This is a genomic window from Streptomyces malachitofuscus (assembly GCF_055571035.1).
The window spans coordinates 226,473-281,702 of the sequence record NZ_JBVIGA010000002.1; the positions used below are offsets into that span (position 1 = coordinate 226,473).

The window sequence follows — 55,230 nt, forward strand, 5'->3', positions numbered from 1 at the left end:
AACCAGTCGGGCTCAGGGTGCGGCGCTCCCCCTATGAACTGCGCATAGAAGTGACCGACGGCACCCCGAGTCCGGCACGGCTGCGTTCCGCCGACGTGGCCGATGAGAACGGCCGCGGCCTTTTCCTCGTCGCCGCCCTCGCCCGGAAGTGGGGAGTCAGCAAAGACGGCAGGACGACCTGGTGCATCTTCCAGATCCCTGAGGGGAGGGCGTGATGGTTGCAGTGCCGCCAGCGCGCAGATCTGGTGTCGTCTCGCTCTCCCCACGACGGCGTCTGGCTGCCCCTCACCGGCTGCGTGCGGACGGATCGCGCGCGCTTCCTGCTCCCGCTGCCTCCAAGGAAGCCGGACCCGACGGTGAATCCGGTCGCGGGATCCGGCTTGTCCATGCGATCTCAGATACGCGCGAGAGCAGCGCCGAGGAGACGTGGTGTGAGTTCCTCTACGCGAGGGCTCAGACCTCCAGCTGGTCCCCGACCAGCCAAACGACGAGCGACACAGCTCAGTCACTCCCGTTACGCAGGGCGCTCCGAGGGCCGTTCGCTTGCCTTCGCCCAGTAATTCGGTTCGAGCATCTCGCCAGGCCACGCGGGCTGACGGATCGGGCCCCGAGGCCCCATCTGTTCGAAGTATGGTGCCAGGTCGATCACGGGCGTTCCGTCTACGGCGTCGAGATCGGTGACCAGCAGGTCCCGGCCTTCGACATTGAGCAACCGCGGGTAGCTGATCGCCAGTTGGTTGGGGCGCCGGTGGTTGCGGTGGACGAACGTACCGGTCGCCGGCCAGTTCTGGTTTCCCCGTGGGCTGCGTGCGTGGAGCTCGATGTCTTCGGGTCGCGCCAGGTGGAAGCGCCACGTCACCGTCAGGTGGGAGAACTCTTCGATTCCCTGCAGCGTTTCGAGGGGATACTCGTCGTCGAGCCGGATGATCGATTCGACTCCGCCCTGGTAGTCGTCCTGAACGCGGGTGTGACCCCCGACGACTCTTGCGATCGACTCGATCTCGTACGTCGCCATCGGCGCTCGTTCCTCTCCCTCGACGTAGCGTGCGCGGCGGCCTCCGGCCAGCGTCGCGATCCTGCTCCGTGGTCAGCCTATGGTGCGCAGCATGTCCCGTGCCCGGCGGTCCAGTTCGGCGACATGGCGACCACCGCGTTGCCGGACGGGCGAGAGGTCGCTCTGCATGCGGACGATGACGTCGCGGGCGCGGCCGGACTGGACGCCGACCATGGCGTCGAGGGCCCGGTTCCAGGTGGCGCACGCCTCGTCGAGGCGTCCCTGCTGAACCTGGACGGCGCCGAGGTAGCCGAGGGTCACGCTGTGGGTGCGGGCGTACTGCTGGCGGCGGCGGGTGGCCACGCTGCGCTGGAAGTGGATCTCCGCGTCCAGGGGCTGGCCCATGTCGCGCAGGGCGCAGGCTGTCTCGTGGGCCAGGGAGGCTTCCTGGAAGAAGCTCACGCGGCTCGGAGCGTCGTTGTTGTCGGCGCGGGAGAGGTCTCGCTCTGCGCGGCTGATGGCGGCGAGGGTGCCGGCGCGGTCGCCGTCGGCCGCGAGGGCTCGTGCGTGAACGATCGCGAGCAGTGCTTTCTCGCGGTGGCTGGCTTGGCCGTAGCGGTCGCGGTTCATGGAGGCGTCGGCCAGGGCGAGGGCGCGGCGGGGGTGTCCAAGGTCCACGGCTTGGTGGGCGAGGGCGCGCAGGATGTGGCCGCCGAGCGGCCCGTCGCCCGCTTCGGCCGCTATGCGGGCGGCGAGAGTGAGGTAGCGCTGGGCGGTGCGGTGCTCGGAGGCGTCGAAGGCCATCCACCCCGACAGGTAGGTCATCTCCGCTACGGCCGAGTAGGTGTCGCGGCGAAGCTGCTCCGTGCGGAACCTGCTGCCGAGGAGGGGCACCGCTTCGTCGCGAAGGTGGCCGGCGAGAGCCGAGCGTCCCGAGGCTCCACCGCGCTGCTGGTCACGCGCGGAGTAGAAGGTCGTCAGATCGCGGACATCGTCGATGTCGGCCTGTGTCACCAGCCGGGAGGAAACTGCTGGGCGCTTCGCCGCCGCGGCAGGAGCGGCTGCCCACCACGAGGCGGTGGGCAAGGCGAGTCCGGCGGCCGAGTACGCGGCGGTCGCCAGCAACTTGCGTCGGTGCATATCGAGGTCGTCGCTTCCCAGCTCGGCCAGCACGGTCAGAGGGTCGACGCTCCAGTCGGAACCGCTGTCGGTCTTGCCTGTCGCTTCACCTTCCAGCCCGAGGTCGGCCAGGGTGAGGCGGCGGCCGAGCCTGCGGGACAGCGTCTCGCGAAGGATATGAGGTGCCTGACCGCTCGGCTGCGTGCCCTGCACCCACATGGCGATGTGCGAGCGGGAGATGGCTTCCAGCTCACGCACCCCGCTCTCTGCGGCTACCCGGGCGACCGCTGCGGCTGCTTGCGGCTGGGACCAGCCCGCTTCGCGCAGAAGTGCGGCGAGGGCGACGTTTCGCATTCGGGCCATGCGCTGCCCCTCGGTTCCGAAATGATCTTTGACGCCTTTGACGGCCTCGGGGGCCGCGCAGGCATACCCCCCAGTGGGGATTCACGGTTCGCTCAACGTAGCGACCGGATCACTCATTTTGCACGACGACCCCGGTCAACTTGGCCTGATCTGAACAGGAGTTGTGTCATGCGTCTCTCGCTGGCTCCCCGCCAGGACGCCTGTCAACGCGTCGCGTCCAGCAGGAAGGGCCGGGTCGCTGTTGAGGCGGCTGCGCAGCGCGATCAAGCTGTGGCCGCGGCGGAGACAGTGGCGCTTGTGCTGGACGAGGACTCGCCGCTGCCGGAGACCGCTGCCGACGTTGAAGAGCTTGCGATGCGTCTGCGCGGTCACATCGATCGACTCGGCGTCATGCTGCCGAAGGAGGAGCCAGCGCTGCGCCGCGCACAGCAGCTCGGCTCGGCGGCGGTGCCCGACGGCTACATGCCCAGCAGGGTGCATCTGGTCAAACTGGCCGAGGCGGCCCAGGAGCTCGTGGCGACCGCGGAGGCCCACGGCACCGGCCGTGCGATGCGGCAGCGGGGACGGCGTTGGTGGACGCCGTCGATCAACCTGCTGCGCGGCACAGTTTTCGCGGTCGCCTTCGCCTGTCTTGTCCTGGCTGCGTCGATGCCCCGGACATGACCGTCACCGGGGCGGTTCTGATCGTCCTGATCCTTGGTCCCACGGCATGGCTGGTTCTCCGCGGTGATCGCGTAATCAGTCCGCCGTCGGCGGACGAGGAACCAGCTCCGGCGCGGAGTGAGTCGCCGCCTCACCGGTGACCACCGGAGTTTCGCCTCACCGACAGTTCGCCGGCCGTTTCGACGGCCCTGAAGCCCTCCCCGGATTCGCGGGGTCTAACGGAGATCTTCAAGATGAAACGCCTTCCGCGTATCGAGCACTACGGCCTGATCGGCGATATGCAGACCAGTGCCCACGTCTGCGACGACGGCTCGATCGACTGGCTGTGCCTGCCCCGCTTCGATTCGCCGGCCCTCTTCGCTGCGCTGCTCGGCACGCAGAAGCACGGCGCGTGGCGCATGGCCCCGGCCGCTGCGTACGAGGGGGGAGCGGGTGCGACTGCCGCGCGGCGCTATGTCGGGGAGTCCCTTGTGCTGGAGACGGTCTGGACGACGCCCTCTGGCAGTGCGAAGGTTACCGACTTTATGCCGCCGCGCGACGGGGCACCGCAGGTCATCCGGATCGTGGAGGGAACGGCTGGCCAGGCTGCCATGGCGTCCACGCTGCGCGCCCGCCCTGGCTACGGCCGGGTCAGCCCGTGGATCCATGAGCTGGGCGGACGCATGATCGCTGAGGGCGACGGGGACGCCCTGTGGCTGGACACGTCCACCGGGCAGGTTGAGAAGGACGGCGCGATCGTCAGCTCCTTCACGGTCACCGCCGGCGAGAGCGTCGCCTTCGTGCTGAGCTGGGGGCCCTCCCACGGTGTCGCGCCGGAGATCCCGGATCCCGACGCGGCGCTCGCCGAGACTCTCGCGTTCTGGGAGGACTGGACGAGCCACTGCACCTACGACGGCCCGCACCGGGAAGCAGTCGTCCGGTCGCTGATCACCCTGAAGGCGATGACGTACGCCCCAAGCGGCGGCATTGTCGCAGCGCCGACCACGTCGCTGCCGGAAGAGATCGGCGGCGACCGGAACTGGGACTACCGCTACACCTGGCTGCGCGACGCCTCCACCACCCTGGGCGCCCTGCTCGGGACGGGGTACCGGCAAGAGGCCGAGGCGTGGCGGCGGTGGCTGCTGCGGGCCGTGGCCGGAGATCCGGAGAACCTGCAGATCATGTACGGGATCACCGGAGAGCGGGATCTGCCGGAGCGGGAGCTGCGATGGCTGCCCGGCTACGAGAACTCCGGCCCGGTACGGATTGGCAACGGGGCTGTAGACCAGCTGCAGCTCGACGTGTACGGCTACGTGATCGAGACCCTGTACCTCGCCCACCAAAGCGGGGTGGCCCGTTGTGGCGACACCGCGGTCCTGCACCAGCGGCTGGTCGAGCACCTCGCCGAACGGTGGCAGACGCCCGACGAGGGAATCTGGGAGATCCGAGGTGAGCGCCGCCACTTCGTGCACTCCAAGGTCATGGCCTGGACCGCGATCGACCGGACCATCCGCCTGGTCGAGGCCGGCGCCCTGGACGCCGATTTGTTCGCCCTGATTGAACTGCGCGAGGCCATCCACCAGGAGGTGTGCACGCGCGGATTCGACCCGGTCCGCAACACCTTCACCCAGTCCTACGGATCCCAGGAGGTCGATGCCGCCCTGCTGCTGATCCCCCGGGTGGGATTCCTGCCGCCCGACGACCCTCGCGTACTCGGGACGGTGGAGGCGGTACGCCAGCAACTGTCCACCCCGGAGGGCCTCGTACGGCGCTACCCGACCGCCGGCGACCGCATCGGGCTCGACGGCATGAACGGTGACGAGGGGACCTTCCTCCTCTGCTCGTTCATGATGGTCGACGCGCTCGCCCTGACCGGCCGCCTGGACGAAGCCCACGCTCTCTTCGACCGGCTCCTGGCCCTGCGAACCGACCTCGGCCTGCTCGCTGAGGAGTACGACCCCGCCACTGGGCGACAACTGGGCAACTTCCCGCAGGCGTACATCCACATTGGGGTGATCGGGTCCGCGCTCCTGTTGCAGCAGCTCGATGCGGGGGCGCCCGCAGCCGAGGATGACGTGCTCTTGGCGGTGGGTGTCTGATGAACGCGACCGCCACCATCATGTTCATCGTGCTCGCCGCTGCAACCATAGTCGCTGCGGCAGCTGCCTGGGTTATCCATCACCGCTGGCAGAAGACGCGTCGGCAGGCCCACCTCCTGGCCCGCGACCAACAGGCCACCGAGGGTGCCCTGCAGAAGCTGGTCGACGAGACGCTGCCCGAGATCCATCGGTCGGGCGGTCGGATCACGGTGCCGGCCCTCGCACCGGAACTGGCCGGCACCGTGATCGGTGAGCAACTGACCAACCTGGTCAAGGGCACCGCCGGGGTCGTCCAGGCGGTGGTCCGCGACATCCAGTACGCGGCGCACCAGGAGATCGAGCAGGCGAAGACGCTCGGGGCGGAGGAGTTGCGGCGTTCGCACACCGCCGCGCAGGAAGAGATCGCGCGTGTCCGTGCCACTGCCGTGCGGTCGACGGAGGCCGCAGTGCGCAGTGTGTCGTCGGCGCTCGTGGGCATGGCCGCTAAGACAAGCCGCAAGGTCAGCGAGGGCGTACGCGAGCACGAGGACGACGCCGCGTTCGAGACGCTGACCGGTATCGACCACACCGTGCAGCAGATGCTGCTGGTCGCCCAGGGCTGGACCATTCTGGCCGGCGGCAAGCTGACCCGGCATTGGCCCACGACGACGCTGACCGATGTGGTGCGAGCCGCGATGGGCTACGTCGAGGACTACCAGCGTGTACAGCCCCAGGAACTCACCGTCGCGGTGAAGACCCGCGTGGTCGGGCCTGTGGTGCACGCCCTCGCACTCCTGCTGGACAACGCGCTGCGCTTCTCGCCACCACAGTCGAGAGTGCACGTGTCCTTCGAACAGGGCCACCACGGAGTCACCGTCTTCGTGGACGACAGCGGCCTGCAGATGACGCCGGAGCAGCTCGACAGCGCCCGGGACATCCTCACCGGGCAGCGCACCGACGACATCACGCAGCTCGGCGCCCGCCCGCAGACCGGGTTCCGAGTCGCCGCCGCCCTCGCGAGCACCTACGGATTCCGCATCGATGTCCAGGCGCCCAACTCCCTGCTGGGCACCCGCGCGCTCCTCACCCTGCCCCAGGACCTCCTCACCACGGCACCCCAGGTGTCGCCGGCAATCTCGCAGGCGGCACAGGAAGATCCGCCAGCTCGTCTCGCGTCCGCCCCTTCCAGCCCGCTCCCTGCGCTCGCCCCGGTTCCGGTAACCACACAGCCCGCGCTCACCCCCGTCCCACCGACGGCCGGGGAGTCCGACCGGGAGCGTTCCGCTGCCCGCACGACCGCCAGTGGACTCACGGTGCGCAGCCGCCGCGCCGCACCCGCCCCCGCTCCCGTTCCCCGCCCTGCCAACGCCGAGCCGGGTCGGGCGAGCGTGATCGCGGCCTGGGCCCGTGGCACCCGGCGCGCCCGCGCCGAGCAAGGCACCTACGTCCCCGCTGCCGACAACGACCAAGGACACGACGCATGACCGACAAGAACATCGGCTGGCTCCTCGCAAGCCTGGAGGAGACCGCCGGCGTGGAATACGCCGTGCTGGTCGCCGCGGACGGTATGAGCCCGGCCTACACCGACCAGTTGCCGCGCGAGCGCGCCGAGAAGATCTCGGCCATCGCCTCCACTCTGTGGGGAGCATCGCGGGCCTACGACCGGGAGACGAAAGGCGGGGGCGTCCGCCAGTTCGTCATGGAGTCGGTCGACCACATCTCCCTTCTCATCCCGGCTGGCGACAACACCATGCTCGCCGTCCGCACCGACGGCCCTCACGCGGACATCGGTGTGATCAGCGAGGCCGCCCTGCGCCTGGCCGCGAGCGTGGGCGAACAGCTGGGCGTCCAGACACGCATCGCCGACGGCACGGAAGCACCGCTGGCATGAGCAGGCCGCGGCAGGACCCGGATCTGGTCAGGCCCTACGTCCGCACGGGCGGACGTACCCGCCCCAGCATGGACGTGCGCCTGGAGAGCCTGGTCTTCGCCGCGACCGGCACCCGTCCCGGCCTCAGCCCGGACGCACGGCGCGTGCTTGCCCTGTTCGCACCCGCGCAAGGCGGGGGGCTGGCCGTCGCCGAGATCGCCTCCGCACTCGCCCTCCCGCCCTCCACCACCCGGATTCTCGTCGCCGACCTCATCGGACACGGACTGATGACCCTCGCCCAGGGCCACGACGACGACCGGCCCCCGGCCGCACTCATCGAAAGGGTTCTCCATGGACTCCGCGCTCACGCCTGACCGGTTCGTCGCGCCCACGGTGACGGCAACCGCGAAGATCGTGGTCGCCGGAGCCTTCGGCGTGGGCAAGACCACCTTCGTCGGCAGCGTCTCCGAGGTGCCTCCGGTCCACATGGAGGAGACCATCACCCGGGCGAGTGCCCTCGTCGATGATCTGGCCCGCACGCCTGCCAAGTCCACCACCACCGTCGGCGTGGACTTCGGACGCAAGCACCTCAGCGACGACCTCGTGCTCTACCTGTTCGGCACCCCCGGCCAGGCCCGATTCAGCTTCCTCTGGCAGGAGTTGATCATCGGTGCCCTCGGCGCCCTGGTCCTCGTCGACCCCCGCGACCTGGACGCCTCCCACGAAATCCTCGGCCTCCTCGAAGAGAACGGCGTCCCCTACGCCGTCGCGGTCAACCAGTTCGACGGCGCGCCTCGCCACCCGCTCGAAGAAGTCCACGAGGCCCTCGCCCTGGAGGGACACACGCCGCTGACCGTGTGCGATGCCCGCGAGCGAGCGTCCTGCATGCAGGCCCTGATCCAGCTCACCGAATACCTCGCCCGTCTCGCGCACCGTCTGGAGCCCCGACCGTGAGCACCGCGACCCGCCGCATCCCCCTGTACGAACCGGACTTCGCCCAGAATCCGCACGCCGCCTACCAGCGCATGCGCGAGCAGTTCGGCCCTCTGGTCCCCGTGGACCTGGCCCCGGGCGTGCCCGCCACGCTGGTCGTCGGCTATGAGGAGGCCCGCCGCATCCTCGGCGACCCGCAACGCTTCCCCGCCGACCCGCGCCGGTGGCAGACGTCCGTCCCCGACACCTGCCCCGTACGGCCGATGATGGAGTGGCGTCCCAACGCCCTGCGCTCGGCTGGCGCCGAGCACACCCGCTACCGGGCCGCGAACACCACCGCCCTCGCCGCTGTCGACCAGCACGCGCTGCGCGGCCACGTCGAACGGGTCGCAGAGCAGACCATCAACGCCTTCAAGGCTGGCGGCAAGGCGGACCTGCTGTCCCAGTACGCCTGGCCCCTCGCGTTCCAGACGCTCAGCCACCTGCTCGGCTGCCCCGACGAGGTCGGCCATCGGATCGCGGACGGAATGGCGAAGATCTTCGACGGGGTCAACGCCTCCATCGGCAACCAGATCATGGCCCAGGCCGTGGCGGACCTCGTCGCCCTGCGCCGCCGAGAGCCCGGCGACGACGTGACCAGCAGGCTTCTCGTCCACGTCGCTCGGCTGGACGACATCGAGATGGGCCAACAGCTCATCACCCTGTACGGGGCGGGCATCGAACCCCTGACCAACCTGATCACGAACACCCTCCTGGAGATGCTCACCAACAGCGAGTTCTCCGGAGACCTGCACGCCGGCGACGCCTCCGTCCGCGAGGCCCTGGACAGCGTCCTCTATCGCGACCCGCCACTCGCGAACTTCGCGATGACCTACCCGCCCCGCCCGGCCGACATCGGCGGGTACCTGCTGCCCGCCGACCAGCCGGTGGTCATCAGCTATGCCGCCTGCAACAACGACCCCGCCCTGGGAGCCCACCGGCCGCTGGGCAACCGGGCCCACCTCGCCTGGGGCGCCGGCCCGCACAGCTGCCCGGCCAGCTCGCACGCCTACCTCATCGCCGAAGCCGCCATCCTCCACATCCTCGACGCCCTGCCCGAGATGGACCTCGACGGCCACCGCGACGGCCTCGTCTGGCGCCCCGGCCCCTTCCACCGCTCGCTGGTCGCCCTCCCCGTCACCTTCCCCACCAGCTGAAAGAGATCCCCAACGTGTCCGAACGGCAGATACTCGTCCTCGACCCCACCGGATCCGACCCGGACGCCGAACACCAGGCCCTGCGCGACCGTGGCCCCGCCACTGTGGTGGACATCCTCGGCGTGCGCGCCTGGTCCGTCTCCGACCCGGCCCTCCTTAAGCAGCTTTTGACCAGCAAGGACGTCTCCAAGGACGGCCGCGCTCACTGGCCGGCCTTCGCCGAGACGGTCCCCACCTGGCCGCTGGCCCTGTGGGTGGCGGTGGAGAACATGTTCACCGCCCACGGCGACAACCACAGCCGCCTGCGCCGCATGGTCGCCCCCGCCCTCTCTGCCCGCCGTACCGCCGCCCTCCAAGCGGACATCGAGGTCCTCGTGAACGGCATCCTCGACGACCTCGATGCCCTCCCGGCCGACGAGGTGGCCGACCTGCGCGAGCACCTCGCCTACCCGCTCCCGATCGCAGTCATCGGCAAACTCATGGGCGTCCCCGCCGACCGGCGCACCGAATTCCGCACCGTGGTCGACAACGTGTTTGCCACCCACCTCTCCGCCGAGGAACAAGCCGCGAACACCGCCGCCCTGTACGGCCTGCTGGACGCCCTGATCGAGATCAAGCGCACCGAGCCCGGCGAGGACATGACCTCGCTGCTGATCGCCGCCCGCGACGACGAGGGCGACGGCTCCGCCCTCAGCGACGCCGAGCTGCGCGACACGCTCCTGCTGATGATCAGCGCCGGGTACGAGACCACCGCCAACGTCATCGACCAGGCCATCACCACCCTGCTGTCCGAGCCAGAGCAGCTGGCCCACGTCCGGGACGGCCGCTGCACCTGGGAGGGCGTGGTCGAGGAAACCCTGCGCCACCAGCCCGCGGTCAAGCACCTTCCCCTGCGCTATGCCCGCACCGACATCGCCCTCCCGGACGGTCAGACGATCAAGACCGGCGAGGCGATCCTCGCCTCCTACGCCGCCGCCAACCGGCACCCCGACTGGCACGAGGACGCCGACCGCTTCGACGCCACCCGCCCCAGCAAGGAACACCTCGCCTTCGGACACGGCGTCCACTTCTGCCTCGGCGCCCCACTCGCCCGACTCGAAGTCGCCACCGCCCTGCGCCTGCTCTTCGAACGCTTCCCCGACGCCCAACTCGCCACGGACAGGGCCGCGCTGAGGAGGCTGCCGAGCCTGATCAGCAACGGACACACCGCCGTCCCCGTGCGCCTGCGCCCGACGTCGAACCGCTGACCGATACCGAGGAAGACCACCATGACCGCCCCCGCCCCAACGTCACCCCTCACACCGTCCGAACGGCGCCTCGCCCGGCACGTCGTGGAGGGCCTGAGCGCCCGCGAGATCGCAGCCGCCACGCAGCTGACGGCCAACACCGTCCACTCCACGCTGCGCAACGTGCGCGGGAAATTGCACTGCCCCGAACGCTGCTCCCTCGCCGTCGTCGCGCACCGTCTCCTCGACGCCGGAGAGATCACCACGCCAGCGACGGACGCGCCCGCACCCGAATTGAGCGCCGAGCAGATCAGCCTGTTGAAAGCCGTCACCGAGCACACTCGGCCCCTCGACATCGCCCGCGCCGCCAAGCTCGCCCCGGCCGACCTGCGCGCCGCGCTCGACCAACTCCTCGCCGACACCGGGTCGCCGGACATCACTCGCCTGGTCGTCCAAGCCCACGGCTGGAACCTGCTGACCGCCAAGCAGACCAGCACGGTGCAGAGCGGAGTGACCCAGTGAACGCATCCCCCGTTCCCACGGCCGTCGAGCCGTCCACCGCTCCGACGCACCAGCGACCGGCAGCGTTACCTCCCGTGTACGAGATGCGCTCGCTGCGCACGGACGCGGAACGCGCCGAAGCCGCCGCACTCGTCCAGGACCGTCAGCGCTGGCTCACCCTGCGCGGCCTGCCCGTACCCGCCCGCGTCGATGTCCCGGCTCTCTTCCGCGACCCGCAGGCGGAGCCGGCCGGACTGATCGAGGACGGCCGTCTGCTGGCCTGCTTGATCCTTCAGCGTGAGCCCGACCTCGGCTGGGGCGGGGGCCCGTGCCTCTTCCTCGGCCATGTCCACACGCTGCCCGACCGCTCCGACGATACGACTCGTCTGATCACTCTCTGGGCCTCCGACTTCGCTGCCCGCCTCGATCTGCCGCACGTACGAGCCGAAGCTCTCGCGCGCCACCCGCTCGAAGCCGACCCCATCGCCCGCTTCCTGGACCGTCTCACCTACATGGGCTGGGACGTGCGCGGCGCCGGAAACGGACAGACCGGCGAACGAGTCGCCCGTCTCGAACTCGCTGCGGAGCACCGGCCCGGGCTCGGCGCCCTCGTCGGCTGCAGGGTCCACGAGCCTCGATCCGCCGTGGACGAGCGGAGCATCGTGTGAAAGCCGCCGACCCGCTGCGGCCGGACCTCGCTCGCGAGCTGATCATCCTGGCGGAGCAGTCAGCGAAGCGCCAGGCACAACGCGTCCGCAACCAGCTCGACGCCGTCCAACTCGGCCAGGGCCGGCACGGCGACCACGCCAACGCCAAGGTATTGCGCCGCATCCTGGCCGACCACGACTGGCCCGGCCGCCGCCTCGTCGGCCCCGACGGCGCACGCGCTGCCTGGAGGATCGCCCTCCACTCCGACGACGAACCCGACTTCCAGCGGGCAGCCGCCGTCCTGCTGTTCCGCGCCGTCCAGAGCGACGACGCACGGATCCAGCACTGGGCGCATCTCCACGACCGCGCGCTGATCAACAACGGGCACGACCAGGAATTCGGTACCCAATATCTCCTCGGTGCCAATGGGATCGAGCTGTGTGCCCTGCGCGAGCCGAGCACCCTGGACCAGCGAAGGGCTGGCGTAGGGCTCCCACCAGTGGCCGTCGTTTTGGAGAGGATGCAACACCGTTTCCCGCCCATGCGCCATGACTCCGACTCCCCGACTGTCGTGCTCGCGGGGGCCGCATGACCGACGACGGTCCGCCCCAGTCCACATGGGACGCCGGACCGACTGGACCGCCCTGTCTCCAACCCACAAGGACGATCATGGACTTCACCTCCGTTCCGCTGCCGTCCGGCGCCTTCACCATCGGCAAGAGGTTCGACTTCGAGGCCGGCCACCGGCTTCCAGGACTGCCGACTGAGCACAAGTGCGCCCGCCAGCACGGCCACAGCTACGAGGTCGAGGTGATCCTCTCCGCCCCCTCCTTGGAGGAGCCCGGCTTCGTCACTGACTTCGGCGCGCTCGCACCGTTCAAGAAGTTCCTGGACACCGAACTGGACCACCGCAACCTGCACGAGATCCTCCCCTTCGAGCCAACCTCGGAGCGCTTGGCCCAGTTCCTGGCTGGCTGGTTCATCCAAAATCTCCAGCCGACGATCCCCGGCCGCCTGGTTGCCGTCCTCGTCCGCGAGACCGGGAACAGCTGGGCCCGCTTCGATGTGGAGGGGCAGTGACCACGCCTGAGCCGATCACCATCGGGACGGTGCCGGGGAACACCCAGCACCATCTGATCGTCGCGGAGTGCTTCGGCGTCGAGGTGCCGACCTTCCAGGGCGAGGGCCCGAGCTGCGGGCACCCTGCCCTGTTCATCCGCCTGTCCCGGTGCAACCTGACCTGCGCGAAGTGCGACACGAAGTACACCTGGGACTGGTCCCACTTCGACCCCCGCGAGGAGTCGACGAAGCAGTCCGTGGTGGACCTGGTGGCCTGGGCCGTGTCCTCGCCGGTCCAGCTGGTCGTGATCACCGGCGGTGAACCGCTGATCCAGCAGTCGCGCCTGGTGCCTCTCGTCCGGGAGCTGCTGGCTGGCGGGAAGCGGGTGGAGTTCGAGACGAACGGCACCATCGCGCCCTCTCCCGAACTTGTGGTCCAAGGAGTCCGGTTCAACGTCTCGCCGAAGCTCGCCAGTTTCGGCGTGGAGGAGGCCACGAGCATCGTGCCCGCCGCGCTGGAGGCGTTCGTGGTATCCGGGCAGGCGGCATTCAAGTTCGTCGCGTCCTCGGTAGCGGACCTCGACCGGGTCGCCGAACTGGCCGACGCGCACCGGTTGGCGCCGGTGTGGGTGATGCCGGAGGGCACCACCGCCGAGGCGATCACAGCAACGACTCGGATCCTCGCGGACGCAGTGGCTGCCCGGCACTGGCACTTCACCACCCGGCTGCACGTGCTGGCCTTCGCGGACGCGCGAGGCCGCTGATAAGCACCCCATTCGATCCCCAGTCCCCGGAAGCGAGAGAAGCCCATGACGACCTCTGTCGCCCGCTCCGAGGCGGCCGTGAGCGCCGCCGTCCCCGCGCCCGGCCGACGCGCCACGGCCATCAACAGCAGCCGGGTCGCCGACCTGATCACCCAGCTCATAGTCGAGCTGGGCGAGGACCCCGCCCGCGAAGGGCTGGTCGGTACCCCGGACCGCGTAGCGGCCTGGTGGAGCGCCTTCCTGTCTCCGGACGACGCCTCGACGGCCGCCTGCTTCACCGAGTCCCAGCTGGACGGTCAGCTGGTCATCGTGGGCGGCATGAGCGTGTGGTCCCTCTGTGAACACCACATGTTGCCCATGAACCTCCAGGTCACCGCCGGATACGTGCCAGACGGCGAGGTGATGGGCCTGTCGAAGTTCGGGCGCATCGCCCAGCACTTTGCTGGCCAACTCCAGGTCCAGGAACGCTTCACCCGCCAGGTCGCCGAGCACCTCACCGACGTCATCGGACGCGAGGACGTCGCCGTCGCCGTACGCGGTGTGCACCTGTGCATGAGCATGCGCGGCGTGCGGATGGAGGCCGCCCGCACCACCACGGCGCACATAGGCGGCCGGTTCAAAAGCGACCCGGTGCTCAACCAGCAGTTCCTCACCTTCGCCGCCGCCCAGTGGAACGCGACTTGATCCCCGACCGGCAACCAGACCAAGAAGAAGGTGAAGCAGATGGCCACGCCGTTGACGCACGCCGCTGACCGGCCCACCCCCCTGTATCTGACGTGGGACGACATCGGCGCCGCAACACAATCCCTCGCTGAGCAGGTGACGGCCGGCGGGGTGCCGCAGGCCGTAGTGGGCATCGTCCGCGGCGGCATGATCCCGGCCGTGTGGCTCGCCCATCGTCTCGGTATCCGCGACGTGCGGACCGTCGAGGTCACCCACACCACCAGTGACGGCATCAACGCCGCCAAGACCACGCTGCCGACCGCCCGGAACGCCGCGTCGCTCGGCGACCTGACGGGCCTGGACGTGCTGCTCGTCGACGACATCGCTGGCAGCGGCGCAACCCTCGCCTACACGGCGGACATGATCCGCGACCTCGGCCCTGCCCGGGTGCGCACCGCAGTCCTCACCGTGAACCGGACCAACTGGGTGCAGGAGGACGAGCCCCACCGCGTCATCGACTACATCGTTTCGCTGAAGGACACCTGGATCGTTTTCCCCTGGGAGGGACAGCATGGGCGCTGAACAGGACGCGCAGTACCGCACCCGGCCCGGCACGCCAATGATCGGCCCGTACAGCACCAACCAGATGGACGACTTCTACACCGCGCTCAGCCTCGGTGAGGCGAAGCCGTCGGGCCTGATGAACCTGATGCAGCACCTCATCGTCACCGAGCGGTGCGCGGACGGCGCCAGCGTGCTCGACGTGTGCTGCGGGCGCGGGCTGGCCCTGCCGCTGCTGCACCGGTACGCGCCGAAGATCGGCCGCTACGTCGGCCTCGACATCAGCCCGGACAACCTCGCCGAGGCCAGCACACGGCTCGCCGTCCTGCGCCAGAACTACGGCAGCCCGTTCCCCGTCGACTTCGTCGAGTGCGACGTGTCCGACCCGTGGCCGCAGCTGCCGCCGTTCGACGTCGCGCTGTACACCTCGGCGCTGGAGCACCTGCCGTACGAGCTCGGCGTGAAGAGCCTGGCCTCCACGGGGGCCGCGCTCGCCCCCGGCGGAGTGCTGTACCTGTCCACGCCGCAGGCGTTCGGGCCGCCGCCGCGCCCGCTTCAGTACCGGGTCCACGTGTACGAGTGGTCCCGCGACGAGGTCGTCCACGCCGTCGAGGCCGCTGGCCTGGTCGTGGACGACGTGATGGGGCTGTTGCCACCCGAGCCGGACGAGGTGGCCGTCGAGCTCGCCGAGCGGTACGGGACCGACGCGGTCGACTGGTACCGCGACCTGGCCGCCCGGGTGCCAAAGGCACTGCTGGACACGGTGTCTTCCGTGGCGGTGCCCGACCGTGCGACCGAGCTGCTGTTCGTGTGCCGGAGGCCGGCGTGACCGCCACCGCGGTTCCCGGGCCCCGCCGCGCCTGGGAGGAACCGGGTCGGCCGCTGTGGGTGAGCGTGGAGGGCATCAACGGGGTCGGGAAGACCACCGCCGTCCGGGCGACGGCCGCGTCCCTCGGCTCGCGGTGCCTGCGGCTGGACGAGCTGACCGACCAGGCCGCCGACACCCTGCCCGGCCAGGTAATCGCCGCCCTAGCCTCGGCAGGGGACATCTGCCTGCGGACCGGGCACCCGGTCGTGGAGACGTTGGCGCTGCTGGCGCTGAAGTTCCGTGAGGTCGAGCGCCTCACCCCCGAGCTGCTGGACGGCGTGGACGTGATCGTCGAGGACCGCGGCGTGGACAGCGTGGCTTTGTCCCAGGGGGCGATCCTGCACGCCGAGCACCGGGCCACGCCCGCCCGGACGGTGGCTGAACAGATCCTGGCCACCGCCCGCCAGTGGCGGTCGATGCCGGACGCCACACTCCTGCTGACCGGCGACCGCGAGGTGTGCACGGCCCGGTTCGCCGCCCGGATCGGCCGCACCCTCCCGGCAAGCGCACTGGAGGTGATCGAGCAGACCGACCAGTTATACCGGGCGCTGGCCGCCGCCGAGCCCGACCGCTTCACCGTGCTCGACGTGACCGGGCACGGCCCGGAGGAGACCGGCAAGGCCGTCGAGGACGCCGTCCGCGCCCTCGTGGCGCACCGGGAGGTCGACCATGCCTCGTGACATCACCCTGCTGTGGGCCCTGCGCTCCCCCTGCAGCTTCGGCTGCCCGCACTGCTACTTCGGGGAATTGGACGAGCACAAGAAGGCCCTCCCCGAGGGCCTGGGCATGCTGTCCCACATCCCCGTACGCGACCTCGACCGCACCGTCATGGAGGCGTTCGCGCAGACCCTGGCCAGCTCGCCGGTCGAACGGGTCATCCTCGCCGGCGGCGAGCCGCTGGACTGGCTGCCCACCCTCAGCCTGATCAAGACGATCAAGGAAGCCGGATGCCAGGTCGTCGTCGCGACCAACGGCGTGCCGCTCACCCGGCCCGGCATCGCCCGACGGCTCGTCGAACTCGGGGTCGACGGGGTCTCGGTATCCCTCGACAGCGCGGACGCGGCCACCAACGACCGGCTGCGTCCCTCCCGGTCCGGCCGAGTTGGCCACCGCGAGGTCCTGGCCGGCATCCGCACCCTGCTGGACGAGCGAGGGTCCGGGCCAGGCCCCCGGGTCGGCATCTACACCGTGGTCATGCGCGACCGCCCCCAGGAGATCACCGACGTCGCCCGACTAGCCTCCGCAGTCGGCGTCGACTACTACGTCCCGCAGCCCATCTCCCTCCCGCCCGACCACAAGCTCTTCGCCGAGCGGTGCCACACCCCCGAGGACGTCCCCGCGGTCGAGGACCAACTGCGCCGTCTCCAGGAGGACCCCCGCGGGCTCACGCTCCCTGACCTCACCTACATGCGGCAGTTCGTCGCCTCGATCGCCACCCAGGACAGCGGCCGGGTCGCGGACTGCTTCGGCGGGGCCCAGCTGTTCTTCATTCAGCCCGACGGCTCGCTGTGGGACTGCCCGTCCGACCGGCGGATCGCCGCCACACCGCCCGGCGAGCAGCGCACCATCGTCGGCGCCGACGCGCGGACCTTGTTCGCCGGCCGTCCGGCGTGCACGGACTGCCCCCACTTCTCCCGGGACTGCGTGAACATGGGCCCGCTCGTGCTCGGCGTGCCCCGCCTCCTCGCCCGGGAGGCACCGTGACCGGCCTGCCATCGCTCTTCCCGGCGGAGGGTCTCGGCGAGGGCATGGTGGTCGCGCTGGCCAGCATGCCCAACCCCGCCGGCGACGCGTTCACTGCCCAGTTCGAGCAGGACCTCACGCAGGCGTTCGCCAGCTGGCATGCGGTCGCGGTGTCCTCCGGCACGACGGCGCTGCACGCCGCGTTGTCCGCGGTCGGTGTCGGGCCGGGCGACGAGGTCCTGGTGCCGGCCCTCACCGTCGTCATGACCGCCGCACCGGTCGTCCAGCTCGGCGCCACCCCTGTGTTCGTCGACAGTGACCCCGACACCCTCGACCTGGACTACACCGACGCCGCCGCCAAGGTCACGGCCCGGACCAAGGCGATCGTCCCGGTGCACCTGTGGGGCAGGATGGGCGACCCGGCCAGCCTGCGAGCCTTCGCCGCCGAGCGGGGGCTCACCATCGTCGAGGATGCCGCCCAGGCCGCGGGGACGTCGCGTGCCGGCGTCACGGCTGGAACAGTCGGCGCGGCTGGGTGCTTCAGCATGAAGGACGGCAAGATCCTTTGGAGTGGTGAGGGCGGCTTCATCCTGACCGACGACCCTGCTCTAGCCGCCCACGCCCGGGCCTTCCGCAGCCACTGGCTCCAGCCCCCGCCCGGTAGCCGACCCCAGGAACGGCTCGCGCTCAACGGGCGTCTGGCCGAGCCGCTCGCTGCGCTCGCCCAGGCCAACCTGTGCAGATTCCAGGCCCTACTCAAGCGCCGCCGCGCCCAGGCCACCTACCTGCTCCACGCCCTGGCCAGCGCCCCCGGTCTCACTCCTCTCCAGCCAGCGACGGACGAGACGTGGAACCACTACGCCCCGCTCCTCCACATCGGCCTGCCGAATCCCCGAGCCTTCGCCGAGTACCTCGCCCAGCTGGGAGTGCCGAGCTCCACCGGCACTTTCCGCCTGGTGCCGTGCGACACCCGGCCCATGTTCGCCAGCGGCGACCGAACACCGTGCCGCGGTGCCGCCCAGATCCTGGACCGCACCCTCGCTCTCGTCCTCACCGAGCGCGACGACGAAGCGGTGTTCGACCGCTACGCCGCCGTCATCACCCGGGAGGCCGTCGCATGGCGCGAGTGACCAACTCCCCGAAGCCCCCGCCGCCCGGAGTGCTCCCGCTGGCCCGCCGGCCTCGCCCCCGAAGGGATATCGCAGCATGACGATCACACCGGTAGGGCCCCCTTGCAACCGCGGCCCGCTGATCTCCGCCGAGGGCCTCAACGGAGTCGGCAAGACGTACCTCACCAACCGCGCCGTCGAAACCCTTGAGACCAAGCCGCTGATGCTGGACGAGTTCTCCGAGTGGGCCAACGGGCGCCCTGGCCTGGGCGGAGCCCTGCTCCGCGCGCTGTACGAGGCCAGCGCACCGGACCCTTTCCTGCGCGGGGGCACACCGATGACCGAGGCACTGCTCCTGATGGCCATCAAGCGGCACGACCTGGACACGGTCCTCCCCTCGCTGTCCGGCGGGCTCGCCGTCATCGAGGGACGCAGCGTGGACACCACCGCGGTGTGCCAGGCGCTGCTGCTGCATCCCGACGACCCGGACGCCGCCCTCCAGACCGCGATCGCCTTGCTGGACCTCGCCTCTTCCTACCGGCCGCTGCCGGACCTCACGATCCTCGTCACCGACGACGCCTCGAAGGCCCTGGAGCGCGCGCAGCGACGTGACCGGTGCGTCTTCACCGCCGAGCAGGCCGACTTCATGCGCGAGGCGTGCGCGCTCTTCGAGCGTCTCGCCGCCACCGATCGAGTCCGCTACCGGGTCGTGGACCGGCGCCACATCGACGAGTACGAGGCGGCCGAGCAGATTCGGGCTTGGATTCAAGGCGCCGGCGACGGCCTGAGCTGCCTGGTGGAGCCGTGGCAGGGCCCGGGCGCGGCGTGCATGTGCTGCGGGCAGCGCACCACCGCGGAGGCGGCATGAGGACGGCCGCCCGGTCACAGCTCTGCTCCGGCGGGCGCGCTGCGGGGAGCTGCGTGCCTGCAATCGACAAGGAGGTCGAGGCCCTGGTCCTCGACTTCGACGGAACCCTCGCCGACACCAGGCGCGGGCATGAGGACGCACTGCGCGCGGCCCTGCAGCCGTACGGCGTCGCCCTAGACCCCGACTGGTACGGCCGGCACGTCGGCCTATCCATCCACGACCTCCTGGCAGTGTTGCCCGCCAGCCAGACGCTGCCCCACGACGAGATCATCCGGCACAGCCGCGCCCATCTGCTGGCTTCGGTGCACACGATCACGTCCATCCCGTGCGTCGTCACGCTCCTGAACAGGGCCCGCCGAGCCGGGCTGCCCTGCGCCGTTGCGTCGGCCGCCAGCCGACGGCTCGTAGACCCGGGACTCGATGCCCTGGACCTGAAAACAGCCTTCGCGGCCGTCGTCACACGCGAAGACGTCACACACGGCAAGCCGGACCCAGGGGTGTTCCTCACGGCCGCCCGCCGCTTGGGCGTCGCACCGGGTCGCTGCCTCGCTGTCGACGACGCCCCCGACGGCATCGCCTCCGCCCGCGCGGCGGGCATGCACGTGATCACCGTGATCGACGGCCACCTGGCCCCCGTCGCCGAAGAAGCGTCCGAGAGCGCCGCCCCGCCAACCGGGACGCAGATACCGCGCGGCAGAGCGCGATCCAGCGAACCCGGAACGGCGTCCGCCGGGGCCACGGCGATGCCCCGGCCCGCAGATCACACCCGATGACGGCGCGACGCCGTCGGCCCAGAGGAGCATGATGCCCGTCCTGAACTCGACCAAGAACCTGCACGTCGTCGAACCACCGACCGCGACGGAGGAAGGCGTCGGCATCTTCGAATACACCGACCACTACACCGTCTTCCACTACGGCAGGATGCCGGACCCGATCCCCGGCAAGGGCGAAGCGATCTGCCGCATGGCCGTCGTCAACTTCACGATGCTGGAAGAGGCCGGCGTACGAACCCACTTCCGCCGGTTCATCGCCCCGAACCAGATCGAGTTCACACTCGCGCGCCTCCCGGACTTAGCTGCCCGCCCCCTCACCCCGAGCCGCGGCAACTATCTCATCCCCCTCCAGGTCCTCTTCCGTAACGAGCTTCCACCGGGAAGCTCCGTCCACCGGCGGTTGGCCGCCGGTGACTTGACACCGGCCGAGATCGGTCTCCGTGCGATCCCGGCGGTCGGCGAGACGCTGGAGCAACCGCTCATCGAGTACGCGACGACGCGGGACGCCGTCAACCGGTTCATCGCCTCCTCCGAGGCCCAGCGCCTCGCTGGCCTGGACGATGAGCAGTTCCACGCCATGCACGAGATCACCGCCAAGGTCAACGAGGTGCTGACCCGGCACGCACACGGGCTCGGACTGAACCACTGCGATGGCAAGGTCGAGTACCTGGTGGCGAGCGACGCGGGTCTGGTGCTCGCCGACAGCCCCGGCACGCCGGACGAGAGCCGCCTGATGTTCAACGGCGTGCACTGCGGGAAACAGGTCCTGCGGGACTGGTACGTGGACAACGGGCACGAGGTGCCGGTCAGCAGGCTGATCGCCGACGGCGTGCCCAGGAGCCAGTGGCCGCAGCCGACGCCTCTCCCGCCCGAGTTCCTGCCGGTAATGACGGACCTTTACCGCTCCCTGAGCGAGACCTGGACGGGCGAGCGCCACTGGAACGCCCCGGACCTGGAGGCCGCCACCCAGGCTGTCGCCGACCTCATCAGCCGGTGAACGCACTTCCCGGCAGCCGGCGCTCGGGCATGCTCTGCTCGACGCGGACGCAAGCCGGGGCCGGCGGCACCACGGAACCCACGAAAACGGTGACCACATGGGCGACTTGACCAAGGACACGGCCTTCCAGGCGACGACGTTCGTGGTCATCGACTTCGAGACCACAACCCCCACCGGCTACCCGGCCCAACCAATCGAGGTCGCCGCTCTCGCACTGCGCTACGAGGACGGCGCGTGGAAGGAGACCGGCCGCACTGCGTCCCTGATCCGGCCACCCGCGTTCGCCCCGGTGACACCAGCAGACACAGCGCAGACCGGCCTGACGGCCGAGCAGCTTCATCAGGCCCCCACCCCGGCCGAGGCACTTGGGGCGCTCGATCGACGGCTCACGGCCGGCAACTCGTACTTGCTGGTGGCTCAGCACGCGGCCACCGAAGCCAACGTCATCCACAACCAGGCGGAGCACTGCCCCACGCTGGCTCGAACCGACTTCCTCGACACGATCCCGCTGGCCAAGCACCTCATCCCGGGGCTGCCGAACTACAAGCTCGACACACTGCTCGCGCACTTCGGCATCAAGCAGCCGGCGGACCGGCACAGGGCCTACGCCGACGTCGACGTCACCGCGCAGGTGTTCCTCCAACTCATCAGCGCCGCGGACGAGAACGCACAACTCAACGACCTCGCGGCCCTGGTGAAGGCCGCAGGGCGCACAGCCAAGCTCAACCTGCCCATCCAAGCCGGGCTGTTCGACTTCCAGCCGCCAGACAGATGAGGCATTTACACAACCGATCTGAGCGAGGACGGTGCTCAATACAATGATCAACGAACAACCGGAACTCGACGAGGCCCCCTTCTGGTTCGACCCCCTGTGCCCCTGGGCATGGGTCACCTCGCGCTGGCTCCTGGAAGTCGAGCAAGTCCGACCGGTTCGTGCTGACTGGCGGATCATGTCGCTGGCCTATCTGAACCTCGAACAGCGCGAGGGCAAGGGGCTCAGCGACGACTACCGCGCACTGATGGAGAAGGCATGGGGCTCGGTGCGGGTCTGCGCAGCAGCCGCTGAACACGCCGGCCGCGACGTCCTCGGCCCGCTGTACACCGCAATCGGCACCCGGCTTCACAATCAGAGGCGGCGCGAAGATCCCACCTTGATCACCGAAGCACTCGCCGAGACGGGCCTTTCTCTCTCGCTGGCCTCAGCCGCTACGAGCACGGAGTTCGACCAGCTCATCAGGACCTCGCACGACGAGGCGTTCACCGAGGTCGGCCTTGATGTCGGGACACCCGTTCTCCGCGTCGGCGGAACGGCTCTGTTCGGCCCCGTGCTCAGGAAGGCCCCCCGCGGTGAAGCCGCCGGACAGCTTTGGGACGGCCTGGTCATGGTCGCCGCGACGGACGGCTTCTTCGAGCTCAAGCGAAGCCGCGACAGCAAACCCTCCTTCGAATGAGCGCACCCACGGCGACGCCAACGTCCGCTGAGGGTGCGACCGTCACGGCTCCCGCGACCGGTTCGGCAGGACGACGAACGACGAAGCGAGAGCCCCGACCAGCGCGCCCCAGGCCCGCGAGCCGCTTCTACCGAGGGCCTGGGTTAGCCAGACTGGGCTGGCGTGCTGACCGCACGCGCGATGCGGTGCCCGACAAGACGCTCGGCCAGGGCCATCGGATACCACCCGGCCCCGGTCACCTCGGACTCCTGAATGCACCCGATCTCGGCACGAGACGTCGTGAAGGCGTAACCGATGTCCAGGTGGTAGTGCTCTGGCTCGTCCTTCTTCGGTCGGGCCGGCACTCTGCCGTACTCGATGTAGACGGGAGCCGACGAAACAGGAAAGACCTGGCAAGGGTCGATGCCGGTCTCCTCCGTCAACTCACGCACCGCCGCGTCTACCAGTGTGGTGTCCGTCGGCTCAAGGTGGCCGCCAGGCTGCAGGGTGATCCCGTACGCGAGGTGTTCGATGAGCAGGATCTCGGTGCCGTCACGGACGAGGAGCGCGCCAACGGTCACGTGCATCGGGAAACTCCGCCGCGAGGCAAAGTCTCCGCCCTGAGCCAGGAGCCGCAACGGCTCGGACAGCTGCCCGGCATCTTCGGGGTAGCGCTCAAGGTAGGCGGCCAGGACACCCGAGATATCCGAATCACTGATCGCCACAGGTCACCTCCACACCAGCCTGAGAGCGAAGCTCTCCATGACCGACTGCTCGGATACGAGCAACGAGCGCTAACACAGTCAGCTCCATAGAAGGCACGTGGCGTACAAGAAGGTTCGCACTCTACAAGTTGGGCCTACGCCGGTGCGCGTCGACGCTCCCATCGCTCGGGTCAGGAGGCGTCGATTCCGACATTCAACCGATCTTGTCGCGTGTTGCCACACCGACCCGGAGACCGTGATCGCGCACGACAAGGCGCACCGTCGGCGTTTCGGCCAACGCCCGATCCTCGCACTCCTGTTGCAGGAGGCGGGTCGATGCATCCTCCATGCTCCGCCACCCGCTCCATCCCGGGATTCCACATCCGACCGAAACACACGTGTTCGATATCCCGGCTGAGTCGTTGAGCCTCGCGAACCAGCCGCGACCAACCAATAGGGGGACCACGTTGACCTCAAGCAGCACAGCCGCACAGTCGAGCGCAGGTGCTTCGGAGGCGAGTCCTGCGGACGATGCGAGCTCGGCGCACGAGGAGGAGTTCCTGTACCGGGACACGTCCAGGCTCCAGGCCGGTGCGCAGATGACGACCATCACGATGGCGCGGCGGCTACCCACGCTGGTGCTGCGGTCCTTGAAGATGGCCTGGCGGGTGGACCAGGTCGCGACGGCCGGGCTCCTCGCCTGCCAGATCGGGACCGGCGTCCTCGCGGCCCTCGGCCTCTTGGCCGTCACGGGCACGATCACCGCGCTGATCTCCTCGGGCGACATCACGGAGCGGCTGTGGGACGCCGCCCCGCAACTGGCCGTGATCGCCGCCGCCGCCGGCCTGCGGGCGCTGCTGGGTATCACCGTCGTCTGGCTGACCGGCCGTCTGCGCCCGGTGCTCGGCCGGGCCGCGGAGCTGACGATGCTCGAGGCCGCGCTCGGCGCGGAACTGGCCGCCAACAATAAGCCCGGCTACAACGACGCCTACGACATCGCCGACCGCGGCGCCCAGGTCACCCCCGACCTCGTCGAAGAAGCACAGGACGTTCTCGCGGCGACCGCCACGCTCACGGCCGGCGCCACCGTCCTCACCGTCCTGCACCCCGTGCTCCTTCCCCTTCTCTTCCTCGCGTGCTTGCCGCAGGCCGCTGCCTATGTCCGTTCCGCCCGAGTGATCTACCTCGCCGGGCTGGAGACTTCAGGGCGGCGCCGGATGCTGGGCAAGCTGCGCTGGCACATGGCCTATATGGAGTCCAGTGAGGAGATGCGTGCCTGCCTGGCCGGTCCCTTCCTGATCGGCCGGTACCGGCGGCTGGCCGCCTCGGTCAACGCGGCCGAACGTACGGCCGCGAACACCGGTGCATGGATGGGGCTGGCCGGAGCAGTGGTCGGCGGGATCGCCTCGACCGCGGTGTGGGCGGCGTTGCTGTGGCTCCTGGCCTCCGGGCGGATGAGCCTGGCGGCTGGCGGCGGTGCCGTCTTCGCTCTCCAGACCGCCACCGGCTCGGTGCGCGGCATCATCAACGGCGGGGCCCGCCTGGTGCGCACCGGTTGGTACGTGCAGGACTGGCAGAACTTCCTCGACAACGCCCACGGTCAGGCCATGGCCGACTCCCGCGGCACCTCGCCCGTGACCGCGGCCCCGGAGCGTTTCGAGGTCCGCGACGTCACCTACCGCTACGACGGCGCCCCGAAGGACAGCCTGAGCAACGTCTCCTTGCACGTGCGGCGCGGGGAGATCGTGGCGCTGGTCGGGGAGAACGGCTCCGGCAAGACGACCCTCTCGCGCCTGCTGTGCGGGTTGCTGCTGCCCACTGAGGGCGACGTGGCCTGGGATCACGCCTCCACGGCGGACCTGGACCCGTGGAGGGCGTGGGAGCACGTCGCGCTGGTGCCGCAGAAGTTCACGTACCTGCCGCTGACTATGCGGGACAACATCACATTCGGACAGGGCGACACCAGCGACGCGGCCCTGCTCGCCGCATGCGAGGCGTCCGGCGCCGCGGAGATGCTGCCGGGCCTCCGCTCGGGCCTGAACACCCTCCTGACCAGCGAGTGGTTCGGCGGACAGCAGCTCTCCGGGGGGCAGTGGCAGCGCTTGGTCCTCACGCGCGCGTTCCACCGGCAGGCGGCGCTGCTGGTGATGGATGAGCCCACGGCCGCACTCGACGCCCGTGCAGAGCACCGGATTTTCGCCGGCCTGCGCGAACTGGCCAAGGACCGCGCCATCCTGCTGATCACGCATCGCCTCACCAACGTGGCCGTCGCCGACAGAATCGTGGTCTTGGACGAAGGGCGGATCGTCCAGGAGGGCTCCTACGCCCAACTCACCGAGCAGCCCGGTCTCTTCCGCACCCTGTGGGAGCTGCAGCGCCGGATGAGCGGCGACACCACCTGACCCTCGCTCCACCGTCCGCGCGGTGCACCCGCCCGTCCACCCTGTCGAAAGGCCGAGCCACGTGACCTCTCCCGCCTCCCCTTCGAATCACGTCGCACCGCGTGCGGCGCTGCCCGCAGCGCAGTACGCCGCTTCCCGGCATGCGGCGTGGCTCGGCGCCGCCGCAATCATCACCGACGAGGTCGGCCGGGTCCTGCTGGTGCACCCCACCTACCGCAAGGACGACTCGTGGCTGCTGCCCGGAGGCGTCGTCGAACCCGGCGAACACCCGCACGTCACCTGCCGGCGCGAGATCGCCGAGGAACTGGGCCTGGCGGACCTGCCCCTGTCGGCCGTGCTCGCCGTCCACTCCTTCTCCCCGCACCACCCCGACCTTCAGCCCGGCACGCCCGGCCCCGGAGAGGTCCGGTTCGTCTTCGACGGGGGAACCCTCACCCCCGACCAGGTGGAGGCGATCCGCCTGCCGCGCGAGGAGTTGTCCGAGTTCGTCTTCCTGGAAACCCGGGACGCGGCGCAGCGGCTGCGACCCGTGGACGGGCAGATCATGCTCGCCGCCTACCGTGCCCGGCTCGGGAACAGCGCGACCGCGCACCTCGCCGACGGCCGGCACATCCTTGATGTCCCGGCGCTGGACCGCCATGACGTACACGTCCGCTACCGGCCTTTGTGGGACAGCCCTCTCAACCGCGGCCCCATCCCCGGGCGGCTGCCCGTGCAGCAAGCCTGGGCGTGGTGCTTCGTCCCCGACGGTCGGGTGGTCCTCGTGGCCGAACCTGGCCCGCGGGGCGCGCTGCCGATGCTGCCCGGCGGCACCGTGGAGACGACCGACGCGGCGCCCGAGGACACCCTGCACCGCGAAGCCGCCGAGGAAGCCCAGCTCACCCTGACCGATCCGGTGCGACTGGGCTGGGTGCTGGACAAGACCGGCGAAGTCTACGGCGGCGTGGGGCCCAACGCCCGGCTCCGCCTGGCCGCTCGGGTCACCGCCATCGGACCGGCCGCCGTCGACCCCGCCACCGGCCACCCCTTGGCCCGCCTGCTCACCACCCCCGCCCAGGCAGCCGCGCTGCTGGGATGGGGCCCGCCCGGCGCGCGGCAAGCCCAGCTCGCAGTGGAGACAGCACGCGAGCGGTGGGGCCTGCCCGCCGCTCGCTCCGCCGCCATCGAGGAGATCTCTGCGGAGGGGATGCGGCTGAGCTGACCCGAACGATCACACGCCTCGACTCGCCCCGCTTCACGCACCTCTGAGGTAGCCCCATGCCGTTGTCGCATGACCACATCCGCACCACCGTCGAGACCTACCTCGCGCGCCACCCTCACGAGCGCACGCAGCTCGGCGGACTCCTGGACGCCCTCGACGGGCCCACCGACATCGCCAGCCGCTCCACCTTTACCGGACACGTCACCTGCGGCGCCATCGTCGTCGATCCGCTCGGCCGCGTCCTGCACGTGCTGCACCTCGCGAGCGGGAAGGTCCTCCCTCCCGGCGGACACGCCGAGCCCGAAGACGACTCCCTGGCCGAGGCGGCCCTTCGGGAGCTGCACGAGGAGACCGGCATCCCTCCCCAGGCCGTGACACCGTGGCCCGGCCACGAGGCCGTGCCGTTCGACATCGACATCCACGACATCGACGCCCGTCCAGGCAAAGGGGAACGGGGCCACCAGCACTTCGACCTCCGATTCCTCTTTCGTCTGCGCACGGCGACGGACGTGCCGGTCGTGCTGCAGGTGGAGGAGGTCGGCGGCATCGAGTGGCGGCCCGTGGGCAGGGTGTACTCGCCCTCCCTGCGCGAGAAGCTGCTCAAGCTCACGCCCGAAGCCGAACCGGAGACGGCCAACGCCTCCGCCCTGATCTACAACGACCGCGGCGAGTACCTGCTCCACCTGCGTGACTACTTCCCCGGCCAGATCTGGGAGCCGGGCATGTGGTCACTGCTGGGCGGCGGCCGAGAGCCCCAGGACGCCACCCTGGAACACACCGTGCGGCGGGAACTGGACGAGGAAGCCGGTCTCGACATCGCCGACCTGACCCCGTTCGGCATCGAGGAAGCAACCGACGCATCCGGCGGGACCGTGCCCATCGCCATCTACGTCGGCCGCTGGAATGGCGATCCCCGCGAACTCCGCCTGACGGAAGGGGTGATGCTGGCCTGGTTCGCCCCCGACGACCTCCACCGGCTACGCATCGCAGACACCACCAGCGACCTCGTACGGCGTCACGCGGCCAGCCGCCCGGCCAGCACCGCGCCGCAGAGCAGGCTCTCCTCGCCCGAGGAACGTCGCCCGGCTTCGCCGAACGGCACGGTCCTCAACGTCATCGGCGTCCACCTCTACCTGGAGCGCCCCGACGGGACAGTGCTGCTCGGGCTGCGTCACCCCGACTCCGTGTTCGCGCCGTCCACCTGGCACGTCCTCGCCGGCCACTGCGAGCAGGAGAACGCCATCACCTGCCTGATCAGGGAGGCACGGGAGGAAGCCGGCCTGCACATCGAGCGCCAGGACGTCGAACTCGTCCACGTCGTCCACCACATCGACAAGGCCGGGGACCGGCCCCGCATGGCCCTGTTCTTCCGCGCCCGCGTCTGGAGCGGCGAGCCGGAACTGCGCGAGCCGGACAAGTGCACCCAGTGGAAATTCTGGGACCCTGCCGCGCTCCCCGACGACCTCGTCTCCTACACCCGGGTGGCCATCGGAAAGATCCAGAACGGGGAGCTGTACAGCGAGATGGGCTGGCCCGCATGACCGGCACACCGAGCAGCGGGCACCATCGTCCGTCCGCTGCAACTGCGGCCGGCCGTGAGGACACCCGCCTGGTGGTGATCCGCGGCAACTCGGCGTCAGGCAAGTCAAGCGTGGCCCAGGGCCTGCGAGATCACTACGGCCGGGGTATCGCGATCGTGGGCCAGGACCTGATCCGCCGCAACGTGCTCAGGGAACACGACACCGCGTGCGGCGCCAACATCGCCCTGCTGGGCAGGATCGCACGCGAAGCACTGAACGCCGGCTTTCACGTAGTGCTCGAAGGGATCCTGTACGCCGACCGCTACGGCCACATGATCACGTCTCTGGTACGCGACCACCGCGGCGTCTCCAGCTGCTACTACCTGGACGTACCGCTGGAAACGACGTTTGCCCGGCACGCGTCGAAGGCGGATGCCGCTTACCTGGCGCAAGTCACCGACAACCACCTCGCCTCCTGGTACCGCGAGCTGGATCTGCTGCCCGGCGGTCGGGAGACCGTGATCCCGGCCGACAGCACGCTGGAGGACACCATCGCGCGAATCATGCGCGAAACCGATCTGGCCTCTGCCTCCCCAATCCCACCGCCGCAGTGCAAGCCATCACAGGGAGTCTCGATGAGCAGTCTGGTGTTGATGTCCGATCCGCGGGTCGCGGCGATCCCGATGCGCGAGTGCGGGGAGCCGCTCGTCGACGTGCGTGACCACAGCTTCCGCGTCGATCCCCGCAAGCAAGATCCGCTGGGCGCATTCGCCCACGTCCGCCAGGGCGTCCTAGCCCGGCTGGAGCACGCCCGCTCGCTCCTACCCGCTGGTACAGACCTGCTGTTCATCGAGGGCTACCGGCCGCTGGCCCTCCAGCAGCGCTACTTCACCGAGTACCGGGACGAGCTGGCCGGCACTCACCCCGGCTGGACAGCTGAGCAGCTGCACCAGGCCGCCAGCCGGTACGTGTCACCGCCGGAGATCGCGCCCCACTCCGCGGGCGCGGCCGTGGACGTAACCCTCGTCGACCAGGACGGCCACGAACTCGATCTCGGCACCCGCGTCAACGCCTCCCCCGAGGAGAGCGACGGAGCCTGCTTCACACACGCCCCGAACCTCAGCGATCAGGCGCGTCACCACCGCACGCTGCTGCTCAACGCCATGGAGGGCGCGGGTTTTACGAACTATGGGACCGAGTTCTGGCACTTCTCGGTAGCGGACCGGTACGACGCGCTGATGCGACAGGAGCCGCACGCACGCTACGGACCGATCGAACTGCCCTAGCGCGCCAGCAGCCTCGTCCATTCCCTCGCCGCCCACGCCGATCCGGAAACACAGGAGCGCGGCCACCGCACCGTGCCCGGTTGCGATCCCAAGGCCGCTACGGACAGAACGCATCGAACGGAGGCACACGTGCCTGATGACACCCAGCAGGCGATCCCAGCCGTCCCGAGTCCGGCGGTCGGAGATGGACGGCAAGAGCACCACATGCACCTGCTCGGGCGGTACTACCGCCAAGTGGAAGCAGGCCGCAAGACGATCGAAGTGAGGGTGGCCACTCCGCAGAAGCGTGCCGTCGCCGCCGACGACACGGTCATCTTCCACGACCGGGACACCGGGAGGGAACTCGACGTCATTGTGCAGCGGATCACCAGGTATCCCTCATTCGAGCACCTGCTCCGCTCGGAGGACCCAGCACGCATCGACCCGGACGGGCCGCCCGGAGAGCTGCTCGCCACCCTCCGCAGCATCTATCCGCCGGCCAAGGAAGCCCTCGGCGTTCTCGCCCTCGCGTTCGACCACCGCCCTGCCCGGCCCGGCCGCCCCATGCCGATGACGCCCACGCAGTACGCGCAGACCGTCCCCCACCACACGGTGTACGGGTGCCTGTACATCCGCGACGAACAAGACCGGCCTGTCCAGTTGCGTTCGGTCTACGGATCACGGCTCTGGCAGTTCCCGGGCGGCAACCTGGACGCCCAAGGCGAGGACCCGCTCCAGACCGCCCGGCGCGAAGCGGTCGAAGAGACCGGCCTTGAACTCGGCCTGGATGCGCCGAGACTGCTCCTGACGCACTTCCTGCACGCTGGGCCCCGCCTGCCGCTGAACAAAGTGGGGCTCATCTTCGACGGTGGGCGGCTGACCACGGACCAGCTCGGCCGGATCCGCCTCGATCCCGCCGAACACGACATGTGGGCCGTCCACGACCTCGCCACCTGGCAGGAGCTGATGGCGCCGCGCGCCTTCGCCCGCCTCGACGCCATCGAACGAGCCCGGTGCGGCGAGGGCCCCGCCTACCTCATCACGCACACCTGATCCCCAGCACGCCCTACCCAGGAGGCACCCGTGCCCGTTGAGGACGTCAACATCCGAGCCTGGAAGGTCTACGGTCAGCGCCAGCTGGCACGCGCCTACACGCCGCCCATTCCCAACCAGCTCTCATGGACGCCGTGGGAGGGGGACGGACCGGGGGCTGAAATCCTCGGTGCCATCACCGGGCGCCGTGTCCTGGACATCGGCTCCGGAGCTGGCCACCACACCGTCCATCTCGTCCAGACTCACGGCGCACGTGTCACCGGGATCGAGCTGTCCCCGACCCAGCACGAACGCGCCGTCACCAGCCACGCGGACGTTCGGGGCGTGGAGTTCGTCCAAGGGGATGTAGTCGAGTACCTGGCCGGGGCCGAGCCGTTCGACGCCGCGTACGCGATTGGGACGCTGGGGTTCATCGACCCGCACCGTTCACTGCCGGCACTGCGCGACGGACTGCGTCCCGGCGCGCCCCTTATTCTCTCGCTTCTGCACACGGACTTGCACGGCCGCGGTCCGTCCTCGGAGGTCGCGCCGCGCGAGCAGATGATCTTGTTGCGCGACGACCCGCCCCTGCCAACGCAGATGTGGGTCCTGGCTCCGCAGCTGTGGGAGGACCTGCTCACGGAATACGGCTTCCGAGTCGAGGCTATCGACGTGCTGCCTCACCCCGACGAGAGCTCCTCGGTCGTGCAGCAGCTCATCCGCGCCCGGCGCCTGCCCGACCGGCCGGCACGGATCTCCAGCCGCCCCCGCAGCACCAAAGCGCCGACGGCACACGCAGCAGTTGGCGTCGGAGCGATCCTCCTCAATGAGCAGGGCGTCCTGCTGGGCCGACACCGTCGCGGCACCCTCGAACTGCCTGGCGGGTCCGTCGAGGCCGGGGAGTCCTTCGAAGCCGCCGTGATCCGCGAACTCAGCGAGGAAACTGGTCTGACCGCGCGCCCCGGAGACGTCAGGCTCCTGGGAACGCTCGTCGACCACGTCGAAGGTGTCCTGCGAGTCACCGTCGGCGCACTCGTCCAAACCTGGCAGGGGCAGCCTGCCACGCAGCCGGACGAAAGCGTCGGCAACTGGGCATGGCATCCCCTCGATCAGCTCCCTAACGGCCTGTTCGTGTGCAGCGCCCAGATCCTCACCGCCTGGCGTCCCGACCTAGCCATCGATCACCCGCCCGCGCACTTCACTCGCTTCGCCCCCGGCACACCAGCCACGCCGTAGACGGGCTGGCATGACAGCTTGCACAGACTCGATCCTGTGGGTCCGCACCCAGGCATCACGCTGGCCCACCGAGCACTGTCAAGGCTGACCGCTGCCTTCCCTGGCACTCGGCCGGGCCCGGGGGGGGGGGCAGCCGGGGACCCCCGCTGCAGGTCGGGCCGGGGCGCCGAGCATCCGATGTTCTAACGCTCTTGTGAGTGGACGCTGTTCGGCTCTCCCACGGCCGATGCCGTGAGCCGGGCATCCCGGGGAACGACAACGAGCTCGCTGGCACAGTCGCCCCGACACCCGGCTCGTTGAACTCCTGCCGCGGTTGGACCAGTTGGAGGAACCGGCGGGGGGCCTCCCTCCCGCCCCTCTTGCCACCCGCCTCGTGAGCTGGCTGGGGCCCCGACCCCGCGCTGCCGCGGATGCTCCCTGCACAACGGCCCGTTTGCCGCTTCCTCTCGGGCCGGGCGGGGATGTGAACACTGTCCCAGCCAGGGCCGCCTGCCCGTGTCGCGAGGGCCCGGCCTTCGTACGCCGGGCGCGCGGTCAGTGCTGTGCCGGGACGCCGAGGTCGTCGAGGAGCCTGCGGACGCGGCGCTCGATCTCGTCGCGGATGGGGCGGACGTCGTCGATGGTCTTTCCTGCGGGGTCGTCCAGGGTCCAGTCGAGGTAGCGCTTGCCGGGGAAGACCGGGCAGGCGTCACCGCAGCCCATGCTGACGACGACGTCGGCGGCGCGGACGATCTCGTCGGTCCAGGGCTTGGCGAACTCGCGGGAGATGTCGATGCCGCGCTCGCGCATCGCGGCGATGGCCGACGGGTTGACCTCGTTGCCGGGTTCGGATCCGCCCGACCAGGCGACGGCGCCGTCGCCGGCGAGGTGCTGGAAGAAGCCCATGGCCATCTGGCTGCGGCCGGCGTTGTGGACACAGAGGAAGAGCACGACGGGCTTGCCGTCGGTGTGGTGGCCCTCGACCTTGGCGAGGGCGCGCAGGCGCTGGCGGGCGAACCGTTCGGCGATGAGGGGGAGGTAGTTGGGGATGGTACTGCGGCCGGCGAACTGGTCGTAGCTGGTGTGCAGGAACCGCTCGATGGTCTCCTGGCCGAAGGTGCCGTCGAACTCGCGGCTGAGATGGGTGGCGGCGGTGCGCAGGGCGAGTTGCTGGTCGATGCTCAGGTTGTGGTGCGGGGTGGACGCGGTCTCAGTCATCGCTGCCTCCTGGCGGGCGGACGGCGGGCGCCAGCCGGTTGACCCGGTCGGCGAGATCACTCAGGGCGTCGGCGAAGGCGTCGTCGGTGCCGGTGCGGGTGGGGTCGGGTACCGACCAGTGCAGGCGGTCGGGAATCCGGGGGCCGAGTTGTTCGTGGGCGTTGTCGCAGACGGCGACCACGAGGTCGTCCGGGCGCAGCGTCTCGTCGATGTGAGCGGTACGAGCGGGGGCCAGCGAGAGGCCGTGCTTGCGGGCGGTCGCGACGGCCCGGGGGTGGACGCGTCGCGCGGGGTCGGTTCCCGCCGAGGCAGCCGGGACGGTGCTGTGGCGCTTCCAGAGGGCGGCGGCGAGGTGGGAGCGGGCGGAGTTGTGGGTGCAGACGAACACCACGCGGGGCGCCGTCCGCAGGGGTGCGGGCATCGTGTCGGCCAGGGCCTGCACGCGCAGGTGCAGATAGGTGCGCCTGCGGTCGCCTTCGGAGCGGGACCGCTCGATCAGGCCGACCTGTTCGAGCAGCTTGAGGTGGTGGGCCAGGAGGTTGCTGGGCAGGCCCAGTTCCTGGCCGAGTTCGCCGGGCGAGGCGTCGCCCAGCAGCAGCCGGTCGATGATCGCCAGGCGCGCGGGTTCTCCCAGTGCCGCGTGCCGTTGCGCTCGCGCCATCACCGATGCAGACCACTCAGCGTTCATTGAGTCAATAGTCGTTGAGCTAATATCCCGCGTCAATGGTTCGGGGGAGCCAGAGTGCGGGTCCGGCGTCAGAAGACGCCCAGCATGCGGCGCTGCACGTCGAGGTGGTGCTCGGTCATCCATGCCTGCGCCGCGACCTGGACCGCGTCCCAGGGGGAGCCCAGCGGCGGGGTGTAGGAGAGGTCGAGCTCGCTCAGACCGTCGACCGGCATGCCGTGGAAGAGGGCGGTGGCGTAGGTGTCCACGCGCTTGGAGATCTCCGCGCCGCGTCGCCCGACGAGCTGGGCGCCGAGCAGGAGGCCGCTCTCGGTGTCCCCCGTGACGCGGATCGAGATCGGGGTGGCGCCCGGGTAGTACGCCTTGTGGTCGTCGGGACGGCTCGCGGTGGTCGCCGGCGTCCAGCCCCGTCCGGCGTGGGCGGCCTCGTGGTCGCGCAGGCCGGTGCGGGCGGCGACGAGGTCGAAGACCTTGACCACCTGGGTGCCGAGACTGCCGGCGAACCAGCGACGGCCGCCGAGGACGTTCTCGCCCGCGATCCGGCCCTGCTTGTGGGCGGTCGTCCCCAGGGGCAGCCAGGTCTTGCCGAGGAGGCGGTGGTGGGTGACGGCGCAGTCCCCGGCCGCGTACACGTCGGGCAGGGAGGTGCGCATGTACTCGTCGACGTCGATCGCACCCTTGATGCCGAGCCGGGCTCCGGCCTCGGCGGCGAGGGCGGTGTCGGGGCGTACGCCGACGACGACCAGGACGAGGTCGGCGCCGCGGGTGAACGTCCGGCCATCAGGGCCGGCCGCCAGTACGCGCAGAATGTCGCTGCCAGGGTCGCGCGTGATCGCGGAGACCTGGGTGCCGGTGATGACTTCGACGCCGTTGGAGGTGAGTTCGTCGTGGACGAGGGCGCCGAGGTCGAGGTCGACGGTGGGCAGGACTTCGGGCAGGGCCTCGATCTGGGTGACGTTGAGGCCGCGCGTGGCCAGGGCCTCGGCCATTTCCAGGCCGATGTAGCCGGCGCCGATGACGACCGCGGACTTCGGACGGCGTGCGGCGAGAGTCTGCATGATCTGGAAGGTGTCGCCCATGCTGTGCAGGAGGTGGACGCCGTCCTGAGGGCGGAGCGCGTCCGGTCCGCTCAAGCCATCGATGGGCGGGCGGACACTGACCGCGCCGGTGCCCACGATCAGTGCGTCGTAAGGCAGTTCATCGGTGCGACCCTCGGCGTCGCGCACGGTCAGCCGCTTGCCGGGCACGTCGATGCCGGTGGCGAGAGTGTCGGTGTGCACCTGCATGCCGGTGGCTTTCAGGTCGGCCAGGGTCCGGTGGGCGAGGTCGCTCCAGTGGCCGACCTCGCCGGAGACGTAGTAGGGGATGCCGCAGATGGAGAAGTTCGGGTAGGCGTCGGCCACGACCACGGTGACCTCGCTGTCGGGATCGAGCTCGCGGGCGCGCAGGGCCGCGCTGATGCCGGCGTCGCTGCCGCCGATGGCGACGATGCGCTTGGCCACCGGGATACCTCCGTCGGAGATCGGAGAAAGAGGCCCGGTTGGGGGCGCTTGAGGCGCCCCCAACCGGCGTTCGCGTGTCAGGCGAGGTGGTCGGCGAGTTCGCGTTCGAGGGCGGCCTTCGGCTTGGCGCCCACGATGGTCTGCACGACCTCGCCGCCCTGGTAGAGGTGCAGCGTCGGGATGGACATGACGCCGTACTGGGCGGCGATGGCCGGGTTCTCGTCGATGTTGAGCTTGACGATCTCGATCTTGTCGCCGTGCTCCGCAGCGATCGCCTCCAGCGAGGGGGCGAGCTGGCGGCAAGGGCCGCACCAGGCGGCCCAGAAGTCGACCAGGACCGGCTTGTCGCTGGCCAGGACGTCCTGCGCGAAGGAGTCGTCGGTGACGCTCTTGAGAGCCATGTAGTTTCTCCTGGGCCTCAGACGGCGGCCACAGCCGGTTCGCCTGCAGTGTCGGCGTCGCTGAGGGCGGCCAGGTACCGCTCGGCGTCCAGCGCCGCCGCGCAGCCGGAGCCCGCGGCGGTGATCGCCTGCCGGTAGGTGTGGTCGACCACGTCACCGGCGCCGAAGACGCCGGGGATGTTCGTGCGCGTGGAGGGGGCGGCGACCTTGAGGTAGCCCTCGCCGTCCAGATCGAGCTGGCCGGTGACCAGGTCGGTGCGCGGGTCGTGGCCGATGGCGACGAAGAGCCCGGTGGCGGGGAGTTCGGAGGTCTCGCCGGTGACGGTGTCGCGCAGGGTGAGCCCGGCGAGCTTGCCGCCGTCCTCGTGGATCTCGGCGACCTCGCTGTTCCAGACGAAGGAGATCTTCGGGTCGGCGAAGGCGCGGTCTTGCATCGTCTTGGAGGCCCGCAGCGTGTCGCGGCGGTGGACGATGGTCACGGAGCGGGCGAAGCGGGAGAGGAAGGTGGCTTCCTCCATCGCCGTGTCGCCGCCCCCGACCACCACGATGTCGTGCTCGCGGAAGAAGAAGCCGTCGCAGGTCGCGCAGTACGACACGCCACGGCCGGAGAGGTCGTCCTCGCCCGGCAGATTGAGCTTGCGGTGCTGCGAGCCGGTCGCCACGATGACGGCCTTCGCCCGGTGGACCGTACCGGCGCTGTCGGCGACGGTCTTGACGGGGCCGGTGAGATCGACGGCGACGATGTCGTCGGGGACGAGTTCGGCGCCGAAGCGTTCGGCCTGGGCCCGCATGTTCTCCATCAGCTCCGGGCCCATGATTCCGTCGCGGAAGCCGGGGAAGTTCTCCACCTCGGTCGTCTGCACCAGCGCGCCGCCAGCCGTGACCGCGCCCTCGAAGACCAGCGGCTTCAGCGAGGCGCGGGCGGTGTAGAGGGCGGCGGTGTATCCGGCGGGGCCGGAGCCTATGACGATGACGTTGCGTACCTCGCCGCCGCTCACGCCGTCTTCTCCGGCGCCATCTCCTTGATCAGGCCCTCGACCAGGACCTTGATCTCGTCCCGGATCGGGCGCACGGCCTCGACGCCCTGGCCCGCCGGGTCCTCCAGCTGCCAGTCCAGGTACCGCTTGCCGGGGAAGACCGGGCAGGTGTCGCCGCAGCCCATGGTGATGCAGACGTCCGACTCCTTGACCGCGTCCACGGTGAGCATCTTCGGGACCTCGGCGGAGATGTCGATGCCGACCTCGGCCATGGCCTCGACGGCGGCCGGGTTGATGTTGGCGCCGGGGTTGGAGCCGGCGGAGCGGACCTCGACACGGTCCCCGGCCAGGTGGGTCAGCCACGCGGCGGCCATCTGGGAACGGCCCGCGTTGTGGACACAGACGAACAGCACGGAGGGCTTGTCGGACATCGGAGGTTCTCTCTTGTCTCACGACGGCATCAGGTGCGAATGACATCAGCACCCGGTGGTGTCAGCCACCACTGATGTGACAGTATCAGCACATGATGACGTCAGTCGACACTGACCTGATCCGGGTTCTGGCCGACCCGCTCAGGCTCCAGATCGTGACCCTGCTCGCCAAAGAGATGCTGTGCACCACCCACCTGGTGGAGGAGACCGGTGCCCGGCAGACCAACCTCTCCAACCACCTGAGAGTGCTGCGCGAGGCCGGGGTCGTCGAGACGGAGCCGTGCGGCCGGTTCACCTACTACCGGCTCAAGCCTGACGTCATCGCTTCACTCGCCGGTCAGTTCGCCGACCTGGCCGAGTCCGCTCGCACAGCCGCCGAGAACAAGAGGGCCTGCCCATGACCGCCGCCGAAGCCGCCCCGACTGCGGAGTCCGCGACAGCCGCTCCCGCACCCGCCTCCGTCGGGCCCGCGCCGGGGGCAACCCCGCCGCGCAGGCCCCTGGTGGCCCGGGCCGCCGCCGAACTCATCGGCACAGCGCTGCTGGTGGCGGTCGTGGTCGGCTCCGGCATCCAGGCCACCGAACTGACCAAGGACGTCGGCCTGCAGCTGCTGGCCAACTCCACGGCCACCGTCTTCGGCCTCGGCATTCTCATCCTCCTGCTCGGCCCGGTCTCCGGCGCGCACTTCAACCCGGTCGTCACGCTGGCCGAGTGGTGGACCGCACGACGCGGCGGCGCCGGCGTCACCGCGCGCGAGGTGGCCGTGTACGTTCCCTCGCAGATCGTGGGCGCGATTGCGGGCGCGATCCTGGCGGACGCGATGTTCGGCGAGCCGCTGGTGAAGTGGTCCACCCACGACCGCTCTGCCGGACACCTGCTGCTCGGCGAGGTCGTCGCCACTGCGGGCCTGATCCTGCTGATCTTCGGACTGGCCCGCGCCGACCGGTTGCAGTACGCGCCCGTGGCCGTTGCCTCCTACATCGGCGCCGCGTACTGGTTCACCTCGTCCACGTCGTTCGCCAACCCGGCGGTGACCATCGGCCGCGCCTTCACCGACACCTTCGCGGGCATCGCCCCCGGCTCGCTTCTGGGCTTCATTGGCATGCAAATCGTCGGCGGCGTAGTGGGCCTGGCCCTGGTGGCTCTCATCTTCATGCCCGGACGATCGGCCGAATGAGCCGCAGCACGCGGGTGGTGGTGATCGGCGGCGGCCAGGCCGGGCTCGCCGTCGGCTACCACCTGCGCCGCCTCGGTCTCGACTTCGTCATCCTCGACGCCCAGACCACACCGGGTGGCGCCTGGCAGCACGCCTGGGAGTCGCTGCGCCTGTTCTCACCGGCCGCGTACTCCTCGCTGCCCGGCCGCCTCATGCCGGCACAGACCGGCGAGACGTACCCCGACGCGCAGCACGTGGTGGAATACCTCGCCGACTACGAGAAGCGGTACGAACTTCCCATCGAGCGACCCGTGCGCGTCCTCGGCGTCCACCAGGACGGCCGACTCCTGCGGGTAGAAACCGACTCCGGAACCTGGCATGCCCGTGCCGTAGTCAGCGCGACGGGCACCTGGTGGCGGCCCTTCCTCCCTGCCGTCCCCGGGCAAGCGGCCTTCGGGGGCCGCCAGCTGCACACGGTGGAGTACCGCAGCCCCGCTGACCTCGCAGGCCAACGCGTGATCGTGGTGGGCGGCGGCAACTCCGGCGCCCAGATCGCTGCCGACCTGGCCTACGACACGGACCTGACCTGGGCCACCCAGCGTCCGCCGCGCTTCCTCGCCGACGACATCGACGGACGTGCCCTGTTCGACGTGGCCACCGCCCGCCGCCGCGCCCTCAGCGAAGGGCGCACCGACACGGGCGGCGTCGCCTCGCTCGGCGACATCGTCGCCGTACCGCCCGTCCGCGAAGCCCGCGACCGCGGAGTCCTCAAGGCCAGCCCGATGTTCACCCGCCTCGTTCCCGGCGGCGTCGAATGGGCCGACGGCACCCGCGCCGACGCCGACACGATCATCTGGTGCACGGGCTTCCGCCCCGCCCTGTCCCACCTCGCCCCGCTCCAACTCCGGGGCCGCCGCGGCCACATCGCCACCGAGGGCACCCGGGCGGTGGACGAACCGCGCCTGCACCTGCTCGGCTACGGCGACTGGACCGGCCCCGCCTCCGCCACCCTCATCGGCGTCGGCCGCCCCGCACGCGAGGCAGCACGCGAGATCGCCGGCCTGCTCGCGTAAACGCCACGGTCCGGCGAGGCCACGCCCCGCACGAAACCGCGCCAGCCCTGCCAGACGTCGCCCCTTACAGGGCCGACGTCTGGCCCACGAGCCGGAGAGCGAGGATCATCGTTCTCCCCGGGCATCCGGCCGTAGCCGGACCGGGGAAGCAAGCGGGACGGAGTGGCAGCCATGGATGAGCAGAGCCCACTGGATCGGCAGGCCGTCCACGCCGAGCTGGAGCGCGTCCGGACCGACTTCCACCGCTTCCTGGCGGAGGCGAGCGCCGCCGATCTGCGCCGTCCGACGAATGGGACACACTGGACCAACGAGCAGCTGCTGTTCCACATGCTCTTCGGCTACATGCTCGTCCGCGTGCTCCTGCCCCTGCTGGGAGTCTTCGCCAGGCTGCCGCGCACCGTTGGCAGGACGTTCGCCCGTCTGCTGAACGCTGCGGCCAGACCGTTCCACGTCATCAACTACGTCAGCTCGGTAGCCGGCTCGCTCTACTTCAACCACCAGCGCATGGGAGCGAAGATGGACCGCACCCTCGCTGCCCTCCATCGGCGCCTCGACCGCGAAAGCACAGCCTCCCTCAGCCGTGGCATGCACTACCCGCCCCGCTGGGACCCCTACTTCCACGACTGGATGACCCGCGCGGATCTATACCGCTACCCCACCCAGCACTACGACTTCCACCGTGCCCAACTCACCCTGGACCCAGCGCACGACTGACACGGTTCGCACCACATCAGCCGGCCGACCGTGAACCGGGTGGGCAGAATTCACGTGACGGCGAAGCTGCGGCGTTCGACGAGGACGACGTCGCGCCAGCGGCCGTGGTGGCGGCCGATGCGCTCGCGGGTGCCGATGACGCGGAAGCCCGCGCGTTCGTGCAGGGCGAGGCTGGCGGTGTTCTCGGGGAAGATGCCGGACTGGATGGTCCAGATCCCCGCCTCTTCGGTGGAGTCGATCAGCGCCTTCAGCAGGGCGGAGGCAACTCCGCGGCCTCGGGCAGCGGGGTCGACGTATACGGAGTGCTCCACGACGCCGGCGCAGGCGCAGCGGTCGGACACCTTCGTGGCGGCGACCCAGCCGAGCACTGCCCCGTCCTCGTCGAGGGCTACGAAGCGGTGCTCGGGCAGCTTCGCGGCGTCGAACGCCGGCCAGGTCGGCGCGGTCGTCTCGAAGGTGGCGTTGCCCTCGTCGATGCCTGCTTGGTAGATCGTCAGGACCTCGGCGGCGTGCGCGGCGGTCATGAGCGCGACGGTCACGCTGGTCGGCTTGGACACGGTGGCGTACTCCCTGGGTTCCTGACCGGTGTCAGGCCACGGCCGGGGCTATGGTCAGCAGCTTGCCCATCGCGGCCAGCACCGACGGCTCGACGCGGTAGTAGACCCAGGTGCCGCGCCGCTCGGACGTGAGCAGCCCGGCCTCCTTGAGCTTCTTCAGGTGGTGGGAGACGGTCGGCTGGGAGACGCCGACGTCGGAGATGTCGCACACGCACGCCTCGCCGCCCTCGTGCGAGGCGACAGCGGAGAACAGCCGCAGCCGCACCGGATCGCCCAGCGCCTTGAACATCCGCGCGGCCGTCTCGGCCTCCTCCGCGGTGAACGGGCGCTCGGTCAGCGGCGGGCAGCACGGCGCCACGGCCTCGGGGACCTCGGGTTCCAGCAGCGGCAGCACCTTCGTGTTCGACATGCATCTATGTTGACACAAGTCGAACCAAGCGGGCGAGGGGAGACCGGTCTCATATGCGTGCGAGGTGAGCGGCGATGTGCCGCGCGATCCGGGCGGCGTCCCGGCCTGCCCCGCGCAGGGAGTTCGAAGACAGGCTGCGCTGCCATTCCAGGCCGACGTACGCCAGCCCCGGGTGCGTCAGTGAGATCCCTTCGCGGTGGCGAGGATGCCCGGATGCGTCGATGGCGCCGAGCGGTGCGAGGTAGCCCAGGTCGGGCCGGTAGCCGGTGGCCAGCAGGACGGTGTCCACCTCCTCCGTGGTCCCGTCGGCCCAGGTGACCTTGGTGCCGCTGGCGCCGGTGAACACCGGTCGCCGGTCCGGCCGTCCGGAGTTCACGGCAGCCCGGTAACGGCCATCGTCGATGACCAACTGCGTCGGCGGCGCGGAAAGGAAGCGGCCGACAGGCAGCGTGTCGAGCCCGGTCCGGGCCAGCCACCAGTGCAGATCCCGGCCCAGGGTGCGCTGGCGGGCGAACCGCACCGGATGCCGCGACACGAGGGTCACCCGCGCCCGCTTGGCGAGCTCGGCGGCGATCTGGACCGCGGAGTTCCCGGCGCCGACGACTGCGACCCGCTGCCCGTCGAACGGCTCGGGGGCGCTGTAGTCGGCGGCGTGGAGCAGGGTGCCGGTGTAGGTCCGCAGTCCCGGAAGGTCCGGCCGGTACGGGCGGCCGAAGGTCCCGGTGGCCGCGATCACGGCCCGCGCCGCCAGCTCCCCGCCGCTCTCCAGACCCAGCGTGAAAGTGTCGTCTTGGAGGCGGACGTCACGTACCCGGGTCTGGGTGCGGATCTCGGCGTCCAGCTCATCGGCGCAGCGCAGCAGGTAGGCGACGACCTCGTCGCGGTGTGGGTAGCGGTCCGGGTCGCCCCCGAACGGCAGGCCAGGCAGCGAGCTGTACCGGGCCGGCGAAAAGAGGGTGAGGCTGTCGTAGTAGCGCGGCCACGACCCCGCCGCCCGCTCCGACGCCTCCAGCACCACCGGCTGAAGTCCCCGCCTACGAACAGCGTGCGCGGCGGCCAGCCCGGACTGGCCGCCTCCGATCACCGCGACGTCGACCTGCTCCACACGCCTCGTCCTCCAGATTCGATGAATGTCTATGTTGACGTCCATCAATACAGCTGTCATGCTGGGCCGCGCAAGCCATCGACGAATGTCGAAGCAAAGGGGAATCTCGTGAACGCGCCCACCACTGACCAGCTGCCCGTCGTGGTCGTCGGAGCCGGCCCGATCGGCCTGGCCGCCGCCGCCCACCTCATCGAGCGCGGCTTCGAACCGCTCGTCCTGGAGGCCGGGCCGTCGGCCGGGACCGCCGTACGGGCCTGGTCGCACGTGCGGCTGTTCTCCCCCTGGGCCGAGGTCACCGACCCGGCCGCCGAGAAGCTCCTCGCCCCGACCGGCTGGATTCGTCCCGACGGCGCCACCTACCCCACCGGCGGTGACTGGGCCGAGCAGTACCTGCAGCCGCTCGCCGACGTTCTCGGCGACCAGGTCCGCTACGGCGCCACGGTCATCGGCGTCGCCCGCGCGGGCCGGGACCGCATCGTCGACTCCGGCCGTGACGAGCAGCCCTTCACCGTCCACATCCAGCTCGCCGACGGCCACGAGGAGCGGATCACCGCTCGCGGGGTGATCGACGCTTCCGGCACCTGGTCCACCCCCAGCCCGATGGGCGCCGACGGCCTGCCCGCCCTCGGCGAGAAGACCGCTGCCGATCGCATCTCCTACCGCGTCCCCGACCTGGGCGACCCGGACGTCCGCGCCCGGTACGCGGGCAAGCGCACCGCCGTGATCGGCTCGGGCGCCTCCGCCTTCACCGCCCTGGCCTACCTGGCCGACCTGGCCAAGGAGGAGGACGGAACCCACGCCGTGTGGATCCTGCGCCGCGGCATCGGCGAGAACACCTACGGCGGCGGCGAGGCCGACCAGCTCCCCGCCCGTGGCGCCCTTGGCCTGCGTGCCAAGGCCGCGGTGGAGGCAGGTCACGCGAGCGCGGTCACCGGCTTCCGCACCCAGTCCGTGGAACGCGAGGGCGACCTGCTCGTCCTCGTGGCCGAGGACGGCCGCCGCCTGGACCCGGTGGACGAGGTCATCGTCCTGACCGGTTTCCGCCCCGACCTGTCCTTCCTCTCCGAGATCCGCCTTGGCCTCGACGAACGCCTCCAGGCGCCGACCGCGCTGGCCCCGCTCATCGACCCGAACGTCCACTCCTGCGGCACCGTCTACCCGCACGGCGTGAACGAGCTCTCCCACCCGGAGCAGGGCGTCTACCTCGTCGGCATGAAGTCCTACGGCCGAGCCCCCACGTTCCTCGCCATGACCGGCTACGAGCAGGTCCGCTCCATCGCCGCCGCCCTCGCCGGGGACCGCGAGGCCGCCGAGCGCGTCGAACTCACCCTCCCGGAGACCGGCGTGTGCGGCGGCGCGGGCCTGTTCGACGACCCCGACGCCGCCCAGACCAGCGAGGGCGGCGGCTGCTGCGCCGCCCCGGCCACCCTCCAGATCGGCATCGGCGCCCCGGCCTCCTCCGGAGGCTGCTGACCCGCCAACTCATCCCTTCCAGCAGGAGGTACGCCATGTCCCGCGTACAACTCGCCCTCCGGGTGCCGGACCTCGATGCGTCCGTCGCCTTCTACAGCAAGCTGTTCGGCACCGAGCCCGCCAAACTCCGCGACGGCTACGCCAACTTCGCCATCGCCGAGCCCCCGCTCAAGCTCGTCCTGATCGAAGGCACCGGGGGCGAGGCGACCCGCATGGATCACCTCGGCGTCGAAGTCGAGTCCACCGAGGCCGTCCACGCCGCCACCGCCCGCCTGAGCAAGGCCGGCCTGGCCACCGACGTGGAGAACGACACCACCTGCTGCTACGCCCTCCAGGACAAGGTCTGGGTCCACGGCCCCGGCCTGGAACCCTGGGAGGTGTACGTCGTCAAGGCCGACGCTGACGCACTGGCCAAGCAGCAGAGCAGCTCCTGCTGCACCAGCTCTGTCGAGGCCAACACGGGCTCGAAGGAACCGGCCGTCGCGGGCGGCTGCTGCTGATCCGCCCATGACCAACCTCCACACCAGCGAGGCCGTGACAGGCACGGGAGACCGGTCACGGCCTCGCGCCGCCCTGCCCGCCTTGCGCGCCACCCAGATCACCAGTTGGAGAATCGTCTACTACGCCTAATCCGTGGTTATGGACAGCAACGGGCAGGGCCGCCTTCTCGAGCGCGCTCCTGGTCTCCACCCTCACCGGAATCCCCATCGGCCGCATCCTCGACCGCCGCGGCCCGCGCGCCGTGATGACCACCGGCTCGGTCTTGGGCGTTGTTGCCGTGCTGGCCATCGCCTACGCGCCCAACCTCGCGGCCTTCACCGATGCCTGGTTGCTGGCCGGCGTGGCCATGGCCGCCACCTTCTACCAACCCGCCTTCGCCGCCCTCACTCGCTGGTGGGGCGAACAGCGCGTGCGCGCCCTGACCATCGTCACGCTCGCCGGCGGACTGGCCTCCACCGCCTTCGCCCCGCTGGCCGCCACGCTCGCCGAACACTTGAGCTGGCGCACCACGTACGCCGTGCTCGCGGTGCTCCTGGCCCTGGTGACCATCCCCGCCCACGCCTTCGCGCTACAAGCACCTTGGCCGCCCCCGCCAGCGCCCATCTCCCAACGGGCCACCGGCAACGGGACGGTCCGTTCCGGGCGATCATCGCATCGAGGCCGTAACCCGGCCCGAGTCGGCTGGGCCATACTGCCCGCGTGACAGCAACCAGGATCGGCGACGTGGCCGAGGCGCGCGTCGCCCGCTACCTCCGCGAGCGGGGCTACACCTTTGAGGTGGAGGCCGAGTTCGGCACCGGCCGCCACCCCGACTACCTCATCACCGCAGGCGAGCACACGCTAGTCGCTGAGGTGAAGGCGTTCGAGACGTACGGCATGTTCGAGAACGCTGTCCCGGGCCAGGTGATGTCCCGGTCGCTGACCGAGGCGCTCGCCCCGATCCGGAAGCAGATCAAGAAGGCGGCCGGCCAGCTCAAGGGGCTCAAGGACCGAGGCTGGCCGCTGGTCATCGTGCTCGACAACCCCGGTGGCCGGCCGATCCCGTTCGACTCCCCGCACATGATCCTGTCCGCGATGTACGGCGATCTCACCCTCCAAGCCACGATCCTCGCGGATGGGGCGCTGGGCGACTTTCACGGAGTTGCGGGCCGCAACGGCAGCCTGCGCAACGACCACCCGCACATCAGCGCCATCGCCGTCATACGCCGGGAGGACCACGCCGCGCAGTGGGCGGGAGCCTGGTTCGACGAGAACCGAGCGCAGTTCGGTGACGACGTCCAGGCACTGGTTGCTGCGTTCGCCGAAGCCAGCAAGGACGCTCCGGAAGGGGACGACCTGTTTCTGGAGGTCTTCGAAACGCTCAGCAGCGAGGCGGTCCCGCTGCCCCGCGAGGTGTTCAACGGCCCGCGGGATCGCCGCTGGATCCCGAACACGGACCGAACCGCACTCGTCCCCCTGGCCGAAGGCATCGGAAGCTGAGTTATCCGGCCGCCTCTCCGAGAAGCGACATCAGGTCTTCGGCCAGCGCGAGCAGGGTCCGGTCCGCGTGTGCCGGTCCCACGAGCTGCACGCCGATCGGGAGGCCGTCCTCGTTTTGACCGACGGGTACGACGAGGCTGGGCAGGCCAACGTGGCTGGTGAGGTTGGCCCAGCCAGTCTGGTCGAAGAAATTCCGCTCGACGCCGTCGACCGTGAGAGAACGGGTGCCGGCCGGGATCGCCGCGGTGGGAGCGGCGGGGGTGATGAGGACTTCATGTCGGGCGTCGGCGAAGAACCTGTGCCACGTCTCCCGAAGGCGCAGGCGCTCCTCGTTGGCGCGGAGCCAGGCACGGTGTGTCTGCGTTCGGTGGCGGAGGAAGGCGGCCCGTGGGCTCGCGTCATCCGCGTGCAGACCACGGGCCGCCGCGAGTTCGAGCGCGCCAGCATCGTCGTCGGTGGCGGCTGTCGCGGTGGCGTGGAGGAGCTGCTCGAAGAGGCGGAGAGAGTCAGCAAAGCCGACCGGTCCCGCAGTGCGGCGAACGCTCGCGCCAGCGGAGGCCAGTGTCTGCTCAACGGCGGCGAGAGCATCGGCAGTGTCGCGGTCGACGGGGCAGCTCGCGTCCTCGGCCCACACCGCCACGCGGAGCTGGCCGACCGTGCGCCGCGCCGTGGGCAGCCTGACGCTCCAGGGATTGTTCTCGTCGGGCGACGGTGTCGTCAGAGCGTCGAGGAGCAGGTCGAGGTCGCGGGGGTGACGGGCCAGGGGGCCTGGGGTGACCATGTCGCTGCTGGTGATCCATCCCGGCGGGCGGGGGATGTGGCCGCGGGCCGGGACGAGTCCTTGCGTGGGTCGCAGGCCGTAGACGCCGCAGTAGTGAGCGGGAAGCCGGAGAGAGCCGGCGAGGTCGCTGCCGAGGTCGGCGGGGGTCAGGTGGGCGGCGACTGCGGCGGCGGGGCCGCCGGAGGAGCCGCCGGCGGTGCGCTTGGGGTCGTGCGGGTTGAGCGTGGGGCCAAACAGGCTGTTCTCGGTGTGCAGGTCCTGGCAGTACGCCGGGGTGTTCGTCTTGCCCATGATCACGGCGCCTTGGTGGCGGAGCCGGGCAACCGCGTCGGCGTCGCGTGCGGGTACGTGATCCGCCAAGTCTTCGGCACCGCTGGTGGTGCGAAGGCCGGCCGTCTCAAAGCTGTCCTTGATGGTGAGGGGAAGGCCGTCGAGGGTGCCACTGCTCTCGTTGCGGGCGCGGCGTTCGTCTGCGGCATGCGCGGCTGCTCGGGCTGCCCTGTCGTCACGGGTGACGACAGCGTTGACGTGGCTGGCGTCGATCCGGGCAAGGTGGAGGTCGAGCAGCTCGCGGCTGGAGATCTCGCGGCGGTCCAGGGCCTGGAGCTGGACGTGAGCGGGCTGATGGGTGAGGTCGGTCGTCATGCGGAGACTCGCTCAAGGTGGGGGGCTTGTGCGGGCTGGCGGGGCAGATGGCGAGCGACGTCAAGGAGAGCGTCGATGTCGTCCATGGGCCGGCTGGTCTGGCGTTCGGAGTCGGCGAATTCAGTGAGCTGGTCGGGCGCCGGGCGGGTGCCCTCGGCCCGAGCCGCGATTCCGGCGAGGATCTGATCGGCCGTAACGGCTGCGGCCAGCTCTTGGCCGTGAAGCCCTCGGGCACGGTGATGGGCTTCGCTGGCCTCGCGGACGGAGGCATCGAGGTACTGGCGGATCACGAACCGGCCGTCCCGGATCTCGACTGCTCGCCGGTAGAGCCGGATTGAGATGCGGCGGAAGCGGCGCCTCTGGGCCGGGTCGACACGGTCGATCGGCAGCTCGATCTCGGGCGCTTCGCTGTAGAACGCGAGCCACAGGGGGCGCAGGCCGTAGTAGCTGCGGTACTGCTTGATCCGGTACTGGAGGCTCTGGGCCTGGTCGCTGATGGTGGGCACGAGCCAACCGACGAGGGTGAGCATGGCACCGACATCGCCGCAGGTCCAGGCGAAGCCTTCCCAGTCTGCGAGGGAGGTGTCAAAGGCGCCGGCGATGACGTCGCCGATGCGGACGGCGCTGTATCCGAGCGTGACGGTCGCGCCGAGGGCGACGATGCGCAGGCCGACGCGGACGGAGCCGCGGGTGCTGCGACGGGCCAAGCCCCAGCAGGCGCGGGCGAGGAACAGCTCTCCGAGGGTGTAGGCCGCGACATACAGGGTGAGGTACGCCGCGTACCAGTTGTCGTGGGCGTAGTACAGCGTGAAGTTGATCGGTCGCGGCGCGCTGGGCGTCAGCAGGGCGAACAGCACCAGCAGCCCAGCGATCACCGCGAAGCCAGCCCACAGCCACCGGCGGCTCTGCCGGCGGGCAATCTCGGGCGGCGAGCCCCAGTAGGTCAGGACCACCTGCTGGCAGGCCAGCAGCGCGACCACGCACCCCATGGCCAGGGGGACGGAGAGGTTGACGGTGCCGAGCACGCGGTCGAGGTAGTTCCACATCGGCGTGATGGAAAACAGGAACGACAGTCCTGACAGTAGGAAGACTGCGGCCAGCGCGGTGGAGGCGGGGTCTCGGCGGCGGGTCAGCACGTCCCGCAGGAGGCAGAGGAAGCCGAGCGTGGCGACGACGAGGCTGATCGGATGGAGCAGGTCCTTCACGGCCGGGCCTCCCGTCGACGCAGAAGCGTGTGCGTGACGCGGTCCTGGACCTCGTCTCCCGACGACTCGTCGCTGCGCAGCCACCGGTCGATGATCCGGCGCTGGAGCAGCGAAGCAAGGAGTTCGGTGTCCCGCTCCTCGTCCTCGTCGTACTTGGTGCGGCCCAGCATCATCTGCACGGTGGCCGGGTCCACGCTGGTGATGAACGCGGGGGCCAGCGCGGACACCGGTCGGCTCTCGTGGTGGCCGAGCAGTAGGTGGCTGAACTCGTGGGCGATGATGTGGTCTTGGTGCAGGGGGCTGGTCCGCGGGTCGTAGAACACGTGGACGGCACTCTCCGTGACGGCGCACGCCCCGCACACCGAGGGTGCCTGCTCCCGGGCCTCTAGGACCACCTTCCGTCCCATGCGGCGAGAGACCTCGTCGCTGAGATCGCGGATATTGATAACGTCCGGGAGCTTCAGCTCGGCCAGGAGGTCAGGCTGGCGGAGCCTACGTGCAGACCACATTGGTTTTCCTTGATCACTTACTGAACTAAGCCCGTTTTACACGCTAGTTGAGGGCGGCAGCCCCTCGGATTTTCGTACGCTCTCGACGATCCCCAAGACGGCATCCTTTCCGTCTGCGGATACGTCGGATAGACGAAGAAGAACGTTCTTGATCTTCGCGTCGCGAAGCAGCGCGAGCAACTCAAGCTCCTGCACGGTCTTTTCGGCGACGGCGTCATCGAACCAATACGCGGGCTCCACACCGAAAAACCCTGCGAGCGCTTCAAGATGACGCTTCGTCGGGTTATCGCGTTGCCCCGTCCGCAGGAGCCACAGGTACTGGGCCGACAACTTGCCCAGCCCCCGCTTCTCCATCAGTTCGGCCACTTCGGAGTTACTGAAGGGGCCGCGACCGGGCGGGTGCACCGTGTCGAACAAGCGGTTTAGGCGGTCCATGAGCCCCTTGGGGTTCACCTGACCTTCGGTGGAGTCTTTCATGATCCTTTCCCGGGTGGACTTCGCCGTCACTTCGATAACCCTACCCCGCCATAAACACCAGTTGACGGGATGATCCCGCATGTGGAAAGTTCTTCCTCGCCAGCACGTTTCCGTGTGGCGTGTGCCGCCTGTTTCAGGTCGGCCTGTCCGTTTCTACCGGCAGGAGCATGCCAGACGACGTGGCGCGAGCCACATTCGCCCAGCGACATATGTCACGTCTGGCACGCAAGGCTTTGATTTTCGACCGGAAAGCGCGAGGGCGACAGTGGAAGAACCTCATTCACATCGCTTTTCCGCTGCAGGAAATACCAGACACCCGCTCCAATTCGGACACAGTGGCACGCTCTCGGCGTACGAGACAACCGCGGCAACGGTGCTCCTCGACGTCGAGGGGCGGCCCGCACCGAGCGCCACAGATGGCTCCGGCGGCAGAACATGCGGTGACTCTCTGCAACCAGTACAGAGTTTAAGAACCAAGTCTGGATCTTGATAGGGGTCCGTGCGTATGTTCGTCGTCCCCGGGCAGCCCGCTCGCGACGACGGATGTGAGGAGTCAGCAAACACGGACCGGACCGAGAAGGTCCGCAATACAGCGACGGCGCCCGAGAGCGGTAACTCACGGACGCCGAACGCTAAGCGGCATACCCGCCCCCGGCAAGGGCGGAGATTGCCCACCATCACCACGCTGAGTCCTTCCAAGGGGCGCGTCAGCGTGGCAACACTGCAAAGGGGAGTATCGCATGCCTCCTGCCCTGCGCAAAAGGCCCTTCCGCCTGGCCTGCGCGGCAGCCACCTCCGCCTCGGCGCCTCAGCGCCCCGAGCCGGACCACGTCATCCCGGCCCCGGCGGGCCGCCGGCCTCGCCCGTTCTCCGGGAGCGGCCGATGAGCAGCGAAGCCCGCGAGTGGGTGTGGGAGCACAGCTCCAGCCGGGGGACCGCGCGTCTGGTCCTGCTGTCGATCGCCGACCGGGTGGCCGACGAGCAGTGCGTCTCCTGGGCCTCGCTGTCCAGCCTGGCCAAGCGCACGCGTGCCTCCGTCTCCACGGTGCGCGAAGCCATCGACCGCCTGGTCCACGCCGGTGAGCTGGAGCAGCTCGACGACCTCACCGGCCCGCAGCGCAGCACCGTCTATCGCCTCCCCCTCGCGGCCAAGGCCGTGGCAGCGACCCCGGAGGAGGAAGCCGACCAGGCGCCGGTGGAAGGGCCCGAGACCACCCCAGCGCTCCGGATCTCGGCCCTGCGGCGGTGCGGTATCCGCCCCCGTGAGGTGCCGGAATCCCCCGCGAGGGTCCGGAAACCGGCAGTACCGGAATCCGGCAGGTCCCGACGGAAACCGGCACCTCGACGTACCGGAAACCGGCACAGCGATGTACCGGAAACCGGCACACAGAACCGTAGTGAACCGGATTTGAACCGTAGGTACAGCAGTGGTGGTGCTGCCGTCCTCTCGGCTGCCGAGTGGCAGGTCGACCCCGCCACCCACGCCTGGACCCGCCAGCAGGGACACCTCGACCGCCTCGGCGAGCAGGGCCTGCAAGCAGCCGACACGAAGTGGCGTGCCCACCGTGCCGCCTTCAAGCCGAGGACGGCAGACGCCTGGGCTGCCGACTGGCGCTCCTGGATCGCCCGAGAGCACGCCCCCAGCCGCCCGAACTTCCACGCCGTACCCGGCAAAGGCCCCGCCGCGCTGGGCGGCATGACGCGGGCCGAGGCCCACACCGCCGCCCTGCTCGCCGCCCTCGACGAGCCGACCGGAACGGAGGGCTGACCGTGGACCGCCGCGAAATCGCAGCCCTGCTGGCCTACATCGGCCGACTCGACCCCCGCACCATCCGCACCGACCAGGGCGAGGCCCGCGACCAGCTCGCCCAGTGGCACGAGCTGCTCGGCGACGTGCCGATGGCCACCCCGCACGGCTGGGACGCCCGCGTCGCCGCTCGCCAGCACATCCGCACCTCGCCGTACCAGATCCTGCCCGCGGACGTGGCCCGTCCCTGGGAGAGCTACCGGCGCGATCGCCTGGCGAGGCACTCCGACCCCACGCCGTCCGTCGACCCGGACGACCAGGCCGCCTGGACCGCCGAGCTGGTCGGCACCCGCCGGGCCGTCGCCGCCGGCACCGCGCAGCCCGCGCAGGCCAGGGCTATCACCAGCGGTCGCGACGGGATCGACCCGAGGCTGGAGGCGCGGCTGCGGGAGGTCGGCTCCTGCATACCGCCCGCCGCCCGTGCAGCCCTCGCGCCCTACCGGCCCTCGCGAGCAGCTCGCGAGGCCGCCGTCGCGCAGGGGCTGCCCGACGCTCTGAGCGTTAGGTGCGAGTGGTGCCTGGCCCAGCCCGGCGAGCCGTGTCGGCGCCGCCGGATCGGCCCCGACGACGGAGTACGCGGAACCGCCCCGCGCGCCACCCCTCATCCCGGCCGCCTCGACCTCGCCGCGGCCCAGCAGGCCCAGCAGAACGAGCAGGCCCAGCAGCCCGCCATGGCCTGACGGGCGCATCCGGCCCGTGCATCCCATCCGGTGCACCGCCACCCCAAAACCACCGTCCCGCCCCGGCTGCGCGGCGCAAGCTCTCGCGCCGCAGCCGCCGCCCGACGCCGCATCCGCCCAGCACCACCCCCAGGAGGCGGACGCGGCAGCACCTCGGAGAGTCCCTTGCGCCACATCACCACCCACGACGCGCCGGCCACCGGCCTGCGCGGCATCGGAGACACCAGCTGGCACACCCGCGGAGCCTGCCACGGCATGGACGTCGAGGACGCCGACGCCGTCTTCTTCCCTCTCCCCCGGGACCACGAAGCCATCGCCGAAGCGAAGGAGCTGTGCGGCTGGTGCCCGGTACGTCGCGAGTGCCTCGACTTCGCCCTGGAGAACGTCCTCAAGGAGGGCATCTGGGGTGGTCTCACCGAAGCCGAGCGGCGTCCCTTGCACGACGGACTGCCCCAGCGCCTCGACTACCGGCGGGTGACGGCCTTCTTCCAGGGACGCGACGTGCACCTGACCGAGGCCGAGCGGCAGGTCGTCATCGATCACGCCTATGTGCGCGGCTGGCGGCCCGCCCGGCTCGCCGCCGCCCTGCAGATCAGCCGCAAGCACGCCCGTGACCTGCTCCGCCAGGCGGCCGACAAGGTGTTCGACCGCGACCGCACCTACGGCGTGCCGCGGCCCAAGAAGAAGCGGAAGAAGACCACCCCGGCAACAAGCCGACCCGCGACCGCCGCACTCCGCACACAGCAGCCGGTAGCCCGACCAGCGACGCCCGCCTCAGCTGCTCCCGAAACGGCCAGCGGTCCTACTCCGCCGGCGGACTCCGGCCCCGCCCCGGGTGTGCGCAGGCCGGTCCCCGCGAGTTCCAGCCCCACCTCCCTGCCAGCCCAGCCACCGCAAAAACGGTGCCACTCCTCACCCCCGGTCAAGCCCATCGAAGGTCGCGCAGCAGCGCCTGGAGTCACCCGCCCCGAAAGCTGGGCCCAACTCGCCTTCCCGGAAGAGCCCTTGGCGCACGCCCCTGTTGGAAAGGCCGCATGACACACCTCATCCCGGTGTCCTTCGGTACCACCCCGCATCCGTCCTTGCTCGTCGGCATCGGCACCGCTGCCGCCGTGTTCGCCCTGGTCCTGACCGTCTGGGCGATCCGGCGCCGGGGTACGCACCCGCAGAAACGTCTCGGCGGTCCGGCGGTCAAGGTTGCTGCCGTTGCTGGCCTCGGCTGTACCGCCTACAGCGCGGACACGAGCTGGCGCTTCGCCGCCGACTACCTCGACATGGCCGGCACCGCCGAGCGGGTAGGCATGTTTGCCGCGGCCGAGCTGGCGCTCTTCGCAACCGCGCTGATGGCGCGCCAGAACCTGGCCACCCAGGGTGCTCCTGGTCTGCCGGGCACGCTGGTCTGGGTGATCACCGGTGTGCAGGTGATCCCCGCCTACGCCGAGAGCGGTCCCGTCGGCGGCACGGTCAGGGCGTTCGTCGGGCCGGTCATGGCGGCGATGCTGTGGCACCTCGCGATGGGGATCGAGCTGCGCCTGCGCACCCCAGGTGCCGCCTCCCACGGGCTGATCGCCGTCCTGGGGCGGGAGGCACGCGAGCGGCTCCTGTCCCGCCTCGGCATCGCCGCGCGAGACCGCGACGCCGCGCAGATCACCCGAGACCGGGCGACCACCCGTGCGGTCGCCCTCGCCGCCCGCCTCGCCGAGCGCACACCCGAGCAGCAGCGGAGCTGGCGCGGTCGGCGGCTCACGCGGCGCCTGTCGAAGGCGGTCGGCAGGGCCTCGGTCGGCACCGACCCCCTCCAGCGCGCGCAGCTGCTCGACCAACTCGCCGCACGCCGGCACGCCCTCGCGCTCGCCACGGTCCCGCTGCCATCGCCCTGGTCCCCGGCGCAGGGCACCGCAACGCCAGCCACGGTCCCCTCGCAGTCGGCCTCGAAAGCGCCGGTCCCCGTCCCCGGTCCCCACGGTCCCGACGAGTCGGACGGGGACCGGGGACCGAGCGATCCGAGGGGACCGGTCCCCGAGATCGCGGACTCGAAGGTGTCGGCAGACGCGGGGACCGAAGGCGAGAACTCGGGGACCGGGGTGGGGACCGAGGCTCTAGAAGCAGGCCCGGTCCCGGGGACCGGCCCCGCCACTCCGGAAGCCGCGGAGGGGGACACCCGAGGCGTGGAGACCGAGCCCCTTACGCGAGAAGTGCCTGTTCAGGGCCATGATTCGCGTCGAGGACCGACCGCCGCTGAGTCGGGGACCGAACCCACCGGGGACCGGGGACCGACCGACACCGACACGGGGACCGAACCCACCGGGGACCGGGGACCGACCGACACCGACACGGGGACCGAACCCACCGGGGACCGGGGACACAAGGTCCCCCTCCGGCGGAAGACGACCACGAAGACCAGGACGAAGAGCAAGGGGAAGCGCGGCCGGTCCGGCACTCCGCAGACACAGCGCCCGCCTCGCGAGCTGGAGCAGTCGGTGGAACAGCTCGTCCAGCAGGTCCGCCCCCACGTCCCCGCCCTGCTCGAACGGGATGGCAACGAGTCCGTCACCCGGGTCCAACTGCGGGAGATCCTCCGCCGCGAGGGCCTGAAGGGCGGCCGGAACGACCGGCTGAGCCTCGTCCTCCAGGAGCTGCGGCGCGACGACACCACCAAGACACGGAGCACCGTCCGATGAAGACCTGCCACCAGTTCGACACCGTTCGTGCGGAGTACGAGCGTGAGATCGGCTTCATGCTCGCCCACTCCAAGCGGCACGAGGGCAGGCCCTCGGCGAAGTCCAGCGCAACGCAGGCTGCCTCGACGAAGCAGCGGATGGCCCGCGCGCTCAACAGTCACGTCGGGCGCTGCTCCGAGTGCGGCTGAACCAGCAAAGCCCCAGCTCAACACCCCTATCCGCAACAGGTGGCCTGGTTCTGTGCCGGGCCGCCGCCCCGCTCCAGGAGACACGCAGTGGTTCCGCGTCCCCATCGCTCTTCCGAGCCCACCGCCGCCGAGGCCAGCGCCTGGGCGGACGTCCTGGTCCGCCGGCGGCTCCTGCACGCCGCCGTCCTCGTGCCGACCGGCCACTGGCTCATCCAGGACAGGCCCGACGGACCCGTCCGCGTCCTCGGAGGGGCGACCGACGTCGTCGCGCTGGCGGCGACCATCCAGCACCACACCCGCACCGTGAGGCCCGAAATCCGATGACGAACTCCACCCAGAACGGCACCACCCCGGAACCTGCCCGCGACCCCAACTCGATCTCGGGGCGAGCAAGATGGAGGTTCGGACACTCCCCCGAGGGGGCAGCGTCCGAACCCGTCCCCGCCCCTGGGGTGGCGGGGCCCGACTGGCACCAGGGGGCGCCAGTCGGGAAGGCTGCGACCGAGAGCGGATCGCAGCCAAAAGCCGCCCCCAAAGGGCGGCCGAAGGGGCGAGCGCGTCCGCGCGACAAGAAGCAGCGTCGCGCGCACAGTGTCCGCCTCAACCCGTCCGAACTCTCTCTCATCCAGGCCGGAGCAGAAGCCGCCGGTATGAGCGTGGCGGGCTTCCTCGCCTACGCCGGGCTGGCCATGGCCCGCGACCAGTCCCGTACCGCCGCTGCCATCGCCACCGAACGCGATGTGCTCACCGAACTGTTCGCGATGAGGCGGCAGCTCGGCTGGGCCGGCAGCAACCTCAATCAAGCCGCCAAGATCCTCAACTCCGGCGGTGACGTTCCCCAGCTGACCCAGGTGGTGGCCGACGTCCACCGAGCGGCCGACGCGGTGAGGAT

60 protein-coding genes and 2 pseudogenes (2 of these 62 running past the window's edge) are annotated in these 55,230 nt (G+C 70.2%); 46 read left to right on the forward strand and 16 right to left on the reverse strand.

Features of this window, described 5'->3' with window-relative positions; translation table 11 throughout:
• Positions 1-215, forward strand: partial view of an ATP-binding protein gene (locus ACZ44S_RS03505; RefSeq protein WP_285514764.1) — the final stretch only. It extends 265 nt beyond the left edge of the window; 215 of the gene's 480 nt are visible here — the last part of the coding sequence; its start codon lies off the left edge, out of view; it ends in the stop codon at positions 213-215.
• Between the two features lie 299 nt (positions 216-514).
• Here the strand turns inward: ACZ44S_RS03505 and ACZ44S_RS03510 are convergent, their stop codons facing one another.
• The gene (locus tag ACZ44S_RS03510; protein ID WP_285514765.1) at positions 515-1,015 is read right to left on the reverse strand and encodes an SAM-dependent methyltransferase; all 501 of its coding nucleotides are present in this window, start codon (positions 1,013-1,015) and stop codon (positions 515-517) included.
• Positions 1,016-1,087: 72 nt separating this feature from the next.
• Positions 1,088-2,476: a tetratricopeptide repeat protein gene (locus ACZ44S_RS03515; protein ID WP_285514766.1), complete on the reverse strand. Its 1,389-nt coding sequence runs from the start codon at positions 2,474-2,476 to the stop codon at positions 1,088-1,090.
• 168 nt (positions 2,477-2,644) lie between these two features.
• Between ACZ44S_RS03515 and ACZ44S_RS03520 the strand changes: the two genes are divergently transcribed.
• From ACZ44S_RS03520 to ACZ44S_RS03635, 24 genes are all read left to right on the forward strand, one after another.
• Positions 2,645-3,139, forward strand: a complete 495-nt coding sequence (locus ACZ44S_RS03520) for a DUF6415 family natural product biosynthesis protein (RefSeq protein ID WP_285514767.1) — start codon at positions 2,645-2,647, stop codon at positions 3,137-3,139.
• 233 nt (positions 3,140-3,372) lie between these two features.
• A complete protein-coding gene (locus ACZ44S_RS03525; RefSeq protein WP_285514768.1) occupies positions 3,373-5,217 on the forward strand; it encodes a glycoside hydrolase family 15 protein in 1,845 nt (614 codons plus the stop codon).
• Positions 5,217-6,680, forward strand: a complete 1,464-nt coding sequence (locus ACZ44S_RS03530) for an ATP-binding protein (RefSeq protein ID WP_285514769.1) — start codon at positions 5,217-5,219, stop codon at positions 6,678-6,680. Before ACZ44S_RS03525 ends, ACZ44S_RS03530 begins: the two co-directional genes overlap by 1 nt.
• The gene (locus tag ACZ44S_RS03535; RefSeq protein WP_285514770.1) at positions 6,677-7,087 is read left to right on the forward strand and encodes a roadblock/LC7 domain-containing protein; all 411 of its coding nucleotides are present in this window, start codon (positions 6,677-6,679) and stop codon (positions 7,085-7,087) included. Before ACZ44S_RS03530 ends, ACZ44S_RS03535 begins: the two co-directional genes overlap by 4 nt.
• Positions 7,084-7,440 (forward strand): DUF742 domain-containing protein, encoded by a 357-nt coding sequence (locus ACZ44S_RS03540; protein WP_285514771.1) that lies wholly within the window; start codon positions 7,084-7,086, stop codon positions 7,438-7,440. Before ACZ44S_RS03535 ends, ACZ44S_RS03540 begins: the two co-directional genes overlap by 4 nt.
• Positions 7,418-8,020 (forward strand): GTP-binding protein, encoded by a 603-nt coding sequence (locus ACZ44S_RS03545; protein ID WP_285514772.1) that lies wholly within the window; start codon positions 7,418-7,420, stop codon positions 8,018-8,020. Before ACZ44S_RS03540 ends, ACZ44S_RS03545 begins: the two co-directional genes overlap by 23 nt.
• Positions 8,017-9,195 (forward strand): cytochrome P450, encoded by a 1,179-nt coding sequence (locus ACZ44S_RS03550; RefSeq protein WP_285514773.1) that lies wholly within the window; start codon positions 8,017-8,019, stop codon positions 9,193-9,195. Before ACZ44S_RS03545 ends, ACZ44S_RS03550 begins: the two co-directional genes overlap by 4 nt.
• A 14-nt stretch (positions 9,196-9,209) precedes the next feature.
• Complete coding sequence (locus tag ACZ44S_RS03555) at positions 9,210-10,442, forward strand: cytochrome P450 family protein (RefSeq protein ID WP_285514774.1); 1,233 nt, start codon at positions 9,210-9,212, stop codon at positions 10,440-10,442.
• A gap of 21 nt (positions 10,443-10,463) precedes the next feature.
• Positions 10,464-10,943, forward strand: a complete 480-nt coding sequence (locus ACZ44S_RS03560; protein WP_285514775.1) for a LuxR C-terminal-related transcriptional regulator — start codon at positions 10,464-10,466, stop codon at positions 10,941-10,943.
• Positions 10,944-11,017: 74 nt separating this feature from the next.
• A complete protein-coding gene (locus tag ACZ44S_RS03565; RefSeq protein ID WP_285514776.1) occupies positions 11,018-11,590 on the forward strand; it encodes a hypothetical protein in 573 nt (190 codons plus the stop codon).
• Positions 11,587-12,162 carry a DUF6624 domain-containing protein gene (locus ACZ44S_RS03570; RefSeq protein ID WP_285514777.1) on the forward strand — a complete coding sequence of 192 codons (576 nt, stop codon included), beginning with the start codon at positions 11,587-11,589 and terminating at the stop codon, positions 12,160-12,162. The genes ACZ44S_RS03565 and ACZ44S_RS03570 overlap by 4 nt, the downstream gene beginning before the upstream one ends.
• A 77-nt stretch (positions 12,163-12,239) precedes the next feature.
• Positions 12,240-12,650: a 6-pyruvoyl trahydropterin synthase family protein gene (locus tag ACZ44S_RS03575; protein ID WP_285514778.1), complete on the forward strand. Its 411-nt coding sequence runs from the start codon at positions 12,240-12,242 to the stop codon at positions 12,648-12,650.
• Entirely contained in the window at positions 12,647-13,393 is a 747-nt protein-coding gene (locus ACZ44S_RS03580; RefSeq protein WP_285514779.1) for a 7-carboxy-7-deazaguanine synthase QueE, read from the forward strand. The genes ACZ44S_RS03575 and ACZ44S_RS03580 overlap by 4 nt, the downstream gene beginning before the upstream one ends.
• A 45-nt stretch (positions 13,394-13,438) precedes the next feature.
• Positions 13,439-14,077, forward strand: a complete 639-nt coding sequence (gene folE, locus ACZ44S_RS03585; RefSeq protein ID WP_285514780.1) for a GTP cyclohydrolase I — start codon at positions 13,439-13,441, stop codon at positions 14,075-14,077.
• Positions 14,078-14,116: 39 nt separating this feature from the next.
• Positions 14,117-14,638, forward strand: a complete 522-nt coding sequence (locus ACZ44S_RS03590; protein ID WP_285514803.1) for a phosphoribosyltransferase — start codon at positions 14,117-14,119, stop codon at positions 14,636-14,638.
• On the forward strand, positions 14,628-15,446 hold the full coding sequence (locus ACZ44S_RS03595; RefSeq protein ID WP_285514781.1) for a class I SAM-dependent methyltransferase: 819 nt from the start codon (positions 14,628-14,630) through the stop codon (positions 15,444-15,446). The genes ACZ44S_RS03590 and ACZ44S_RS03595 overlap by 11 nt, the downstream gene beginning before the upstream one ends.
• Positions 15,443-16,165, forward strand: coding sequence for a nucleoside/nucleotide kinase family protein (locus tag ACZ44S_RS03600; RefSeq protein WP_466924138.1), 723 nt, complete (start codon positions 15,443-15,445; stop codon positions 16,163-16,165). The genes ACZ44S_RS03595 and ACZ44S_RS03600 overlap by 4 nt, the downstream gene beginning before the upstream one ends.
• Positions 16,155-17,189, forward strand: coding sequence for a radical SAM protein (locus ACZ44S_RS03605; protein ID WP_285514783.1), 1,035 nt, complete (start codon positions 16,155-16,157; stop codon positions 17,187-17,189). Before ACZ44S_RS03600 ends, ACZ44S_RS03605 begins: the two co-directional genes overlap by 11 nt.
• Positions 17,186-18,298 carry a DegT/DnrJ/EryC1/StrS family aminotransferase gene (locus ACZ44S_RS03610; protein ID WP_285514784.1) on the forward strand — a complete coding sequence of 371 codons (1,113 nt, stop codon included), beginning with the start codon at positions 17,186-17,188 and terminating at the stop codon, positions 18,296-18,298. The genes ACZ44S_RS03605 and ACZ44S_RS03610 overlap by 4 nt, the downstream gene beginning before the upstream one ends.
• A 76-nt stretch (positions 18,299-18,374) precedes the next feature.
• Positions 18,375-19,145, forward strand: coding sequence for a dTMP kinase (locus ACZ44S_RS03615; RefSeq protein WP_285514785.1), 771 nt, complete (start codon positions 18,375-18,377; stop codon positions 19,143-19,145).
• Positions 19,146-19,198: 53 nt separating this feature from the next.
• Positions 19,199-19,918, forward strand: a complete 720-nt coding sequence (locus ACZ44S_RS03620; RefSeq protein WP_285514786.1) for an HAD family hydrolase — start codon at positions 19,199-19,201, stop codon at positions 19,916-19,918.
• A gap of 28 nt (positions 19,919-19,946) precedes the next feature.
• Positions 19,947-20,915 carry a phosphoribosylaminoimidazolesuccinocarboxamide synthase gene (locus ACZ44S_RS03625; RefSeq protein ID WP_285514787.1) on the forward strand — a complete coding sequence of 323 codons (969 nt, stop codon included), beginning with the start codon at positions 19,947-19,949 and terminating at the stop codon, positions 20,913-20,915.
• Positions 20,916-21,012: 97 nt separating this feature from the next.
• The gene (locus tag ACZ44S_RS03630; protein WP_285514788.1) at positions 21,013-21,690 is read left to right on the forward strand and encodes a 3'-5' exonuclease; all 678 of its coding nucleotides are present in this window, start codon (positions 21,013-21,015) and stop codon (positions 21,688-21,690) included.
• A 43-nt stretch (positions 21,691-21,733) separates the two neighbouring features.
• Positions 21,734-22,366 (forward strand): mycothiol-dependent nitroreductase Rv2466c family protein, encoded by a 633-nt coding sequence (locus ACZ44S_RS03635; protein ID WP_285514789.1) that lies wholly within the window; start codon positions 21,734-21,736, stop codon positions 22,364-22,366.
• A gap of 143 nt (positions 22,367-22,509) precedes the next feature.
• On the opposite strand, the gene ACZ44S_RS03640 is transcribed toward ACZ44S_RS03635, so the two are convergent.
• Positions 22,510-23,070: an NUDIX hydrolase gene (locus ACZ44S_RS03640; protein WP_285514790.1), complete on the reverse strand. Its 561-nt coding sequence runs from the start codon at positions 23,068-23,070 to the stop codon at positions 22,510-22,512.
• 446 nt (positions 23,071-23,516) lie between these two features.
• Between ACZ44S_RS03640 and ACZ44S_RS03645 the strand changes: the two genes are divergently transcribed.
• From ACZ44S_RS03645 to ACZ44S_RS03670, 6 genes are all read left to right on the forward strand, one after another.
• Positions 23,517-25,451 (forward strand): ATP-binding cassette domain-containing protein, encoded by a 1,935-nt coding sequence (locus ACZ44S_RS03645; protein ID WP_435834900.1) that lies wholly within the window; start codon positions 23,517-23,519, stop codon positions 25,449-25,451.
• A gap of 61 nt (positions 25,452-25,512) precedes the next feature.
• On the forward strand, positions 25,513-26,652 hold the full coding sequence (locus ACZ44S_RS03650) for an NUDIX hydrolase (protein WP_285514792.1): 1,140 nt from the start codon (positions 25,513-25,515) through the stop codon (positions 26,650-26,652).
• A gap of 56 nt (positions 26,653-26,708) precedes the next feature.
• Positions 26,709-28,193, forward strand: a complete 1,485-nt coding sequence (locus ACZ44S_RS03655; protein WP_285514793.1) for an NUDIX domain-containing protein — start codon at positions 26,709-26,711, stop codon at positions 28,191-28,193.
• On the forward strand, positions 28,190-29,458 hold the full coding sequence (locus tag ACZ44S_RS03660; RefSeq protein WP_285514794.1) for a M15 family metallopeptidase: 1,269 nt from the start codon (positions 28,190-28,192) through the stop codon (positions 29,456-29,458). The genes ACZ44S_RS03655 and ACZ44S_RS03660 overlap by 4 nt, the downstream gene beginning before the upstream one ends.
• A 204-nt stretch (positions 29,459-29,662) precedes the next feature.
• Positions 29,663-30,490: an NUDIX domain-containing protein gene (locus ACZ44S_RS03665; RefSeq protein ID WP_285514795.1), complete on the forward strand. Its 828-nt coding sequence runs from the start codon at positions 29,663-29,665 to the stop codon at positions 30,488-30,490.
• A 30-nt stretch (positions 30,491-30,520) separates the two neighbouring features.
• A complete protein-coding gene (locus ACZ44S_RS03670; RefSeq protein WP_466924149.1) occupies positions 30,521-31,705 on the forward strand; it encodes a bifunctional class I SAM-dependent methyltransferase/NUDIX hydrolase in 1,185 nt (394 codons plus the stop codon).
• Positions 31,706-32,239: 534 nt separating this feature from the next.
• On the opposite strand, the gene ACZ44S_RS03675 is transcribed toward ACZ44S_RS03670, so the two are convergent.
• The 6 genes from ACZ44S_RS03675 to ACZ44S_RS03700 form a co-directional block, all read right to left on the reverse strand.
• Entirely contained in the window at positions 32,240-32,902 is a 663-nt protein-coding gene (locus ACZ44S_RS03675) for an arsenate reductase ArsC (RefSeq protein ID WP_352230208.1), read from the reverse strand.
• The gene (locus ACZ44S_RS03680; protein WP_466924153.1) at positions 32,895-33,590 is read right to left on the reverse strand and encodes an arsenate reductase/protein-tyrosine-phosphatase family protein; all 696 of its coding nucleotides are present in this window, start codon (positions 33,588-33,590) and stop codon (positions 32,895-32,897) included. The genes ACZ44S_RS03675 and ACZ44S_RS03680 overlap by 8 nt, the downstream gene beginning before the upstream one ends.
• Positions 33,591-33,658: 68 nt before the next feature.
• Complete coding sequence (locus ACZ44S_RS03685; protein ID WP_285512766.1) at positions 33,659-35,089, reverse strand: FAD-dependent oxidoreductase; 1,431 nt, start codon at positions 35,087-35,089, stop codon at positions 33,659-33,661.
• Positions 35,090-35,166: 77 nt separating this feature from the next.
• Positions 35,167-35,490, reverse strand: coding sequence for a thioredoxin (gene trxA, locus ACZ44S_RS03690; RefSeq protein ID WP_285512767.1), 324 nt, complete (start codon positions 35,488-35,490; stop codon positions 35,167-35,169).
• Between the two features lie 17 nt (positions 35,491-35,507).
• Positions 35,508-36,488, reverse strand: coding sequence for a thioredoxin-disulfide reductase (gene trxB, locus ACZ44S_RS03695; protein WP_285512768.1), 981 nt, complete (start codon positions 36,486-36,488; stop codon positions 35,508-35,510).
• Positions 36,485-36,898, reverse strand: a complete 414-nt coding sequence (locus tag ACZ44S_RS03700; RefSeq protein ID WP_285512769.1) for an arsenate reductase ArsC — start codon at positions 36,896-36,898, stop codon at positions 36,485-36,487. Before ACZ44S_RS03700 ends, trxB begins: the two co-directional genes overlap by 4 nt.
• A gap of 92 nt (positions 36,899-36,990) precedes the next feature.
• Between ACZ44S_RS03700 and ACZ44S_RS03705 the strand changes: the two genes are divergently transcribed.
• The 4 genes from ACZ44S_RS03705 to ACZ44S_RS03720 all read left to right on the forward strand — a co-directional run bounded on the left by ACZ44S_RS03705 (position 36,991) and on the right by ACZ44S_RS03720 (position 39,841).
• Positions 36,991-37,299: an ArsR/SmtB family transcription factor gene (locus tag ACZ44S_RS03705; RefSeq protein ID WP_285512770.1), complete on the forward strand. Its 309-nt coding sequence runs from the start codon at positions 36,991-36,993 to the stop codon at positions 37,297-37,299.
• Entirely contained in the window at positions 37,296-38,075 is a 780-nt protein-coding gene (locus ACZ44S_RS03710) for an aquaporin (RefSeq protein WP_285512771.1), read from the forward strand. Before ACZ44S_RS03705 ends, ACZ44S_RS03710 begins: the two co-directional genes overlap by 4 nt.
• Positions 38,072-39,127 (forward strand): ArsO family NAD(P)H-dependent flavin-containing monooxygenase, encoded by a 1,056-nt coding sequence (locus ACZ44S_RS03715; protein ID WP_285512772.1) that lies wholly within the window; start codon positions 38,072-38,074, stop codon positions 39,125-39,127. The genes ACZ44S_RS03710 and ACZ44S_RS03715 overlap by 4 nt, the downstream gene beginning before the upstream one ends.
• Before the next feature lie 171 nt (positions 39,128-39,298).
• Positions 39,299-39,841 carry a DinB family protein gene (locus tag ACZ44S_RS03720; RefSeq protein WP_285512773.1) on the forward strand — a complete coding sequence of 181 codons (543 nt, stop codon included), beginning with the start codon at positions 39,299-39,301 and terminating at the stop codon, positions 39,839-39,841.
• Between the two features lie 50 nt (positions 39,842-39,891).
• Here ACZ44S_RS03720 and ACZ44S_RS03725 read toward each other — a convergent pair whose 3' ends face one another.
• From ACZ44S_RS03725 to ACZ44S_RS03735, 3 genes are all read right to left on the reverse strand, one after another.
• Positions 39,892-40,365, reverse strand: a complete 474-nt coding sequence (locus ACZ44S_RS03725; protein ID WP_285513050.1) for a GNAT family N-acetyltransferase — start codon at positions 40,363-40,365, stop codon at positions 39,892-39,894.
• 64 nt (positions 40,366-40,429) lie between these two features.
• Positions 40,430-40,807: an ArsR/SmtB family transcription factor gene (locus tag ACZ44S_RS03730; RefSeq protein ID WP_128378262.1), complete on the reverse strand. Its 378-nt coding sequence runs from the start codon at positions 40,805-40,807 to the stop codon at positions 40,430-40,432.
• 49 nt (positions 40,808-40,856) lie between these two features.
• Positions 40,857-41,912, reverse strand: a complete 1,056-nt coding sequence (locus tag ACZ44S_RS03735) for a flavin-containing monooxygenase (RefSeq protein WP_285512774.1) — start codon at positions 41,910-41,912, stop codon at positions 40,857-40,859.
• A 108-nt stretch (positions 41,913-42,020) separates the two neighbouring features.
• Here ACZ44S_RS03735 and ACZ44S_RS03740 point away from each other — a divergent pair, with 108 nt between their 5' ends.
• The 4 genes and pseudogenes from ACZ44S_RS03740 (at position 42,021) to ACZ44S_RS03755 (ending at position 45,365) form a co-directional block, all read left to right on the forward strand.
• Positions 42,021-43,385, forward strand: coding sequence for an FAD-dependent oxidoreductase (locus ACZ44S_RS03740; RefSeq protein ID WP_285512775.1), 1,365 nt, complete (start codon positions 42,021-42,023; stop codon positions 43,383-43,385).
• A 35-nt stretch (positions 43,386-43,420) separates the two neighbouring features.
• Positions 43,421-43,885, forward strand: coding sequence for an ArsI/CadI family heavy metal resistance metalloenzyme (locus ACZ44S_RS03745; protein WP_285512776.1), 465 nt, complete (start codon positions 43,421-43,423; stop codon positions 43,883-43,885).
• 7 nt (positions 43,886-43,892) lie between these two features.
• Positions 43,893-44,526: pseudogene (locus tag ACZ44S_RS03750) on the forward strand (MFS transporter); the annotation flags it as partial.
• Positions 44,527-44,585: 59 nt separating this feature from the next.
• Positions 44,586-45,365, forward strand: coding sequence for a hypothetical protein (locus ACZ44S_RS03755; RefSeq protein WP_466924164.1), 780 nt, complete (start codon positions 44,586-44,588; stop codon positions 45,363-45,365).
• 1 nt (position 45,366) lies between these two features.
• Here the strand turns inward: ACZ44S_RS03755 and ACZ44S_RS03760 are convergent, their stop codons facing one another.
• Genes ACZ44S_RS03760 through ACZ44S_RS03775 form a run of 4 tightly spaced genes read right to left on the reverse strand, consistent with a single transcriptional unit; the run spans position 45,367 to position 49,012 of the window.
• Positions 45,367-46,791, reverse strand: a complete 1,425-nt coding sequence (locus ACZ44S_RS03760) for an amidase family protein (RefSeq protein ID WP_285512778.1) — start codon at positions 46,789-46,791, stop codon at positions 45,367-45,369.
• Entirely contained in the window at positions 46,788-47,996 is a 1,209-nt protein-coding gene (locus ACZ44S_RS03765; protein ID WP_285512779.1) for an MAB_1171c family putative transporter, read from the reverse strand. Before ACZ44S_RS03765 ends, ACZ44S_RS03760 begins: the two co-directional genes overlap by 4 nt.
• Entirely contained in the window at positions 47,993-48,505 is a 513-nt protein-coding gene (locus tag ACZ44S_RS03770; RefSeq protein WP_466924168.1) for a hypothetical protein, read from the reverse strand. The genes ACZ44S_RS03765 and ACZ44S_RS03770 overlap by 4 nt, the downstream gene beginning before the upstream one ends.
• A gap of 36 nt (positions 48,506-48,541) precedes the next feature.
• The gene (locus tag ACZ44S_RS03775) at positions 48,542-49,012 is read right to left on the reverse strand and encodes an XRE family transcriptional regulator (protein ID WP_285512781.1); all 471 of its coding nucleotides are present in this window, start codon (positions 49,010-49,012) and stop codon (positions 48,542-48,544) included.
• Between the two features lie 853 nt (positions 49,013-49,865).
• Here ACZ44S_RS03775 and ACZ44S_RS03780 point away from each other — a divergent pair.
• The 7 genes and pseudogenes from ACZ44S_RS03780 to ACZ44S_RS03810 form a co-directional block, all read left to right on the forward strand.
• On the forward strand, positions 49,866-50,750 hold the full coding sequence (locus ACZ44S_RS03780) for a helix-turn-helix domain-containing protein (RefSeq protein ID WP_285512782.1): 885 nt from the start codon (positions 49,866-49,868) through the stop codon (positions 50,748-50,750).
• A 2-nt stretch (positions 50,751-50,752) separates the two neighbouring features.
• The gene (locus ACZ44S_RS03785; RefSeq protein WP_285512783.1) at positions 50,753-51,469 is read left to right on the forward strand and encodes a zinc finger domain-containing protein; all 717 of its coding nucleotides are present in this window, start codon (positions 50,753-50,755) and stop codon (positions 51,467-51,469) included.
• A gap of 165 nt (positions 51,470-51,634) precedes the next feature.
• Positions 51,635-52,249 (forward strand): annotated as a pseudogene (locus ACZ44S_RS03790) (WhiB family transcriptional regulator); the annotation flags it as partial.
• A 254-nt stretch (positions 52,250-52,503) separates the two neighbouring features.
• A complete protein-coding gene (locus ACZ44S_RS03795; RefSeq protein ID WP_466924172.1) occupies positions 52,504-54,150 on the forward strand; it encodes a hypothetical protein in 1,647 nt (548 codons plus the stop codon).
• Positions 54,147-54,338 (forward strand): hypothetical protein, encoded by a 192-nt coding sequence (locus ACZ44S_RS03800; protein WP_285512786.1) that lies wholly within the window; start codon positions 54,147-54,149, stop codon positions 54,336-54,338. The genes ACZ44S_RS03795 and ACZ44S_RS03800 overlap by 4 nt, the downstream gene beginning before the upstream one ends.
• A gap of 87 nt (positions 54,339-54,425) precedes the next feature.
• Entirely contained in the window at positions 54,426-54,662 is a 237-nt protein-coding gene (locus ACZ44S_RS03805) for a hypothetical protein (protein ID WP_285512787.1), read from the forward strand.
• On the forward strand, positions 54,659-55,230 hold the 5' portion of the coding sequence (locus tag ACZ44S_RS03810) for a plasmid mobilization protein (protein WP_435834902.1). 46 nt of this gene lie beyond the right edge of the window; only the first 572 of its 618 coding nucleotides appear in the window; it begins with the start codon at positions 54,659-54,661; its stop codon lies beyond the right edge, outside the window. The genes ACZ44S_RS03805 and ACZ44S_RS03810 overlap by 4 nt, the downstream gene beginning before the upstream one ends.

Bases quoted from the DNA above. Each gene is read 5' to 3' on its own strand.
- ACZ44S_RS03510 (WP_285514765.1), bottom strand. From the start codon at position 1,015: ATGGCGACGTACGAGATCGAGTCGATCGCAAGAGTCGTCGGGGGTCAC.
- ACZ44S_RS03515 (WP_285514766.1), bottom strand. From the start codon at position 2,476: ATGGCCCGAATGCGAAACGTCGCCCTCGCCGCACTTCTGCGCGAAGCG.
- ACZ44S_RS03520 (WP_285514767.1), top strand. From the start codon at position 2,645: ATGCGTCTCTCGCTGGCTCCCCGCCAGGACGCCTGTCAACGCGTCGCG.
- ACZ44S_RS03525 (WP_285514768.1), top strand. From the start codon at position 3,373: ATGAAACGCCTTCCGCGTATCGAGCACTACGGCCTGATCGGCGATATG.
- ACZ44S_RS03530 (WP_285514769.1), top strand. From the start codon at position 5,217: ATGAACGCGACCGCCACCATCATGTTCATCGTGCTCGCCGCTGCAACC.
- ACZ44S_RS03535 (WP_285514770.1), top strand. From the start codon at position 6,677: ATGACCGACAAGAACATCGGCTGGCTCCTCGCAAGCCTGGAGGAGACC.
- ACZ44S_RS03540 (WP_285514771.1), top strand. From the start codon at position 7,084: ATGAGCAGGCCGCGGCAGGACCCGGATCTGGTCAGGCCCTACGTCCGC.
- ACZ44S_RS03545 (WP_285514772.1), top strand. From the start codon at position 7,418: ATGGACTCCGCGCTCACGCCTGACCGGTTCGTCGCGCCCACGGTGACG.
- ACZ44S_RS03560 (WP_285514775.1), top strand. From the start codon at position 10,464: ATGACCGCCCCCGCCCCAACGTCACCCCTCACACCGTCCGAACGGCGC.
- ACZ44S_RS03575 (WP_285514778.1), top strand. From the start codon at position 12,240: ATGGACTTCACCTCCGTTCCGCTGCCGTCCGGCGCCTTCACCATCGGC.
- folE (WP_285514780.1), top strand. From the start codon at position 13,439: ATGACGACCTCTGTCGCCCGCTCCGAGGCGGCCGTGAGCGCCGCCGTC.
- ACZ44S_RS03590 (WP_285514803.1), top strand. From the start codon at position 14,117: ATGGCCACGCCGTTGACGCACGCCGCTGACCGGCCCACCCCCCTGTAT.
- ACZ44S_RS03595 (WP_285514781.1), top strand. From the start codon at position 14,628: ATGGGCGCTGAACAGGACGCGCAGTACCGCACCCGGCCCGGCACGCCA.
- ACZ44S_RS03605 (WP_285514783.1), top strand. From the start codon at position 16,155: ATGCCTCGTGACATCACCCTGCTGTGGGCCCTGCGCTCCCCCTGCAGC.
- ACZ44S_RS03615 (WP_285514785.1), top strand. From the start codon at position 18,375: ATGACGATCACACCGGTAGGGCCCCCTTGCAACCGCGGCCCGCTGATC.
- ACZ44S_RS03625 (WP_285514787.1), top strand. From the start codon at position 19,947: ATGATGCCCGTCCTGAACTCGACCAAGAACCTGCACGTCGTCGAACCA.
- ACZ44S_RS03630 (WP_285514788.1), top strand. From the start codon at position 21,013: ATGGGCGACTTGACCAAGGACACGGCCTTCCAGGCGACGACGTTCGTG.
- ACZ44S_RS03635 (WP_285514789.1), top strand. From the start codon at position 21,734: ATGATCAACGAACAACCGGAACTCGACGAGGCCCCCTTCTGGTTCGAC.
- ACZ44S_RS03655 (WP_285514793.1), top strand. From the start codon at position 26,709: ATGCCGTTGTCGCATGACCACATCCGCACCACCGTCGAGACCTACCTC.
- ACZ44S_RS03660 (WP_285514794.1), top strand. From the start codon at position 28,190: ATGACCGGCACACCGAGCAGCGGGCACCATCGTCCGTCCGCTGCAACT.
- ACZ44S_RS03665 (WP_285514795.1), top strand. From the start codon at position 29,663: ATGCACCTGCTCGGGCGGTACTACCGCCAAGTGGAAGCAGGCCGCAAG.
- ACZ44S_RS03675 (WP_352230208.1), bottom strand. From the start codon at position 32,902: ATGACTGAGACCGCGTCCACCCCGCACCACAACCTGAGCATCGACCAG.
- ACZ44S_RS03680 (WP_466924153.1), bottom strand. From the start codon at position 33,590: ATGAACGCTGAGTGGTCTGCATCGGTGATGGCGCGAGCGCAACGGCAC.
- trxA (WP_285512767.1), bottom strand. From the start codon at position 35,490: ATGGCTCTCAAGAGCGTCACCGACGACTCCTTCGCGCAGGACGTCCTG.
- ACZ44S_RS03700 (WP_285512769.1), bottom strand. From the start codon at position 36,898: ATGTCCGACAAGCCCTCCGTGCTGTTCGTCTGTGTCCACAACGCGGGC.
- ACZ44S_RS03705 (WP_285512770.1), top strand. From the start codon at position 36,991: ATGATGACGTCAGTCGACACTGACCTGATCCGGGTTCTGGCCGACCCG.
- ACZ44S_RS03710 (WP_285512771.1), top strand. From the start codon at position 37,296: ATGACCGCCGCCGAAGCCGCCCCGACTGCGGAGTCCGCGACAGCCGCT.
- ACZ44S_RS03715 (WP_285512772.1), top strand. From the start codon at position 38,072: ATGAGCCGCAGCACGCGGGTGGTGGTGATCGGCGGCGGCCAGGCCGGG.
- ACZ44S_RS03720 (WP_285512773.1), top strand. From the start codon at position 39,299: ATGGATGAGCAGAGCCCACTGGATCGGCAGGCCGTCCACGCCGAGCTG.
- ACZ44S_RS03725 (WP_285513050.1), bottom strand. From the start codon at position 40,365: ATGACCGCCGCGCACGCCGCCGAGGTCCTGACGATCTACCAAGCAGGC.
- ACZ44S_RS03730 (WP_128378262.1), bottom strand. From the start codon at position 40,807: ATGTCGAACACGAAGGTGCTGCCGCTGCTGGAACCCGAGGTCCCCGAG.
- ACZ44S_RS03745 (WP_285512776.1), top strand. From the start codon at position 43,421: ATGTCCCGCGTACAACTCGCCCTCCGGGTGCCGGACCTCGATGCGTCC.
- ACZ44S_RS03760 (WP_285512778.1), bottom strand. From the start codon at position 46,791: ATGACGACCGACCTCACCCATCAGCCCGCTCACGTCCAGCTCCAGGCC.
- ACZ44S_RS03770 (WP_466924168.1), bottom strand. From the start codon at position 48,505: ATGTGGTCTGCACGTAGGCTCCGCCAGCCTGACCTCCTGGCCGAGCTG.
- ACZ44S_RS03780 (WP_285512782.1), top strand. From the start codon at position 49,866: ATGAGCAGCGAAGCCCGCGAGTGGGTGTGGGAGCACAGCTCCAGCCGG.
- ACZ44S_RS03795 (WP_466924172.1), top strand. From the start codon at position 52,504: ATGACACACCTCATCCCGGTGTCCTTCGGTACCACCCCGCATCCGTCC.
- ACZ44S_RS03800 (WP_285512786.1), top strand. From the start codon at position 54,147: ATGAAGACCTGCCACCAGTTCGACACCGTTCGTGCGGAGTACGAGCGT.